This window comes from Acinetobacter sp. 24-47-66 (assembly GCF_056779755.1).
Map to the genome: position 1 here is coordinate 1 of NZ_JBWYIL010000004.1, position 57671 is coordinate 57671.

Annotated in this window: 54 protein-coding genes, 1 pseudogene and 1 riboswitch (1 of these 56 running past the window's edge); of the genes and pseudogenes, 41 read left to right on the top strand and 14 right to left on the bottom strand. The window is 39.3% G+C overall.

The features are described 5' to 3' along the window. The 11 genes from AC1M84_RS05150 to uca form a co-directional block, all read left to right on the top strand. Positions 1-383, top strand: a 383-nt coding sequence (locus tag AC1M84_RS05150) for an integrase core domain-containing protein (RefSeq protein ID WP_481594555.1), incomplete at its 5' end; no start/stop codon positions are given. A 1966-nt stretch (positions 384-2349) separates the two neighbouring features. Next, positions 2350-2790 (top strand): hypothetical protein, encoded by a 441-nt coding sequence (locus tag AC1M84_RS05155; protein WP_481594556.1) that lies wholly within the window; start codon positions 2350-2352, stop codon positions 2788-2790. Positions 2791-2920: 130 nt separating this feature from the next. Beyond that, positions 2921-3904 carry a putative oxygenase MesX gene (locus tag AC1M84_RS05160; protein ID WP_481594557.1) on the top strand — a complete coding sequence of 328 codons (984 nt, stop codon included), beginning with the start codon at positions 2921-2923 and terminating at the stop codon, positions 3902-3904. A gap of 50 nt (positions 3905-3954) precedes the next feature. Then, positions 3955-4998, top strand: coding sequence for a methionine synthase (locus AC1M84_RS05165; protein WP_481591114.1), 1044 nt, complete (start codon positions 3955-3957; stop codon positions 4996-4998). A gap of 96 nt (positions 4999-5094) precedes the next feature. Beyond that, on the top strand, positions 5095-5589 hold the full coding sequence (locus AC1M84_RS05170) for a flavin reductase (RefSeq protein WP_481592758.1): 495 nt from the start codon (positions 5095-5097) through the stop codon (positions 5587-5589). 43 nt (positions 5590-5632) lie between these two features. Next, complete coding sequence (locus AC1M84_RS05175; protein ID WP_481594558.1) at positions 5633-6433, top strand: sulfite exporter TauE/SafE family protein; 801 nt, start codon at positions 5633-5635, stop codon at positions 6431-6433. 103 nt (positions 6434-6536) lie between these two features. Beyond that, on the top strand, positions 6537-7454 hold the full coding sequence (locus AC1M84_RS05180) for a LysR family transcriptional regulator (protein WP_180027730.1): 918 nt from the start codon (positions 6537-6539) through the stop codon (positions 7452-7454). Between the two features lie 300 nt (positions 7455-7754). Beyond that, positions 7755-8417 (top strand): hypothetical protein, encoded by a 663-nt coding sequence (locus AC1M84_RS05185; RefSeq protein WP_481592744.1) that lies wholly within the window; start codon positions 7755-7757, stop codon positions 8415-8417. Positions 8418-8649: 232 nt separating this feature from the next. Continuing rightward, positions 8650-8761: riboswitch (guanidine-I (ykkC/yxkD leader) on the top strand. Positions 8762-8789: 28 nt separating this feature from the next. Beyond that, a complete protein-coding gene (locus AC1M84_RS05190) occupies positions 8790-9527 on the top strand; it encodes an urea amidolyase associated protein UAAP1 (RefSeq protein ID WP_481592743.1) in 738 nt (245 codons plus the stop codon). 15 nt (positions 9528-9542) lie between these two features. Next, positions 9543-10208, top strand: coding sequence for an urea amidolyase associated protein UAAP2 (locus AC1M84_RS05195; protein ID WP_481592742.1), 666 nt, complete (start codon positions 9543-9545; stop codon positions 10206-10208). Between the two features lie 2 nt (positions 10209-10210). Continuing rightward, positions 10211-13831, top strand: a complete 3621-nt coding sequence (uca, locus tag AC1M84_RS05200; RefSeq protein WP_481594559.1) for an urea carboxylase — start codon at positions 10211-10213, stop codon at positions 13829-13831. Positions 13832-13871: 40 nt separating this feature from the next. On the opposite strand, the gene AC1M84_RS05205 is transcribed toward uca, so the two are convergent. Further along, the gene (locus AC1M84_RS05205) at positions 13872-15749 is read right to left on the bottom strand and encodes an AAA family ATPase (protein ID WP_481594560.1); all 1878 of its coding nucleotides are present in this window, start codon (positions 15747-15749) and stop codon (positions 13872-13874) included. 225 nt (positions 15750-15974) lie between these two features. Continuing rightward, entirely contained in the window at positions 15975-16352 is a 378-nt protein-coding gene (locus AC1M84_RS05210; RefSeq protein ID WP_481594561.1) for a winged helix-turn-helix transcriptional regulator, read from the bottom strand. A 128-nt stretch (positions 16353-16480) separates the two neighbouring features. Here AC1M84_RS05210 and AC1M84_RS05215 point away from each other — a divergent pair, with 128 nt between their 5' ends. From AC1M84_RS05215 to AC1M84_RS05260, 10 genes are all read left to right on the top strand, one after another. Continuing rightward, positions 16481-17338 (top strand): SDR family oxidoreductase, encoded by an 858-nt coding sequence (locus AC1M84_RS05215; protein WP_481594562.1) that lies wholly within the window; start codon positions 16481-16483, stop codon positions 17336-17338. 41 nt (positions 17339-17379) lie between these two features. Continuing rightward, positions 17380-18012, top strand: coding sequence for an NAD(P)H-dependent oxidoreductase (locus AC1M84_RS05220; protein WP_035263843.1), 633 nt, complete (start codon positions 17380-17382; stop codon positions 18010-18012). A gap of 255 nt (positions 18013-18267) precedes the next feature. After that, positions 18268-18393, top strand: a complete 126-nt coding sequence (locus AC1M84_RS05225) for a hypothetical protein (protein ID WP_257219874.1) — start codon at positions 18268-18270, stop codon at positions 18391-18393. Further along, on the top strand, positions 18386-18829 hold the full coding sequence (locus AC1M84_RS05230) for a CopG family ribbon-helix-helix protein (RefSeq protein ID WP_481594563.1): 444 nt from the start codon (positions 18386-18388) through the stop codon (positions 18827-18829). Before AC1M84_RS05225 ends, AC1M84_RS05230 begins: the two co-directional genes overlap by 8 nt. Before the next feature lie 11 nt (positions 18830-18840). Continuing rightward, positions 18841-20649 (top strand): allophanate hydrolase, encoded by a 1809-nt coding sequence (gene atzF, locus AC1M84_RS05235; protein ID WP_481594564.1) that lies wholly within the window; start codon positions 18841-18843, stop codon positions 20647-20649. Next, on the top strand, positions 20646-21662 hold the full coding sequence (locus tag AC1M84_RS05240; RefSeq protein ID WP_179998167.1) for an ABC transporter substrate-binding protein: 1017 nt from the start codon (positions 20646-20648) through the stop codon (positions 21660-21662). Before atzF ends, AC1M84_RS05240 begins: the two co-directional genes overlap by 4 nt. 270 nt (positions 21663-21932) lie before the next feature. Further along, positions 21933-22181, top strand: a complete 249-nt coding sequence (locus AC1M84_RS05245) for a TIGR03643 family protein (protein ID WP_481587095.1) — start codon at positions 21933-21935, stop codon at positions 22179-22181. 20 nt (positions 22182-22201) lie between these two features. Further along, the gene (locus tag AC1M84_RS05250) at positions 22202-23371 is read left to right on the top strand and encodes an efflux RND transporter periplasmic adaptor subunit (RefSeq protein WP_481594565.1); all 1170 of its coding nucleotides are present in this window, start codon (positions 22202-22204) and stop codon (positions 23369-23371) included. A gap of 2 nt (positions 23372-23373) precedes the next feature. Further along, on the top strand, positions 23374-24585 hold the full coding sequence (locus AC1M84_RS05255) for an ABC transporter permease (protein WP_481594566.1): 1212 nt from the start codon (positions 23374-23376) through the stop codon (positions 24583-24585). Then, positions 24578-25282 (top strand): ABC transporter ATP-binding protein, encoded by a 705-nt coding sequence (locus tag AC1M84_RS05260; RefSeq protein ID WP_481594567.1) that lies wholly within the window; start codon positions 24578-24580, stop codon positions 25280-25282. Before AC1M84_RS05255 ends, AC1M84_RS05260 begins: the two co-directional genes overlap by 8 nt. 91 nt (positions 25283-25373) lie before the next feature. Here the strand turns inward: AC1M84_RS05260 and AC1M84_RS05265 are convergent, their stop codons facing one another. Together AC1M84_RS05265 and AC1M84_RS05270 are read right to left on the bottom strand one after the other, a co-directional pair. After that, positions 25374-26267 carry an ABC transporter ATP-binding protein gene (locus AC1M84_RS05265; RefSeq protein ID WP_481594568.1) on the bottom strand — a complete coding sequence of 298 codons (894 nt, stop codon included), beginning with the start codon at positions 26265-26267 and terminating at the stop codon, positions 25374-25376. After that, complete coding sequence (locus AC1M84_RS05270; protein ID WP_481594569.1) at positions 26267-27211, bottom strand: ABC transporter permease; 945 nt, start codon at positions 27209-27211, stop codon at positions 26267-26269. The genes AC1M84_RS05265 and AC1M84_RS05270 overlap by 1 nt, the downstream gene beginning before the upstream one ends. Before the next feature lie 240 nt (positions 27212-27451). Here AC1M84_RS05270 and AC1M84_RS05275 point away from each other — a divergent pair, with 240 nt between their 5' ends. The 5 genes from AC1M84_RS05275 (at position 27452) to AC1M84_RS05295 (ending at position 34588) form a co-directional block, all read left to right on the top strand. Further along, the gene (locus AC1M84_RS05275; protein WP_481587099.1) at positions 27452-27889 is read left to right on the top strand and encodes a cation efflux protein, CzcI-like; all 438 of its coding nucleotides are present in this window, start codon (positions 27452-27454) and stop codon (positions 27887-27889) included. Between the two features lie 46 nt (positions 27890-27935). Beyond that, entirely contained in the window at positions 27936-29255 is a 1320-nt protein-coding gene (locus tag AC1M84_RS05280) for a TolC family protein (RefSeq protein ID WP_481594570.1), read from the top strand. A 1-nt stretch (position 29256) separates the two neighbouring features. Continuing rightward, positions 29257-30474, top strand: a complete 1218-nt coding sequence (locus tag AC1M84_RS05285; RefSeq protein ID WP_481594571.1) for an efflux RND transporter periplasmic adaptor subunit — start codon at positions 29257-29259, stop codon at positions 30472-30474. Then, the gene (locus tag AC1M84_RS05290) at positions 30464-33619 is read left to right on the top strand and encodes an efflux RND transporter permease subunit (protein ID WP_481594572.1); all 3156 of its coding nucleotides are present in this window, start codon (positions 30464-30466) and stop codon (positions 33617-33619) included. The genes AC1M84_RS05285 and AC1M84_RS05290 overlap by 11 nt, the downstream gene beginning before the upstream one ends. A 63-nt stretch (positions 33620-33682) precedes the next feature. Continuing rightward, the gene (locus tag AC1M84_RS05295) at positions 33683-34588 is read left to right on the top strand and encodes a cation diffusion facilitator family transporter (protein WP_481594573.1); all 906 of its coding nucleotides are present in this window, start codon (positions 33683-33685) and stop codon (positions 34586-34588) included. 48 nt (positions 34589-34636) lie between these two features. Here AC1M84_RS05295 and AC1M84_RS05300 read toward each other — a convergent pair whose 3' ends face one another. Continuing rightward, positions 34637-36052 (bottom strand): LLM class flavin-dependent oxidoreductase, encoded by a 1416-nt coding sequence (locus AC1M84_RS05300; protein WP_092766409.1) that lies wholly within the window; start codon positions 36050-36052, stop codon positions 34637-34639. 208 nt (positions 36053-36260) lie between these two features. Here AC1M84_RS05300 and AC1M84_RS05305 point away from each other — a divergent pair, with 208 nt between their 5' ends. Next, on the top strand, positions 36261-37511 hold the full coding sequence (locus AC1M84_RS05305) for an SfnB family sulfur acquisition oxidoreductase (RefSeq protein ID WP_481594574.1): 1251 nt from the start codon (positions 36261-36263) through the stop codon (positions 37509-37511). A 13-nt stretch (positions 37512-37524) separates the two neighbouring features. Further along, positions 37525-38787, top strand: a complete 1263-nt coding sequence (locus AC1M84_RS05310) for an acyl-CoA dehydrogenase family protein (RefSeq protein WP_481594575.1) — start codon at positions 37525-37527, stop codon at positions 38785-38787. A gap of 161 nt (positions 38788-38948) precedes the next feature. On the opposite strand, the pseudogene AC1M84_RS05315 reads toward AC1M84_RS05310, so the two are convergent. After that, a pseudogene (locus AC1M84_RS05315) lies at positions 38949-40269 on the bottom strand (acyl-CoA dehydrogenase family protein). 196 nt (positions 40270-40465) lie between these two features. On the opposite strand from AC1M84_RS05315, the gene AC1M84_RS05320 reads away from it, so the two are divergent. Continuing rightward, positions 40466-40675, top strand: a complete 210-nt coding sequence (locus AC1M84_RS05320; protein ID WP_481594576.1) for a hypothetical protein — start codon at positions 40466-40468, stop codon at positions 40673-40675. Between the two features lie 46 nt (positions 40676-40721). Here AC1M84_RS05320 and bioB read toward each other — a convergent pair whose 3' ends face one another. Both bioB and queG read right to left on the bottom strand, forming a co-directional pair. Continuing rightward, positions 40722-41711: a biotin synthase BioB gene (gene bioB, locus AC1M84_RS05325; RefSeq protein ID WP_180027754.1), complete on the bottom strand. Its 990-nt coding sequence runs from the start codon at positions 41709-41711 to the stop codon at positions 40722-40724. Positions 41712-42001: 290 nt separating this feature from the next. Then, complete coding sequence (gene queG, locus AC1M84_RS05330) at positions 42002-43105, bottom strand: tRNA epoxyqueuosine(34) reductase QueG (RefSeq protein WP_481594577.1); 1104 nt, start codon at positions 43103-43105, stop codon at positions 42002-42004. A gap of 20 nt (positions 43106-43125) precedes the next feature. On the opposite strand from queG, the gene AC1M84_RS05335 reads away from it, so the two are divergent. Both AC1M84_RS05335 and AC1M84_RS05340 read left to right on the top strand, forming a co-directional pair. Beyond that, the gene (locus tag AC1M84_RS05335; protein WP_180027756.1) at positions 43126-44637 is read left to right on the top strand and encodes an NAD(P)H-hydrate dehydratase; all 1512 of its coding nucleotides are present in this window, start codon (positions 43126-43128) and stop codon (positions 44635-44637) included. 15 nt (positions 44638-44652) lie between these two features. Next, on the top strand, positions 44653-44931 hold the full coding sequence (locus tag AC1M84_RS05340) for an acylphosphatase (RefSeq protein ID WP_481594578.1): 279 nt from the start codon (positions 44653-44655) through the stop codon (positions 44929-44931). Positions 44932-44954: 23 nt separating this feature from the next. On the opposite strand, the gene ruvC is transcribed toward AC1M84_RS05340, so the two are convergent. Beyond that, complete coding sequence (gene ruvC, locus AC1M84_RS05345; RefSeq protein WP_035263804.1) at positions 44955-45500, bottom strand: crossover junction endodeoxyribonuclease RuvC; 546 nt, start codon at positions 45498-45500, stop codon at positions 44955-44957. Between the two features lie 122 nt (positions 45501-45622). Here ruvC and AC1M84_RS05350 point away from each other — a divergent pair, with 122 nt between their 5' ends. Both AC1M84_RS05350 and AC1M84_RS05355 read left to right on the top strand, forming a co-directional pair. Further along, complete coding sequence (locus tag AC1M84_RS05350; RefSeq protein ID WP_481594579.1) at positions 45623-46207, top strand: FxsA family protein; 585 nt, start codon at positions 45623-45625, stop codon at positions 46205-46207. A gap of 106 nt (positions 46208-46313) precedes the next feature. Continuing rightward, positions 46314-46955 (top strand): LysE family transporter, encoded by a 642-nt coding sequence (locus AC1M84_RS05355; protein WP_481592718.1) that lies wholly within the window; start codon positions 46314-46316, stop codon positions 46953-46955. Here AC1M84_RS05355 and AC1M84_RS05360 read toward each other — a convergent pair. Further along, positions 46899-47108 carry a hypothetical protein gene (locus AC1M84_RS05360; RefSeq protein WP_481592717.1) on the bottom strand — a complete coding sequence of 70 codons (210 nt, stop codon included), beginning with the start codon at positions 47106-47108 and terminating at the stop codon, positions 46899-46901. The two genes, AC1M84_RS05355 and AC1M84_RS05360, sit on opposite strands and share 57 nt — an antisense overlap. Before the next feature lie 307 nt (positions 47109-47415). Here AC1M84_RS05360 and AC1M84_RS05365 point away from each other — a divergent pair, with 307 nt between their 5' ends. Beyond that, positions 47416-47658 carry a hypothetical protein gene (locus tag AC1M84_RS05365; RefSeq protein WP_035263796.1) on the top strand — a complete coding sequence of 81 codons (243 nt, stop codon included), beginning with the start codon at positions 47416-47418 and terminating at the stop codon, positions 47656-47658. 45 nt (positions 47659-47703) lie between these two features. Here the strand turns inward: AC1M84_RS05365 and metK are convergent, their stop codons facing one another. After that, positions 47704-48870, bottom strand: coding sequence for a methionine adenosyltransferase (gene metK, locus AC1M84_RS05370; RefSeq protein ID WP_035263794.1), 1167 nt, complete (start codon positions 48868-48870; stop codon positions 47704-47706). Between the two features lie 442 nt (positions 48871-49312). Between metK and tkt the strand changes: the two genes are divergently transcribed. Both tkt and AC1M84_RS05380 read left to right on the top strand, forming a co-directional pair. Further along, on the top strand, positions 49313-51301 hold the full coding sequence (tkt, locus tag AC1M84_RS05375) for a transketolase (protein ID WP_481594580.1): 1989 nt from the start codon (positions 49313-49315) through the stop codon (positions 51299-51301). A gap of 114 nt (positions 51302-51415) precedes the next feature. After that, positions 51416-51631 (top strand): hypothetical protein, encoded by a 216-nt coding sequence (locus AC1M84_RS05380; RefSeq protein WP_035263790.1) that lies wholly within the window; start codon positions 51416-51418, stop codon positions 51629-51631. A gap of 59 nt (positions 51632-51690) precedes the next feature. Here AC1M84_RS05380 and AC1M84_RS05385 read toward each other — a convergent pair whose 3' ends face one another. Beyond that, positions 51691-52218, bottom strand: coding sequence for a nuclear transport factor 2 family protein (locus AC1M84_RS05385; RefSeq protein WP_481594581.1), 528 nt, complete (start codon positions 52216-52218; stop codon positions 51691-51693). 330 nt (positions 52219-52548) lie between these two features. Here AC1M84_RS05385 and AC1M84_RS05390 point away from each other — a divergent pair, with 330 nt between their 5' ends. Both AC1M84_RS05390 and AC1M84_RS05395 read left to right on the top strand, forming a co-directional pair. Then, positions 52549-53133, top strand: coding sequence for a YceI family protein (locus AC1M84_RS05390; protein WP_481594582.1), 585 nt, complete (start codon positions 52549-52551; stop codon positions 53131-53133). A gap of 395 nt (positions 53134-53528) precedes the next feature. Next, positions 53529-54110 (top strand): hypothetical protein, encoded by a 582-nt coding sequence (locus AC1M84_RS05395; protein WP_179998143.1) that lies wholly within the window; start codon positions 53529-53531, stop codon positions 54108-54110. Between the two features lie 160 nt (positions 54111-54270). Here the strand turns inward: AC1M84_RS05395 and AC1M84_RS05400 are convergent, their stop codons facing one another. After that, positions 54271-54972 (bottom strand): glutamine amidotransferase, encoded by a 702-nt coding sequence (locus AC1M84_RS05400; protein WP_481594583.1) that lies wholly within the window; start codon positions 54970-54972, stop codon positions 54271-54273. A gap of 116 nt (positions 54973-55088) precedes the next feature. Then, positions 55089-55661: a TetR/AcrR family transcriptional regulator gene (locus AC1M84_RS05405; protein ID WP_481592712.1), complete on the bottom strand. Its 573-nt coding sequence runs from the start codon at positions 55659-55661 to the stop codon at positions 55089-55091. Positions 55662-55747: 86 nt separating this feature from the next. Between AC1M84_RS05405 and AC1M84_RS05410 the strand changes: the two genes are divergently transcribed. The 3 genes from AC1M84_RS05410 to AC1M84_RS05420 all read left to right on the top strand — a co-directional run. Next, positions 55748-56518 carry an SDR family oxidoreductase gene (locus AC1M84_RS05410; protein WP_035263780.1) on the top strand — a complete coding sequence of 257 codons (771 nt, stop codon included), beginning with the start codon at positions 55748-55750 and terminating at the stop codon, positions 56516-56518. 22 nt (positions 56519-56540) lie between these two features. Continuing rightward, positions 56541-57143: a 2-hydroxychromene-2-carboxylate isomerase gene (locus tag AC1M84_RS05415; RefSeq protein WP_035263778.1), complete on the top strand. Its 603-nt coding sequence runs from the start codon at positions 56541-56543 to the stop codon at positions 57141-57143. 101 nt (positions 57144-57244) lie between these two features. Further along, positions 57245-57671, top strand: the beginning of a protein-coding gene (locus AC1M84_RS05420; RefSeq protein ID WP_481592711.1) for an NAD(P)-dependent alcohol dehydrogenase. The gene runs 626 nt beyond the window's last position; 427 of the gene's 1053 nt are visible here — the first part of the coding sequence; its start codon is at positions 57245-57247; its stop codon lies off the right edge, out of view.

Below are 57671 nucleotides of genomic sequence, written 5' to 3' on the forward strand. Positions count from 1 at the left end.
TGGTGCTCGATGCACTTGAGCAAGCATTGCACGATCGAGGCATGCCAAAGAATGTGATTCATCATTCCGATAGAGGTGTTCAATATCTTTCTATTCGCTATACCAATCGTTTAGAAGCTGCAAATTTACGAGCATCAGTCGGTACAACGGGTGATTCATACGATAATGCTCTGGCTGAAACGGTGAATGGCTTATACAAAACAGAGGTGATTGAATATTTAAAAGCAGATTGGCAAGGTTTAGCAGATGTACAACTTGCGACACTAAACTGGGTAGATTGGTTCAATAAAAAGCGTGTACACAGTGCACTGGGTTATGTATCGCCTTTTGAGTTTGAAGCAATGTACTATGATAAGATTAACCCGTTAGGTCAGGTGGCCTAACTTAAATAAAAAAAGTCTCCGACAAACCCGGTACGGTTCACCCCTTGAAAGAAAAACTAAAGCTATCACACCCTAAACTTTTACCATTTATCAATTTGAAAGAAGAAGTGTGGTTGAAGCGTATAGAAATTCAATCAGAAAAAGATGATCAAGATAGTAAATTGAGAAATGAACGTTTTGAGTGGTAAAAGGAAGGGCTTTGTCCTAAAGTTAGACAAGGCTCGTCCCTAAGGGATCGAGCCTAATGCATTTGTTAACGCTCTTTGTTGAGCAGATGATTACGCCTGTACTGGCGGTTCAATTTTTTCATGCCGACTTAGGCCATATTCCATTTCATATTTCTACTGCTAGGCAATAGTTTTATGCTTGTCTAATCTGGAAGAACAAGCCACGATTTTTTCATGCTGGTGTAGCATTATCCTGATTTAAGTCTCAGGCAAACCCGTATAAGTATATTTTCATCAGTGACCAAACTTCAGAATACTTACACTGTACCAATCTCGGCCTAGACAAGGAGACCAATCCCCGAGTGAGAAACACGACCAGTGTTCCATTAACCTTTCTTTTCTACATATTGTCCAACATGCTCACACATGTGCCGACTCAAGTTTTCGCAATGAGCATCCCGACTGAAAAAATCGAAATGTTTTAGGATTCGCTTTAAGCTAGCTATCTCATTTAATACAAATCTTACTATGAAGATTGGTATCACAATTTCCGCAAGTAAATACTTGCTTTATATGCGCTACTCACCATCGCTCCCACACTGAAAAAATACAGCAGACTTTTAACCAATTTAAGCCTTTTTATTCAGTGCTTCCCAAGTTATTTCAAAGTGTCTTAATGTGCAGACCGTTTATCCTCTCGCCTGTATACATACTTCCTGTTTCCCCCGACCGTAGTTCCTTAAAAATATCGGGATATGATGTATACACAACTTTGTAAAGGGTAAAACTCTTACACTCCAATCAGCATCTATCGATTAATGCCGTTACACGTTTAAGCTATCCAGCGATCCATTCAGCTTGCGCAAAATGGTGCCAGCTTTTCCAGCGTTAGCCTCAAAGCCCTAGTACCTTACGGCACTCTCAGCAGCCATCGTGATTGGAAATGAGCATACTTTTCCAAGTAAAAAACTTGTTCGATCAAGCATACACATTCAGCTATTAACGGAGACTATCGCACATCCTATGCTGCTCCTGACTGTATCACTTTGAACAGGGTTTCAATGTTCCACTATTTTCATAATTTCACACCTAACTTGGCTATTACTAACCAAATGACCATTTCACGATAAATCGCTTATAGGCTCCCGTTTCCTTGTCGCCCAACCACTTTTTATTTGCTTGGAACTCTTAAAAAGTGAATGAACGGATAGAAAAAGGATATTGCAATCCTCTAGCCCCCGTTGCAACGTACCGAGCGAGGTTTCCCCAGCAGTCCGCTACATCGGCAATATGAAGATGGTTAGTCTTATATTCAGGGCAATATGTATCAAAGTTTTTGAATGGTGGTCAGCCATTCAAACAACTTCAAAAAAGAAAGTTGGAATGGATGGTCAATCCACAATTCGATTGATATGCAGCCATATTATCAAAGTTAATTTAATATATCAATAATGTTGATATACTATTTAAACAAGTATAAGATTTGCTGATCAAGGTTCGTAATGCGCATTAGGAACTACTTTATTGTCACCTTACAACGTGAGGTGACAGTGCTAGCGCAATTTGATTAATGCTGATTGCTGACGCGCTCAGCAAAATGGGAAATGTAGAGAAAATTATTGTTGATGAACAATTCAAAAATGGATGAAGAAATTTGGACTTAAGTGGATTGTTGATTGACATGAAAAGTGCATAGTTGGATGACATAAAATGATTGATTACAGCCCCACACAAAATACACCGCACAAAAAATTCAAGATAAGGTCACAAGAGGATCATATTTTTACTGCAAATTTATAGTGCAAACTGAGTTAGGTAAAATTGATATTGAAAAGATTATTCATAAATTAACCGAACGATATTCATTAAATTTAACCAGTCGGCAAAGAACATATCGACTAAAACAAGGATTACCTGTTGCTGATCTCATTGTTCAAGACATTCTTTATAAAGATGCATGGTTATTTGTCTTGTTGATCAAAACCCCCAATAGCCATCGTCACAGCAAAGAAACCATAGGCAAAGTGACTTCAACAACCGTATCAGCATATACATCAAAAGATAAAATTGCTGAACTTGAACCTGTCATCTGGGACAGAATTACAGTCGGGCAAGAATTAACTTTTATCCGTCAATACTATAAAGACAATGAACAATTTAATTTCATATTGAATAAACCTTATCTATGCTTAGATTTTGGGAAATGTGAGGCTGAATTAGTACGGTTAAGCCTGAAATAGCGAATATGCTTTAACATGAGGGATTCTCATCTTAAGCTGAATTTATATCGTTTTACTCACTTTATTATTCACGTTTAAATACAGCCATTCAGAAATTTAGTTTCTTATAAAATTTTAGGTGGCAATCTCCATGAGTACAGCATTTGAGTGTTCAATTAAACGTATCCGTTTTGATGAAAACTATACGCCAGCAGAAAGTACACGTTTGACTACAAACTTTGCTAATTTGGCTCGTGGTGAAAGTCGTCAGGAAAATCTGCGCCGTACACTTGCGATGATCAACAACCGTTTTAATAGCTTGGCGACTGTCGATAATCCTAAAGGTGATCGCTATTCACTTGAGATCGACATCATTTCTGCAGAAATTGATATCGAAGGCAATGGACAAACTTTCCCATTTATTGAAACACTGAAAAGTGTGGTGATTGACCACCAAACAGGTGAACGTATTGAAGGTATGATTGGCAATAGCTTCTCATCTTATGTGCGTGATTATGACTTCAGTGTGGTATTGCCTCAGTTGGGTTTTGGCGTGGGTGAAAAACCTGAAGATTTTGGTAATCTACATGGCAAATTGTATAAACATCTGGTGAATTCAGCAGTATTTAAAGCAGAATTCAACAAAGAACCGGTAATTTGCTTAAGTGTTTCAACCTCTAAAACCTATTACCGTACCACCAACGTACATCCTATTTTGGGTGTGGAATACAAAAATGATGAATATTCACGTACCGATGAATATTTTGCCAAAATGGGCTTACGTGTACGTTATTTCAAACCTGAAGGTGGTAACGCACCACTCGCATTCTATTTCGCTGGAGATTTACTTCGTGATTACACTGATTTTGAATTGATCAGTGCGATTGCAACTATGGAAAGCTTTCAAAAAATCTACCGTCCTGAAATTTACAATACTAACTCACCAGCAGGCGTGGAATATAAACCAAGCTTAAGCTATGGCGACTACTCACTAACTCGTATTGTTTATGACCGTGTAGAACGTGCTGAGTTAGCAGTCAAACAAGGTAAATGGACAGAAGAAAATTTCATTAAGCCTTATCAAGACATTTTAAATGAATGGGCTGAAAATTTCGAAGTCGAAACAGCTGCTTAAAACATCCAATTGATATACAGATTCACGAATTTAGAGAAAGAAGATTAGACATGGCACTTACACCACCGAAATTATTACTCCCAACTTCAACTGCGGGTAGTTTACCGAAACCATCTTGGTTAGCTGAGCCTGAAAAACTATGGTCTGCATGGAAACTCGAAGGGGAAGAGCTTCTTGAGGCAAAACGTGATGCATTGAAATTATCATTACATGAGCAAGTCACTGCTGGTATTGATATCGTGAGTGATGGTGAACAAACCCGTCAGCACTTCGTCACTACATTTATTGAGCATCTTGAAGGTGTAGATTTCGAAAAGCGTGAAACCATGCGTATTCGTAATCGTTATGATGCAAGTGTACCTTCTGTTGTGGGCGAAGTTTCTCGTAAACAAGCGGTATTTGTTGAAGATGCGAAATTCTTGCGTAGCCAAACCAATCAGCCAATTAAATGGGCGTTGCCTGGTCCAATGACCATGATTGATACTTTATTTGATGGTCACTACAAGAGCCGTGAAAAATTGGCTTGGGAATTTGCCAAAATTTTAAACCAAGAAGCTTTAGAGCTCGAAGCAGTAGGCGTGGATATTATCCAATTCGATGAACCGGCGTTTAACGTATTCTTCGATGAAGTAAATGATTGGGGGGTACCAACCCTAGAGCGTGCACTTGAAGGTTTAAAATGTGAAACTGCGGTTCATATTTGCTACGGTTACGGTATTAAAGCCAATACCGATTGGAAACAAACTTTGGGTAATGAATGGCGTCAATACGAAGAGTCATTTCCGAAGCTACAACAATCTAAGCTCGATATTATTTCGCTTGAATGCCAAAACTCACGTGTGCCAATGGATTTGATTGAATTGATTCGTGGTAAGAAAGTCATGGTAGGTGCAATTGATGTGGCAACTAATCAAGTTGAAACCGCAGAAGAAGTCGCGAATACCCTGCGTAAAGCTTTGCAATTTGTGGACGCGGATAAGCTTTATCCATCAACGAACTGTGGTATGACGCCGCTCTCTCGTCAAGTGGCACGTGGCAAGCTTGAGGCTTTAAGTGCTGGAGCTGCCATTGTCCGTAAAGAGCTAGAAGCTTAATCAAACGTAGTCTTGCATTAATCAGGGCAAATCGTCGCAAGATCATTTGTTCTGTCTAATGTACGACACGTCATATGTATATTTGAGATGAAAGAGATGATTGAAGCAACAGACTTTAGAAATGCAATGTCTTTACTTACAACTGCGGTAAATGTGATTACAACCACAGGCGAAGCAGGGATGCATGGCTTTACTGCATCTGCGGTATGTAGTGTCACAGATACTCCGCCAACACTATTAGTCTGTATGAATCAGTCCTCTCGTTCACATGCACATTTTGTTGAAAATAAAGTCTTAGCTGTAAACGTACTGAGTACTCAGCATGAACAGCTTTCGAATGCTTTTGCTTCAAGCAAGCTCAGCTCAGAAGATCGTTTCAGACTAGGTGATTGGATTGATTTAAAAACTGGGTCGCCGATTTTAGAAGATGCTTTAGTCAGTTTTGATTGCGAGATTGAGAATATTCAACAAGTCGGTACACATAGTATTTTTTTATGCCGTGTGACTGCAGTAAAGCAAAGTAATCAAGAAGAAAGTTTGGTGTACTTTAACCGTGCTTATCATCAAGTGGGTCAGTTGGAACACGCTTAACTCAACCCCTTAATCCCTTCATCTTTTTAAAAGTTAGTCTATTGTGGAACTTATAACCTTTTTAATCATCGGTGCATTTGCTGGTTTTGCGGCTGGGCTGTTTGGTGTAGGCGGTGGTACGATTATTGTGCCACTACTTTTTATTGTCTTTACCCAAATGGGTTATGATCATGATGTAATTATGCATCTGGCACTAGGAACATCTTTAGCAACAATCGTTGTCACTTCGATTAGCTCATTAATGGCACACCATAAAAATGGTGCTGTGCTATGGCCTGTATTTAAAAATTTAGCTCCACCCATGGCCATCGGCTGTTTTGCAGGTGCTGGAATTGCTGGTTTGTTACCGGGATTACATCTTCAAATCATGGTCGGCTTATTTTTGATTTGGGTGGCGTATACTATGTTTACAGGCGCGAACAAAGCAGTTAATTCAACAATGGCTCTTCCTTCATCAAGTCAGCAAGTTGCAGCAGGTAGTGTCATTGGGATTGCATCGGCACTCTTTGGGATAGGTGGTGGTAGTCTGACCGTTCCATATCTGAATCGTTATGGGGTCGTGATGCAAAAGTCTGTCGGTACATCTGCTGCTTGTGGATTACCAATAGCTCTAGCTGGTGCTATAGGGTTTATGGTTTTTGGTATGACTGCTGAGATCAATGTGCCGAATACCATCGGGTATGTTCATATTTATGCTTTGATTGGCATTAGTGTGATGAGTTTTATAACAGCAAAATTTGGTGCCAAAACTGCACATGCCTTATCGCCAGCAATGTTAAAGAAATGTTTCGCTGTCTTGTTGGTTATCATAGGAAGTATCTTCCTTGTAAAAGGATTGATTTAATTTCACCCAAATGTCTTATCAGCCTAGATAGCTCATTTAATGTGGGCTAAAGCGAAGATTTTAATATATCCCTAGAGGGATCATGATTTGAGTTTTTTCCCATATGATCGAACTAAAACATTTGAAAATGCTATTGGCTTTGAGAGAGCATGGCTCTTTAGTCGCTGCAGCGAGTGATCTCTGCATTACACCTTCAGCCGTATCTCATCAGTTACGTGAGCTTGATCAGTGGATGGGGGTTGAAGTCGTCAACCGCAAGACGAGACCAATTACTTTTTCTAATGTTGGTTTAAGACTGTTGCAGTTAGCGGATGAAATTTTACCGCAAGTTCAGATTGCTCAAAGTGATATCACGCGTATTATCCATGGGCAAACTGGTAGAATTACATTTTCTTCAGAATGCCATAGTTGTTTTGATTGGCTCATGCCGATATTAAATCAGTATCGAAACCAATATCCTGATGTTGATTTAGATTTTGCATCAGGGTTTGAAGCAAATCCTCATGAATTGCTACAAAATGGCGAATTTGATTTGTTGATTACTGCAGACCCAATTGCATTAAAAGGAGTTGAATATTTCCCAGTATTTGAATATGAATCACGACTTGTTTTATCTACAACACATCCTTTGGTACGTGCAAAAAACATTACTGTTCAAGATTTAGCTGAAGAAACGCTGATTACATTTCCAGTAGACAAACATCGTTTAGATATCATGTCGAAGTTGTTCATTCCTGCAAATATTCTTCCAAAAAATATTCGAACCACAGATCTGACCCAGATGCTGATTCAGTTAGTCGCAAGTGGGCGTGGAATCGCAGCTTTACCAGATTGGGTGGTAAACGAATATGAAACCAAAGGGTGGGTCACTTCACGTCGCCTAGATTGCGTTGCACCAGAGGGGTTAAGGCGTACTTTATATGCAGGTTTTCGAACTGAAGATAAGGAAAAAGATTATTTCGATTCATTTATAAAAAAATTAGCTAAATTTTCAGAATCAAGAAAACTTTATTACATGTAAGAAAGTTTAATCATTCTGAATAAAGTGAAGATTGAACCTCGAATGAATCTTCATATAAATAATGAGCGAAGTTAAGATGAAAATTAGATAGTCGCTATTATTTGTATGAAGACGATTTTTTTGCTTTTGATTATACTTTTTTAACTAAGATTGATGTCTGACATCGAGACATTGGACTCATCATCTGTTTGTAGAAAGTAAACGATTTGATCTCAGTCCATTGTCCACCATTTTGGTCATTTATCTAAGTGTTTTTTTTAATTATAAAACTCAATTCATTATAAATTTAAGATTATATCCATGATACAACTCATACCTTCATTTTCAGTCTCAGACTATCTCAGCTTATTTTCGATTATTTGTACGACGCTTATAGGTATCGTCGCTGTCTTTTACGGTCGAAAAACGTATTTTGTGAGTCTGAGAAGTTTTAATGAAAATAAAAATTTATATGAGGCTGCATCTTTTTACATTCGAGAATTTATCTCTGTAAGTCCGAATAAAACAATAGATCCTTTTTTGAAGAAAATTGCCAGTGATCAACTCAATGGCGGTGTTGAGATTCCTTCATTCTTAACCGATATACTTATACGCAAATATGCAGATTACTATTTTTACTTAGTGAAGTCCCTTCGCACTACATGGAAATTTTTTAAAGTTGAAAATGGAGAAATTCAATGTATTTATTCAGAACGGGAATTAGTCTTTAAAGGGTTAGCGTATGGTGCCTTATATACCGTCACCGGTTCTTTAGCTTTTTTTATATTTTCAAATTTTACTTGGTTTTTAGCTCGTTATACCTCAGATAGTGCATTAAACACAGGGATGACTTTAATCATTTTACTTGTATTTCTTTTGTTCGTAGCACTTGGAAGCTTAGTTATGATTTTTAGGTTAATCACTGTGCGTGATATCAACCAGAGTCTAAACCTACTTAAGCAATCAGAAAATAACCGCTCATAACAAACAAAATAGAATCATGTGTTAGCTTTTTTCTTTGCACAAGAAAATTGCACGCAGGTTAATTTCGGTGCTTCCCGAGTATTCTTTACTCCGACTGATTCAACAGATTTACTTGAATTAAGTTCTGTTCAATACAATCAGCTCTAAGAGAAATGTTATATATCAAGCGACAGTAATACTAAAACACAAAAGAGTATTACTTTGGCACAGCCTTTGCATCTATCTATTCAATCATAAAGTGATCTAGGGTTCCGATACATGAAGTTTCATGTAGGTCTGCGACCGAGAGTTCACGGCTTAAGTTGCAAGCTCAAGCTACACGGAGGGATAAAAGCCCGGGAGGTAAACCGTAAAAGATTGGGATGGATGCATATGAGCACAATAAATTATCACGAAGATCAAGTCCTTTGGACAGAACGTTTACCGGGTGGACACCACTGGTCAGCACGCATTCAGCGTGGCGCAGTATTACAACTCAAAGCCTTAGGTAAAAATGCCAATGTGGCACTGTACTGCGTCAATAGCGAAGACAAGCTCGAACGGTATAACATGCCAGACAGCTTAAAAGGGCAACATACGGCATTTTTAAGCACTGGGCATATCCTTGCATCGGACCTTGGTCGCGCGATGATTTCCATTGTCAAAGATGACCACGGTTGGAATGATGCATTTTGTGCACCATGCAATGCACAGCAAATTGAACAACAATTTGGTTCAAAAACGTTTCAAGATGCACGCAACGACATGTACCGTAACGGTAAAGATTCTTTACTGCTTGAAATGACCAAGTTTGGTTTATCTGCAACAGACCTGAGCAGTACGTTAAATCTGTTTTCTAAAGTTCAACCGGATGACCATGGTAATCTCAGCTATGTAGCATCTGACAATACGAATCAAGTGATTGAACTCCGCATTGAAATGGATTGCTTGGTGTTTTTATCATCCGCACCGCATGCTTTAGATTACAGCGCTGAATATTCTCCTGCCGATGTTCAATTGTCTTTATACAAAGCACTTCCTTTAAGCGGCAACGATATATGTCGTGATTCATGCCCGCAAAATCAGAGAGCATTTCAAAACAATAATCGTTACTACGCACTCAGCGCTTAATTGGGGAGAATAATCATGACAGCTTTAGCTAATTTACAAAACAGCTTAGAAAAAACGGTCCTTAGCGAAGTATGTCCTGCCGGTGAAGCATGGATGTGCGAAGTCAAAAAAGGACAATATTTCCGTATTGTGGATTTAGAAGGCAACCAAGCGGTGGATACGCTCTTTATCTCGACATCAAACCCTGAAGAGCGTTATAGCGCAACTGATACCTTAGCGATTAATCAACAAATCTATTTAGAAAAAGGCACACCCTTATACACCAACTTTGGCAACAAAATTGCCACCATTCATGATGATAACTGCGGTCGTCATGATACTTTAGGCGGGGCATGTTCATGTGAAAGTAACACGGTGCGTTATGCACATGACAAATATCCAATGCACAGCTGCCGTAATAATTTCATGATTGCATTGTCTCAGCATCCGATTGCGAAAAAACACGGCTTAAACGTGCGTCACATCGGTCCAAATATTAACTTCTTTATGAATGTGCCCGTGACCTCTGAGGGGCATCTAAAGTTTGATGATGGTATTTCTGCACCGGGTAAATATGTGGAAATTAAAGCGGAAATGGATTTAATCGTGCTGATCTCCAACTGCCCACAACTGAATAATCCTTGTAATGCCTATAACCCAACCAAAATTCAATTGATCATCCGTGAAGGCGAGGACGCATAACCATGACTAAAAAATATGGATTGAATAAAGTTTTGATCGCCAACCGTGGTGCAATTGCGTGTCGTGTCATTCGTACCCTTAAAAAACTCGGTATCCAATCAGTTGCAGTCTATTCAGAGGCCGATCGTGATTCACTGCATGTGACTTTAGCGGATGAAGCGGTGTATATCGGTGAAGCACCAGCCAGCCAAAGCTACTTAAACGTTGAAAAAATCTTAGAGGTTGCTAAACAAACCGGCGCACAAGCCATTCATCCGGGATATGGCTTCTTGTCTGAAAATGCTGAATTCTGCGACCTATGTGAATCACAAGGCGTTGCTTTTATTGGACCAAATTCTGCGCAGATGCGTGCCTTTGGTCTTAAACACACGGCACGTGAACTTGCGATTCAAGCCAATGTACCGCTACTTCCGGGTAGTCAGTTATTGGCGGATGAAGCTGAAGCCTTAACGGAAGCGAATCGTATTGGTTATCCTGTGATGCTGAAAAGTACCGCAGGTGGCGGTGGGATCGGCATGCGCTTGGTATGGAATGAAGCTGAACTGAAAGATGCTTATGCAACCGTGTCTTATTTAGCCCAAGCCAACTTTAAAGATGCCGGTTTGTACTTAGAGAAATTTGTGCAAAATGCCCGTCATATCGAAGTGCAAATTTTTGGTGATGGCCAAGGGCAGGTGATCGCACTCGGTGAGCGTGATTGTTCGGTACAGCGTCGTAACCAAAAAGTGATTGAGGAAACCCCGGCACCGCATATCAATGATGAACAACGTGCCTATATCCAAAATGTTGCCATTCAACTGATGCAATCGGTGAACTACCGTTCTGCCGGTACGGTTGAATTTGTGATGGATACAGACACCCAAGAATTCTATTTCTTGGAAGTGAACACCCGTCTACAAGTGGAACATGGTGTGACTGAGCAAGTCTTTGGTGTGGACTTGGTGGAATGGATGGTGACATTAGCCAGCGGTGATTGGACCGCGCCAACTAAAAAATTGGAATCTAATGGTCATTCGATTCAAGTACGTTTATATGCTGAAGACCCAATCAAAAACTTCCAACCAAGTGCCGGTTTACTGACACATGTTGAGTTTGATGCTAATGCCCGTAATGAAACATGGGTAGAAACAGGCTCGAATGTATCGTCATTCTATGACCCGATGATTGCTAAAATCATTGTCACAGCAGGCGATCGTTCTTCTGCGATTCAAGCCATGACGGATACTTTGGCGAAATCTTCAGTTGCAGGGATTGAAACCAATCTTGAATATTTACAAAACATTATCGACTGTGATGTGTTTAAAGTAGGGACACAAACCACACGTTTCTTAAATACTTTTGAATGGAAAACCCAAAAGATTGAAGTGTTACAAGCTGGCATTCAAACTGCTGTGCAAGATGTTACAGGACGTTTGGGCTACTGGGATGTTGGTGTGCCACCATCAGGTGCGATTGATCCATTATCACTCAATGTTGCGAACCAATTGCTTGGCAATGCGTATAACACTGCAGGCTTAGAATGTACGCTACAAGGTCCAACGTTAAAATTCCATTGTGACAGTCAAATTGTGCTTGCCGGTGGCGATATGCCGTCGACTCTAGATGGTCAGTCTGTGCCAATGTGGCAAACTATCAATGTGCGTAAAGGTCAGATTTTAAAATGTGGCAAAATTACAACAGGTTGCCGCACCTATATCGGCATCAAAGGAGGTTTGAATGTGCCTGAATATCTCGGCTCACAAGCGACCTTTACCCTCGGTCAGTTTGGCGGTCATGCAGGGCGTAACTTACTGATTGGCGATATGCTTCCAATTACGGCATTTACAAGTGATGAAGTGAAAAGCCTTGCGCCTGAACAAGTGCCGTCATTTAGTCATGAATGGGAAATTGCGGTGATGTATGGCCCGCATGGTGCACCTGATTTCTTTACTAAAAATGATATTGATACCTTCTTTGCCAATACTTTTGAGATTCACTTTAACTCAAGCCGGACCGGTATCCGTTTAATTGGTCCAAAGCCTGAATGGGCACGTGAGGATGGTGGTGAAGCGGGTCTGCATCCATCGAATATTCATGACAATGCCTATGCGATTGGTGCGATTGATTTCACCGGTGATATGCCGATTATTTTGGGTCCAGATGGCCCAAGTTTGGGCGGCTTTGTATGTCCTGCGGTGGTGATCAACTCTGAGCTATGGAAACTCGGTCAGCTTAAAGCGGGTGATAAAGTGAAATTTGTCCCTGTAAGCTATCACCAAGCCAAACTTTTAAATGAAAAATATCATGCGCAATTAGAAGCTTCAGATACAGAAGCGGTGGCATTTGATGAGTCTTTCTATCCTGAACTCGCAACTCTAAAAAATGCGGTTCTCGATACCTTAAAAGGTGAAAATGGTGCGCCTGATGTGGTGTATCGTCCTGCCGGCAACAACTACATGTTGGTGGAATATGGCGAATTGGTGCTGGATCTAAACTTACGTTTCCGTATTCATGCCCTCATGCAATGGGTTCAAAAACAGAATATTCAGGGCATTATTGACCTAACACCGGGTATTCGTTCGCTACAAATCCATTTTGACTCGATCAAACTCGATCAGCTTGATTTACTGCGTTTATTGCAAGTGGCTGAAGCTGAATTGCCTGATGTGACCGAGATGCAAGTCCCATCACGGACTGTATATTTACCACTGGCTTGGGAAGATTCACAAACGCAACTTGCCACCGAGCGCTATATGCAAACCGTTCGTCCAGATGCACCGTGGTGTCCGGACAATATCGAATTTATTCGTCGTATTAATGGCTTAAAAGATAAACAAGCTGTGAAAGATGTGGTGTATGACGCAAGTTATTTGGTCATGGGCTTGGGCGATGTTTATCTCGGTGCTCCTGTCGCAACACCACTTGATCCGCGTCAGCGTTTGGTGACGACCAAATATAACCCTGCACGTACATGGACCCCTGAAAATGCCGTGGGCATTGGTGGTGCTTATATGTGCGTGTATGGCATGGAAGGTCCGGGGGGCTATCAGTTTGTTGGTCGTACCACGCAAATGTGGTCACGCTACCGTAAAAATGCTGACTTTGAGCAAGGCAAACCGTGGTTACTGCGTTTCTTTGACCAAATTAAATTCTATGAAGTGTCTGAAGAAGAACTGATGCAGATGCGTGAGGACTTTAAAGCTGGTCGCTTAAAACTGCGTCTTGAAGAAGGCGTATTAAACTTAAAAGAGTACAACGACTTCTTAACTGAAAACCAAGAGTCCATTTCGGCATTTAAGTCTGTGCTACAAGCCAACTTTGATGCAGAACGTCGTCGTTGGCATGAGGCAGGACTTGCAGAATACGTGTCTGAAAGCCTTGATACTGTGGATGATAGTGAAGGCGTGGAAGTGCCTGAAGGGGGCTGTGCGGTGGAATCACATATGCCGGGTTCAATTTGGAAAATTGAATGTCAGTCAGGGGATATTGTGGAAGAAGGCGCTACGCTTGCCGTGATTGAAGCGATGAAGATTGAGATTCCAATTATTGCGCCTGAACGTATGAAGGTTGAAGCGATTAGCATTGAAAAAGGGCAAACTGTGAAAACAGGGCAGGTGTTGTTTACGTTAGCGCCAGTGGCTTGATGAAATTGATATAAAAAAGACCGCTTAGGCGGTCTTTTTTCTAATTTGAATTACACCTTTCAATATGCTTAAAAATACGCTCACACAAATCTTTAGCTTTTGGTGTAAGTTGCCAATCAGGATTTTCATCAAAATCTTTGATGATTTCACGACAAAAATCTAATTTGTATTTGATCGTACCTACACCTATTCCATCAGCAAACAAAGATTTTTTGGTTTTAGACGATGGTTTTTTTAATTTAATATCCAAAAGTTTACCAATACCAAATTCTTTATGAACGAAATAGTTTTCATCAGTAATACTATTAATTAAAGAAATATCATAGCTATCTTTTGTTTTAGATCTCATTCGATTAAATCTTTGAATAGCTACTCTAACTATAGAATCTTTAGGTAGCGTATTTTCCGTTTCTTTACATTCTAAAATTAGGTAGTTTTCTTTCTTTAACTCACTTCTTAAGACTTGAATTCGATCAGCTTTATTTTCAATATCACCATCTGCAATCAGTAGCATTTCACTTGCAACGGCTTTAGCACTTAAACCTTTATCTTCTAGTTGGTCTGCATAATTATCGCTAAAACACCAATGCACTAAGTTACTGCCTGCATACTCTACAAACGTATAGTGATAATTGGGCATGAAGCGACGATACTTTTTATAAAGCTCCTCATTAGATTCCTCTAATTCAGCTAAATATTTTTCCATGTATTTAGTGATATAGAGCCGATCTGTAATCCCTTCGACCCAAATTGTACAGTTTGCCAAATAAACCGAAGAAGGGCGTACACCGAGAGAAGCAAGTAAGTCACGATCTCGGTCACAGCGGTAAATTTTAAACTCAAACTCATTGGAGTTTTCTTTAGGTTGTTTTACAAACTTTTGAATCATGACCTGGTCTGATTCATCTGCCATATCTAAAAGGTGATTAGAGTGAGTGGTAAAGAAATAATAATGGTTAGTTTCATTCAAATAGAAATTCATTAATTGACGAACCATACCTGCATGCATATGAAGTTCTGGTTCTTCTATAAAGAAAGCATGTGTTTTATCTTTGTTGATAAATGCTTCATAAGTCAAAATGATGGCTTGTTGCAGACCATCACCTAATTGAGATATAGCAAATTGTTTATCTTTACCAATTTTAATATTCACAACGTCTTGATCATGTTTAGGAATCAATGAAACAGCTTCGTTATCAAAGAAATATTGGCTTAAATTTTTTTCATAACTTTTTATGAGTTCACGTTGTTCAGGCTCACCCAATAAATGAACTTTTAGTTCATGATAAAGATTTTCACCCGTGATAATATTTTTAGCATTGAATTTAGCTGTATCAGAAAAATAATCTTTTTGGGCACGTTCGATGTATGGTTGTCTGTTTTCTTGATTTGTAACAGGGCGCATGCCTCTTAATATAGGAATGTAAAATTTATAATAAAAATTATTTTCTTGATGAAATTTCTGGGTTTGCTGGTCATAAATTTCCAATAAATCTGGAAATTTATTTTCTACATTTGTGACGTAAAATTTTCTAATTTCGGTTAGATTATTATCCCAACTTTTTTTAAAATTGACTCTTGAATTTATTTTTAGATTATTCAATGTTGTTTGAATTAAATTTAGAAAAGACTCTTTTAGATTTCCACCATAACTATTTTGGAATGCAAAATTCCTTGGATAGATGTCAGATGCAATATCTTTTAAAGCCAATAGCATTGAAGAGGGATCGACATAATTAATTTCTGTAAATTTTATGTCAGTGCTAAAAAGTGATCTTAAAAATCTACTTTTACCTGCATTATTTTTGCCAATAAAGAAATTAAGTCGTTTTATTTCTATAACTTCATCATATTCCGTATCATTGTCAGAACTATAATTTTTTAAATTTTCAGCCCAATAATATAATTTTTCTGTCATAAAAAGCCCCCAAACATGGAAGCTAATTTAGCAGTAATTTATTATTTTTCAAAGTGATAACAAAACACTAAGATTCCCAAAAACAAAATCACTAACTCAGATGATGTTTATAAAGTGAAATTGAGATCGGCAGGCGATTTCTTGGTTTACCAAGTTATCGATGCAAAAATTGTGGTATTGATTTTAGATATAGACAGCCTTGATACGATCTATAAAAAATTATAATTATTTCAAACTCTCTTTATGCTCTTGTCCCCAAACCGCCATTTGAACCATCAACTTTTCTAGGCCACGACCTGATGGCGTCAGATCATACATTGAGGTTGTTTTACCCGTAGTTTCATCAACAGACTCAATTTTTTCAACAACATTGTTCAATTCAAGTTCTTTGAGCTCTTTAGAAATCATTCTGGGTGTAATGCCTTGCAGCAGACGTTCAATCTCATTAAAACGGCGTGGCTGTTTAATCATGGTTGCAACAATCGCTAATTTCCATTTGCCATTAATGACGTTCATGGCATTTTTAAGCGCCACAATAAACATCAAATTACATTGGTCATCTTCGCTTAATGTTTCAGCATTCTCTTTCATAAAATCAGCCATCTATCCTCCCATCTCGTCATAAAATTTAATCAAATGAAATCCTAAATTCACTATACAACAGTATAGTGATCTCGTTTTTTAACTCGCCTATAAATTACATCATTGCAAAAATAATCCAAGGTTATTGAATGATTTTAGTTACTGGTGCTACTGGCCATTTAGGGCGAAGTGTAGTGCAACAATTAAAGCAACAGTTACAAAACAACGAATTTGCTGTATTGGCGAGAAACTTAGAAAAAGCCAAACCTTATGTCAATGAACATATTGAAGTCCGTGAAGGAGATTTCAATCAACCTGAAAGTTTGATCAAAGCCTTTCATGGTATCGACAAGTTACTTCTCATTTCAACGATGGAAATGAATCGCTTTGAACAACATAAGAATGTCATCGATGCTGCGCGTGAAGCAGGTGTTCAACATGTGTATTACACAGGTTTGTCCATTCAAAATATTGAAAATTCAGCGGTGAAAGATTTGATGATCAGTCATTTTCAAACTGAAGATTACCTCAAAGCAAGCGGACTGAAATATACACTCCTACGCAACACCATGTATGCAGAAGCGATTCCACAAATTATCGGTGAAAGGGTCATCGATACAGGCATCCAGCTCTCTGGAGGAGCGGGAAAAGTGCCTTATGTGCTAAGAGCAGAGTTAGGAGAAGCAATAGCAAATGCCTTAATTCAAAATGATCATGAGAATAAGGTCTATGAGTTAGTCGGCAGCCAAACTTATAGCTATCAAGATATTGCTGATGAGCTAAGTCAACTTAAAACAATACCAATGGAATATCACGATCTCACTGAAGAAGCCTATCAACAGCTGTTAAAAAGAATCGGTTTGCCCGAATTTCTGATCTATCTCACACATGGCACAGTTGTAGATATTAAACATCGACAGTATGAAGTTCAAAGCCAAGATTTAGAAAAACTTTTAGGTCGTCCAAGCCAATCACTCAAATCAATGTTGGCGAGTTTATACGCTTAAAGAATTAAAAATATTCACATTTAAATATTATAGGTAAATACATGAAATTATTAGAAGCTTTACAGTGGCGTTATGCAACCAAACAAATGACTGGTGAAAAACTACCGCAAGAATTAGTCGATCAAATTCTTGAAGCTGCGCGCTTAGCACCGACCTCAGCGGGCTTACAACCGTTCCATATTATCTCGATCAGCAACCAAGAACTTAAAGAGAAAATTTCACCAGTTGCATTGAATCAACCGCAAATTACCCAGTCCTCGCATCTTTTGGTATTTACGGCTTGGGATACGATTCCAGACGAGCGTATCGATGAACGCTATAACGCAATGAATCGTGAGCGTCATTTACCTTTAGATACGACCATGGATGTGGTGCAAAACTTAAAGAACCTGTTCTCGACGTTTACTGAAGAGCAGCAATACCACCATACTGCAAAACAGGCTCATATTGGTTTTGGTATGGCAATTGCGGCAGCAGCTGAGTTAGGTGTAGATGCAACGCCAATGGAAGGTTTTGATAAAGACGGTCTGGATGAATTATTAGGTTTAAAAGAAAAAGGCTTAAAGTCTGTGGTGCTATTGGCACTAGGTCGCCGTAATCCAGAAAAAGATTGGTTAATTGGATTGAAGAAATTCCGTATTCCGCGTGAGGAGTTCGTCACTGATATCCAGTAAAGTATTTCATTAGAACAAGAAGACAAAATAATAACCATTCGAGTTGACCGTCTATCTCCAGAAAGGCGGTCTTTTTGCATTTCTGAACATTGAACAAATCAAGTGCACAATTTTGATTCATGCACATTTTTGAATCTTTCCGACGACTTTTTTTTCTAGCTCTCTTTTATATATCTCAAGAAAAGTTTTGGCACGCTTTCTGCATTTACCAAGTATTACCAATTCTTTTTTTTGTAATACCTAGAGGTGCTGCAGATGACGACAAATCAATCCAAACAATCGAAGCATCCCATCCTTCAATTCTTCATTGAACTGATGAGTGTCCGTGCGGGTTTACACCTACAACAATCTCAAAAACCTAAGGAGCTCAAACGTGCCTAAACAGAAGCTGGCGCGGATCAGCATCACTTTACCTGAACATACATTGCAGGCTATGGATCAAAAAATTGTAGATCAACATTATGAAAGCCGATCTCAAGCCATTGTTGACATGATTAACCACCATTTGATCAATGACCTTGTTAGCCGAAATGAAGTCATGGTCGGTACTTTAACCTTATTGTATGACGTCAGTTTAAAGCCATTAAGAACACAACTTATTGATTTACAGCAACAGTTTTTGACTCAGGTGATTAGTTCACTACATATCCAATTAGATGATGACAAAGTCATGCAGGTGATGTTGATGCAAGGGGTCAGCAGTGACCTAAAAGCCATCAGTGAGCAATTTAAAGCATTAAAAGGGGTAATTAAGGGGCATTTAGAGCTGATGGATGCAGTCATGCCACCTATTCCTCAAAATTCGGAACACGTATAAGGAGCACCGCCGTGCAGACATTATGGACTATACAAGATTGGCAACAGGCTTATGCAAATCAAACTATTCAACTGAATGATTTGAAGCGTTATGTTGCTGAATTCTCCAATGATGATCACGCTTGGATTTCAATAGCCAGTGCCGAGCAAATACAGGCGCAGATTGATGCATTGGCCCATCAGGATATTGCTGATCTTCCGTTATATGGCGTGCCATTTGCTGTCAAAGACAATATTGATGTTGCTGGATTCTATACCACTGCGGCGTGCCCAGATGCGGCTTATTTAGCAACGCAAGATGCAACCGTCGTCGCTAAGCTTAAATCTGCTGGTGCAATCGTGGTGGGCAAGACCAATCTAGATCAATTTGCCACGGGATTGGTTGGCGTGCGTTCACCCTATGGGGCTGTAAAAAACAGTTTCAATCCGGATTATATTAGCGGTGGATCAAGCTCTGGCTCAGCGGTTGCAGTAGCAAATGGATATGTACCGTTCGCCCTCGGTACTGATACAGCTGGTTCCGGCAGAGTTCCCGCGGGTTTAAATAATATTGTCGGACTCAAACCAACCAAAGGCTGGTTTTCAGCCACAGGTTTAATCCCTGCATGTCGAAGTATTGATGTGATCTCAATTTTTGCAACTCAAGTAGAGGATGCTTGGACAGTAGCGCAATTGATGCAAGGTTATGATGCGACCGATGCTTATTCAAGACAGCATCCGAGAACAGTTCCGACACAATTTTCGAAGGGCAAGATTGCAATCCCAGATCACTTAGAATTTTATGGTGATACTCAAAGTGAGCAAGCATTTCAAACAGCCATTGCTCGAATGAAATCGCTCGGATTTCAAGTTGAAGAGATTGATTTCACAGTATTTAATCAATTGGCTGCTGAATTGTATAACCGCTCATGGGTTGCGGAGCGTACGCATGCCGTCGAACACAAAGTTCGACGTGAGCAATGTCATCCGGTAATTAAGCAAATTATTGATCAAGCTGATCAATTCAATGCTGTAGACGTGATGCAAGATGAGTATCAGCGTGCAGAATGGGCTAGGCAGATCAATCTTCAATTAGAAAATTATGATGCGTTGATGGTGCCAACAGCTCCTACGATTTATCGCATTGCAGATGTTGAAGCAGATCCGATCCAAAAGAATTCGCATATGGGGGCTTATACCAATTTTGTTAATTTTGCTGATTTATCTGCATTGGCACTTCCGAATGTCATCCGTGATGATGGTTTGCCAAGTGGTATCACTTTAGTTGCTGGCGCTTGGATGGATCAAGCTTTGGCACACTTCGGTCAGCAATGGCATGCGACTTCAGGATTAAATTTAGCAACGTCAAAGCAAGGCTATCAAATTCATAAATCAATAGGATCTGAGCACACCGTTAAATTGGCAGTGGTGGGAGCACATCTTACAGGCATGCCGCTGAATTTTCAGTTAACGAGCAGACAAGCCACCTTGGTTAAAAAAACGCGTACTGCGCCGTATTACAAACTATTTGCTTTAAAAAATACTCAGCCACCTAAGCCGGGGCTACAACGAGATACATCAGGTCATTCTATTGAAGTGGAAGTGTGGGATGTACCAAGAGCATTGTTCGGTGACATTGTTGCTGAAGTCCCAGCACCACTTGGTATTGGCAATGTCCAACTCATTGATGGAACATGGGTGAAAGGCTTTATATGTGAAAACCATGCTTTAGCAGATGCACTTGATATCAGTCACTTTGGTGGATGGCGTGATTATATTCAAGCCTCAAATTTTACCAATACTAAATTTAAGTGCACGAGCATTGGTGAGGTGGTGCAATGAAAACGATGGTATGGGGAGTCATTGGAACTGCATTGTTATTCGTGGGTTGTGATAAAACCGCAAAAATTCCAGAACCAAGTCAACATGCTCAAGCCGAAAAATCAATGCAACCGATTCGGATTGGTTACAGTGATTGGCCGGGATGGGTGGCATGGCAAGTTGCTATTGAGAAAGGGTGGTTTAAAGAAGCTGGATTAAACGTAGAGTTTAAATGGTTTGATTATTCAGCCTCTATGAATGCTTTTGCAGCAAACCAATTGGATGCGGTTTCTGTTTCACATGGGGATAATTTGGTCATCGCCTCAGGTGGAACGCGTGGCATTATGATTTTAGCAACTGATTATTCATCAGGGAATGATGTCATTCTTGCAAAAGAGGGCATTCATAGTGTGGCAGATCTTAAGGGTAAAACGATTGCAGTCGAAAAAGGGCTGGTCGATCATAATTTATTGAATACCGCACTTTCAGATCAAAATATATCAGCCAATGAAATCAAACTGATTAATGCAGCAACCAACGAATTACCCCAAGTGTTTAGCAGCCCAGATGTGGATGCCATCGCTGTATGGCAACCTGTAGCAAATCAAGCTTTAAAAAGCGTAGCTGGGTCCAAAATCATCTATAGTTCTCAAGATAAACCAGGATTGATCTATGATACGTTGACGGTAAATATGACGCATTTATCTAGGCATCAAGCAGAATGGAAAAAAGTGCTACAAGTATGGGATCGAACCGTCAAATATATTCAAGATCCTGAGACCAGAAACGATGCTTTGATGATTATGTCTAAGCGTGTTGGTGTTGAACCTGAGCAATATGAACAATTTATTCAAGGCACACATTTGTTGGATCTTGAGGCAAATCAAAAGGTATTTAAACGCTCCTCAACTTTAGATTCTATTTATGGATCAACTTATCATGTTAATAAGTTTAATCTTGAAAATGGAGTTTATACGGTAAAACTAGATATTGATGGGCTGATTTATCCAAAATTGGTTGAATCATTTAAATAAAAAAAAGCCCAGTGCAGAGGGGCTTGCACTGGGCATAAAGTTGGACTGAATGATTGGTCGGTAGAGCAACAGAGTTGCCTACCTTGTATGGATTAAGAATAGATAAAAATGAAAAAACTAGGAAACGGATTAAAATTATAAAATCAATCGTTTTATGCGATGAATGCATTAGCGTGTATGAAGTGTCTATAAATCAACAAAAATCACATATTTTTCACGAATGAACAATTAACATCGAAGTTTAATGCGTATAAAAAAGGATCATGTGCGTTGTATACAACAGCTGATATTTCTAGAATCATTGAAATGGCATGGGAAGATCGGACACCCTTTGAAGCCATTCTGCTGGAATACGGATTAAACGAAAGTGCAGTTATTCGATTGATGCGACAACAATTAAAAAAAAGTAGTTTTGAAATGTGGCGTAAACGTGTTGCGGGGCGGAATACCAAGCATCTTCACAAGCGCTCACCAGATATTTTAAGAGCTTACTGTACTCGACAATATAAACTGAAGTAGGCCTATTGGGAGATAAAGCTTTGCGTATTTTAAAACAACGAAAATGGTGGATTCTCATTCTGCTCATTTCGATTGGTGGGATATATTTCATTTTCCGTTGGTGGCAAGGTCCTGTAGTCGAAACTTACCTAATCGAAGAAAAACCACTGATTCAAACAGTGGTTGCTTCAGGTCGTGCTGAAAATGTAGCACGTAGTGAAATTGGGAGTGAAATTTCGGGTGTGGTGATTGAGCGACGCGTGCAAGAAGGTCAACGAATAGCAGCAGGAGATGTACTGTTAATTATTCAATCTGATGATTTAAAAGCACAAGTCCGTGAAGCAGAAGTTGCGCTAGAGGAATTGCGGAAAATTCGCTATCCACAAGCGCAGGTTGAATTGAAAACGGCAGAATTCCAATTACAACAAGCCAGTCGCGAAGCAAGACGTCGTCAGCAAACGGAACCGGGAGTGCTTTCTGTTGAAGAAAAAGAACAAGCTTTAGAAGCTGAACGCTTAGCCAGAAATCAATTATCTGCGGCAAAACTGAAGGCGCAAAGCCTTGCTCCAGGTCAAGTGGAAGAAAAAACCTTAAGCGAAAGATTAAATGCGCTACGCGCTCAATTGGCAAAAAGTGAAATTCGGGCGCAAGTATCGGGTACGATCTTGACGCGTGAAGTCGAAAAAGGGGATGCGATTCAACCTGGGAAAGTGCTTTTTACAGTCGCAGTTGATAGTCCAACGCAAATTAAAGTGGCGGTCGATGAGCAAAATTTACCTTATCTGAAATTGGGTCAAAAAGCGGAAGTGATTGCAGATGCTTATCCAGAGCAAGCATTTCCAGCTGAAGTTAACTTTATTGCACCTAATATTGATCCTCAACGTGGTACGGTTGAAGTCAAATTGGCGGTGAATTCTGTACCCAATTTTTTGAAGCAAGATATGACAGTCTCAGTGAATGTCGAAACAGCACGTCGAAATAAAACCAAAGTAATAGCCAATGATGCGCTTATTGACCCTTCAACCACGCAGGCTGAAGTTATGGTGATAAGACAAGGTAAGGTCCAACGTCAATCTGTAAAATTAGGATTGCGTGGAACCACCATGACTGAAATTTTATCAGGGTTGGATCACAATGATCAGGTCGTTATAAAGCCTGATCAAGTAAAAGCGGATCAGCGTGTCAGAACTAAGCAGGTACAAGCACTGTGAAGATGAAGCGTTTATGGACCAATTGGCTCATCGCTGTTGGGTTTCTACGCGAGGGTCGCAGTCAAACACTGATGATTATTGGTGGTGTTGCTATTGGTGTTGCCGTTATTGTCTTTATTAGTGCATTAATTCAGGGGCTTCAGTCCAATTTGATTGAGCGTACGTTGGGCACTCAGGCACATATTAGTTTACATGCACCAGATGAGGTCAATCGCGTCGTTAAAGTGCCTGAGGGCGTAGCACACATTATCCATGAAGATCAAAGGGCTCAAAGACTCAAGTCGATCAATAACTGGCAAGAAGTTCTTGAAAATCTAGACAATATCAAGACGCTCAATGCCGTTTCTCCCATGGTTTCAGGACCTGCACTGGTAAAACGGGGGGAAGCGATTCAGTCAGTTGCGATTATGGGGATTGATTTACCACGTTATCAACGTATTGTACCTTTGCAAGAATATCTAAAAACTGGTCAGCTTCGTTTAAAAGCAGATGATGTACTCATCGGAAGTAAGTTGGCCAAAGACCTTGGTGTGCGCGTAGGCAGTAAAATTCGCGTTGATAACGGTCAAGATATTAACGCCGTCATGAATGTAACGGGTATTTTTGAACTCGGAGTCAAAGAACTAGACTCACGATATATGTATATCGATCTAAAGCGGGCACAGTCTTTATTGGGTTTGCCGGGTGGGGTTACCATTATTGATCTTCGTATTTCTGATATTTTCTCCGCAGATCAGGTCGCAACGCAAATTCATCGTCTCACTGGATTAAAAGCTGAAAGTTGGATTGAAAGTAATGCGCAATTGATGAATGCGATTTCAGCGCAAAGTCTTTCAACCAATATGATTATTATATTTGTTGGAATATCTGTTGCATTTGCGATCGCCAGCGTACTCTCCATTACAGTGGTACAGCGTACACGTGAGATCGGAATCTTGCGTGCGACAGGTGCGAGCCGAGAACAAATTTTGATGATCTTTCTCATTCAAGGTGCGATTTTCGGCTTACTTGGTTCTATTGTTGGAATCCTGACCAGTTATGCATTGGTTTGGTCATTTAATGAATTTGGCCCAGGGTTATTCTACATTCCAATTTCACCTTATTTGATTGGATCCGCTTTATTACTTGCAACATTGAGCGGTTTAATTGCAGCGGCGATTCCTGCCCGTCGTGCAGCGCGTTTAGATCCTGTGGAGGCAATCCGTCATGTCTAATCATGATGAAGTACTACGTTTAGAGGCTTTGAAAAAGTCTTATAACATTGGACAACCCAATGAAATTGAAGTGCTGCATGGGATTGATTTTGCGATACATCGTCAAGATTTTGCTGCGTTAATTGGACCTTCAGGTTCAGGTAAAAGTACGTTATTAAATATTTTAGGTTTACTGGATCAACCCACCAGTGGTGAAATTTATTTACTTGGTCAACCAACCAGTCAAATGGAAGATCAACAAAGAACGGAATTGCGTGGAAAGAGCATTGGATTTGTGTTTCAGTTTCATCATTTGATTCAAGCGTTCACCGTTATTGAGAATGTTTTGATGCCTCTAATGTTGGCGCATGGCAAACCCAATCAGCAAGCTTTAGATCGGGCACATGATTTGTTAAAAGCGGTAGGATTGAGTCAATTTGCACAACGAAAAGCCAGTCAACTTTCTGGTGGGCAACAACAACGTGTCGCAATCGCCAGAGCTTTAATCACTCAGCCTGCTTTACTCCTCGCTGATGAACCTACAGGTAATTTGGACAGTCAAACAGCGAGCGAAGTCTTTGAGCTGTTTCGTGAAGTAAATGAGCAACAAAATTGTGCGGTATTGTTAGTGACCCATGATCCACGATTATCCGCTACATGTGATCGAACCATTCAATTGGTAGATGGGAGAATTGAGAGTGATGAAATGAAGTCGTGATTAATCCAAGGCTGCATTTAAAATGGTGTGGTCAAAAGGATTGATGTTGCATGCTTTATCCTGACCGTTTGTGTGATCAGGATATAGCGCCTTATTTAGAATGACTGACCTTGGTCATTCTAGGAATTTTAGGTAAGTCTGCGAGAGCTGGATCAAGTTCATCTTCTTCAGAATGTACCAAAGCATCTACACGTTGTCTTAAAGATTTAAATTTTTCAGTGAGCATCAATTCATGCTGACGTGGTCTTGGTAGATCAACCTCAATGATTTCCTTAATTTCGCCAGGATTGGCCTTCAATGCCACAATCCGATCGGCCAGTAAAATTGCCTCGTCCATATCGTGTGTCACAAAAATAATCGTGATATCGATATTGGCCCAAAGATCGATCAGATGCTTTTGCATTTTTTGACGCGTATGAGGATCTAAAGCCCCAAAGGGTTCATCCATTAAGAGAATTTTTGGCTGATTCACGAGCGCGCGAGCGATGGCAACGCGTTGTTTCATCCCTCCAGAAAGTTCATGAGGGTATTGCTGCTCAAATTTTTCAAGTCCGATAATGTTGATCCATTCACGGGCTTGCGCCTCAGCTGTAGCATTGCTGGCACCTCGCATGAGTGGACCAAACATGACATTTTCTTTTACCGTTTTCCATGGAAACAGTGTGTAGCCTTGGAAAACCATGCCACGCTCTGGACTCGGTCCTGTGATGATTTCACCGTCTACCAGTAATTCACCACTGGTATATGGATCAAGACCTGCCACAATACGGCTAAAGGTAGATTTACCGCATCCTGAAGGACCAATAACACAGATAAATTCACGTTTATGAATTTTTAAATCTAAAGTATTTAAAATGGTGCGCTCAGTTTTTCCGTGGCTAAACTTTTGGGTGAGATTTTTTGCTTCTAAAATGACGGGACGAGCGTAAATTTTGTCAAAGTAAGCGCGGGCATCAAAATCTGAGGGTTGAAGTGCTGAAGACATTAGCGAACTCCCGTTTTCCATTTAAATAATTGCTGTCCAAGTTTCATTAAAATCACGTCGCAAATCAGACCAATCAAACCGATAATCAAAATTGCGGCAAAAACATTGTCAAAGTTTTGATAGCGAGCTTGTTGAGTGATGAACCACGTGATACCGGATGTACTTCCTATGAGTTCTGCAACGATTAAATAGGTCCAAGCCCAACCTAAAAGTACACGAAGGTTTCGATAAATTTCTGGGAGTGCAGCAGGGATGACCACATAAAATAAACTTTTGATTTTATTAGTTCCTAAGGTGAATCCAGCTTCAATAAGACTGCGGTCGACCAGACGGGTGGTATTGGCAATAATCAGAATTTGTTGGAACAAGGTACCAATCACAATAATGGCAATTTTAGGTGCGTCATTAATGCCCAAAATCGCAACAGCAAGAGCGCCAAAGGCTGGTGCAGGCAGATAGCGAAAGAACTCTACAAAAGGTTCAGTTAACTGAGAAATTTTATGAGAAAAACCGCAAAGAATACCCAAAGGAATCCCGATCAAAGAAGAAATAAAAAATGCGGTAAACACCAGTTTAATGCTGTGCCATAAACTTTCATGAAACCATGGTGCATTTGCTTGAGCGGGTGGCGTTGTAAATGCGGTCACTAAGGCTGTAGCGACTTCATCTGGTGCGGGTAGGTAAATGGGATTGACCAAAATTCCCCGAGGTGGTGGCAGTCCTTGATCGACTGCCAATTGCGCTTCAGCATAATAAACTTCTCTACTGACACGGCTATCGAGTTGTAAAAATGTTGTGCTACCAGAATCTGTGATTTGAACTTGGGGATGCCAAATAAAAGGCAAATAACTCACTGCACACCAGATTAAAATTGGAATTAAAAACGATCCAAAACCAAGCAAAAATTTATGCTTTTGACTCAATTCTCGTGCAACATAGCTCATCGTTGCCACCTCAGTAATACAAAAAATAAAATTCGTATGATTAGGTTGCAAAATCGATGCCATTTTCGAAGCGTGCTTTAAAAGCGCTAAATTTTTAAGTTTTCATTCATTTTTCTTATGTACATTCTTTCAAGATCAAGGTTTCGATCATCAAAATATGATGGAGAATTACAACTCTTCACTTGATGGTGATCACTATCACGTTTTAAATGCAGATAGAAAAGATGAGAGCCTGCTTAAATGAGATCGGCTAAATTTGTGACATTCTTAGCATGTATGTTCATGTTCCAAAGCCTTTGGAATGTGGCGGCGGCTTTTTGTGTTCATGAAAGCGACTCAACATCGACACAAAGTTTTCACTTTGGTCATCATCAACCTGTACTTTGCCAAGCCGATCTTTCAAATAAAAGTCCGAAGTCCCAAATTGAAAAAGGCTTCGTGCTTGGTGATGATCAAAGCGTGACGCTAGAAGAAAAAGCGCAAATCGATGTTTTGGATCATCAAGATCATCTGCCGTCAATGTCTCAGTTTATTCTTGCTGTAAACGAGAATTTGCCTTCATCACAACACATCGAAAAGATTTACCAAAATCACTTTCTTTGGATTAATGCCTATCAATCGCCTCATTTAGGTAAAATCCCTCCGCCTCCTGAATTAACCCCGCTATTGGTGGGGTAGCCTAAAAATTTCCCACCACTTGTTTTTAAATTAGTGGGAAATTCACATGTCTTTTAAATTAAAACATTCTATTCGATTATGGCTGGTTTTAGGTTCGCTTAGTTTGGGTGCAAATGCTCAAGCAATGACAGTCAATTCGCTTGAACAAGCACTCGTTCAAGTGTCTCAATATCAACAATCAGAACAGATTTGGCAGCAACGACAACAAATGTCAGAACTTGCAGTCAAGCAAAGTGGACTTTGGCAAAACCCGACTATCAATCTCTCTCGAGATGGTTTTGGTTCGAGTCAAGATCAAGAATTGAGTCTTGGTATTAGTCAGCCGATCGACATTTTTGGTCAAAGACGGATTCAAAAAAATATAGCGCGTTTGGCTGGGCAACAAAATGAATTGCAAGAAAAGTTGTGGGAAGCACAAAGCCAATTAATCGTGAAGTATGCTTGGTCACAGTTTTTAATTTCGCAATCTGAAGCACAAATTCAAAAGTCTCAACTGCAAGTCAGTCGTGAAACTTTAGACAGCGCTAAAAAACGATATCAGGCAGGAAGCATAGCCTTGGTTGAGTATGAACGAGCGCAGATTGAAGCGGCAGAAAATGAACGCAATTATCAGCAAGCCATTTTAAATAAAGAAATTGCAAAACGTAATCTTTCTAATCTCTGGGGAGAAACTGAAGCAGAGGTGAAGGTTGATTCAAATCGGATTTATTGGCCTGACCAAGTTGAACAGAATGTTCAAAATTATATTTCTGCAGGTTATTTAGAAAAGCTTTATGCACTCAATGTTGTGCAGGCTAATCAACGAATTGAGCAGCTTAAAGTAAAAGCAAAACCAAATCCAAACTTGAATGTAGGGATGACGCGAACAAAAGCGCCCAATGAGACAAACGATACTAGTTTATCTGTGGGTGTCGATATTCCGTTCAATATTTTTAATCGTCAGCAATACGAAATTCCGCTTGCTCAACGCCAGCAATCTCTACTTGAGCGTCAACAACAAAGAGAACTCAAACAACAAATTTTAGAGATTGCAAACTTATTTCATCAGGTGCGTGGCTTAAAACAGCAGTATGACGCTGTACTGAGACAAAAAGACTTGTCTGAAAAAGTACAGACGCGCTCTTTGCTCGGTTTTAAAAATGGAAAACTTTCAATCACTGAGGTGCAACAAGCAACGACACAATTACAAAATATTCGGCTCAGTCAAATTCAGCTCTTAAGAGAGGCATGGCAAACCGCACTTGCTGCTGAGGCATTAAGTATTGGTACCAGTTATGAACAAATTAGTCGTTCGGATGCCTATACCCAATTACTCAAAGAGGCTGTGTCACAGTCAGAAAATTTCATCAATATAGGGGCAGAATAAAATGAGATCTATACAACAAGGAAAAATAAACCAAGCATTCCTCATCGCCTTGATTATTGGGGTGACGGTAGTTATCGGGATTTGGATTTTTTTCAAAGATAATAAGAAAACAGCAATTGTTGAGAGTGAAGAGCAAGCTGAAACGTCGAATGGCGCAGAAGCTGATCATGCAGAAGAAGGTGAGATTGAACTCACATCTAAACAGCTAGTCGAACATAGTATAAAAATAGAATCAGCTCAATTAGGTGCAATTCCGCGATACACAAACTTGCCTGCAAAATTGATGGTAAATACAGATCAACAAGCGCATATTTCCCCTAATTTTGCTGGTCATGTTGAACAAGTGAATGTAGCACTGGGACAAGAAGTAACTAAAGGTCAAGTACTTGCAGTATTAAGTGTCCCAGAGCTCATTGACCAACAAGCGAATTTGAGAATGGCGCAATCCAATTTAGATTTGGCACGCCAAGATTTGCAACGTGAACAACGGATGTGGTCGCAGGGGATCTCCGCAAAACAGGATTTGCAACGTGCTGAAAATGCATATCGTCAAGCACAAATCACAGTGCAAAGTGCCAATGCACGTTTACAAGCTTTGGGAGCTTCAGCAGGTTCTAATGGTCGTTTTACCATTCGTTCGCCTATCTCGGGCGTGATCAGCCAAAAAGACATTGTGGTGGGTGAAAATGTGCAACTTGCAGATCAGATTTTCATCATCGAACAATTAAAAGATTTATGGCTCGAATTTGTGCTACCTGCAGATGCGAGTAATCAAATTGGTGCACAACAAAATATTCAATTCAAATCTTTACAGTCAGGTCAGACTTATACAGCTCTTGTGCAATCGTTAACGCCGCAAGCAGATGCGCAGACTGGCCGCTTGATTGTTCGCGCTAAAGTTCAAGGAAAGGCAAGTGAGTTAAGACCAAATTTGATGGTAAATGTTGAACTTCATAGTCCCGATGCATCGAATGTATTACGCATTGCAAAAAATGCAGTGCAAAAAATCGAAGGTAAATCAGCAGTATTTATTGTTACAGAACAAAAAAATGGAAAACTCCACTTTAAAGCGCAACCCATTGAAGTAGGTGAAATGTCTTCAGATGGTCAATGGGCAGAAATTAAGTCTGGTCTTCAAACGGGGCAAAAATATGTCAATCAAGGCAGCTTCTTACTGAAATCGGAGTTAGAAAAAGGAGAAGCTGACCATGGGCACTAATCATGACATGCCGAAGGCTGAAGGGCTATTTGAGCGAATTATTCAGTTTTCAATTCAACATGCGATTTGGATCATGCTGTTTGCCTGTGCTTGGATTGCTGTTGGAATTTATAGTTATCAAAAATTGCCAATTGATGCAGTTCCAGACATTACCAATACACAGGTTCAAATTAATACCCAAGCCAATGGATTTACTGCGCTCGAAGTTGAGCAACGCATTACGTATCCAATTGAAAATGCCATGGCAGGGATACCAGATCTTGAATTAACTCGTTCGATTTCTAGGTATGGTTTATCTCAGGTCACCATTGTTTTTAAAGATGGCACAGATATTTACTGGGCACGTCAACAAATCAATCAGCGTGTGCAAGAGGTTCAATCCGAATTACCTGATGATATCGCACCTACCATGTCTCCAGTATCTACGGGACTGGGTGAAATTTATCAATGGGTATTAAAAGCAGACCCAAAGGCTAAAAAGCCTGATGGTGCTTCATACACAGCAATGGATTTACGCGAAATTCAAGATTGGATTGTGCGTCCACAATTGCAACGCGTAAAAGGTGTTGCAGAGGTGAATAGTATTGGAGGATTCAATAAAACTTATGTTGTTTCGCCACACTTGAATCGTATGCAGCAATTACAAGTCAGTTTGACGCAACTTCAACAGGTTCTCACTGAGAACAATGAAAATCGTGGAGCAGGATTTATTGAAGATGGAGGTCAACAACTGACAGTACGAGTTCCTGGAACACTGAATACGATACAGGATATTGAAAATACAACGGTGGTTACCTTGAATGGAAATCCTGTCCGTGTTTCAGATATTGCTTCAGTGTCGATTGGACATGATCTTAGAACAGGTGGTGCGACCAATAATGGAGAAGAAACCGTACTCGGCATCGCCATGATGATGATGGGTGAAAACAGCCGTAGTGTTGCACAAGCGGTTGATCAAAAAATTCAAGAAATTCAAACCACACTGCCCGAAGGCGTAAAAATTGAAACTGTTTACGATCGTACCACCTTAGTCGAGAAAGCCATTAAGACAGTTCAAAAGAACTTAGTCGAAGGTGCAATTTTGGTGATTGTGATTTTATTCATTTTCTTGGGAAATATTCGAGCAGCTTTAATTACAGCATGCGTGATTCCACTTTCGATGTTATTTACATTATCAGGTATGGCACAGCAGAAAATTAGTGCCAACCTTATGAGTTTAGGTGCGCTAGATTTCGGAATTATTGTAGATGGCGCGGTGGTAATTGTCGAAAACTGTATTCGCCGATTAGCTCATGCCCAAGAACAGTTAAGACGACCTTTAACACGTTCAGAGCGATTCAAAGAAGTATTCCTTGCTGCTCGTCAAGCGCGCCGTCCTTTAATTTTTGGTCAAACGATTATTTTAGTGGTGTACTTGCCCATATTTGCATTAAGTGGTGTTGAAGCAAAAATGTTTCACCCTATGGCACTCACCGTAGTATTAGCTCTTATTGCTGCGATCATTTTATCCATTACTTTTGTTCCTGCTGCAGTGGCTTTATTTGTAACAGGTGAAGTCAAAGAAACTGAAAGTAGATGGATGTTATGGTTAAAGAAAAAATATCTAAAAGCATTAGATATGACTTATTTATATCGAACGGTCATGTTAACGCTCGCAGTTAGTATTTTGGTTTTAACAGGGTTTTTGGCGACACGTCTAGGAAGTGAATTCGCACCGCAATTAAGCGAAGGTGATTTTGCTATTCAACAAATGCGTTCACCCAGTACCAGCTTAGAAGAATCATTAAGAATGCAGGAAATAACTGAGAAACTTTTGCTTCAAAATTTTCCAGAAATTAAAAATGTTTTCGCACGAACGGGTACTGCTGAAGTGGCCACAGATGTGATGCCACCCAATATTTCAGATGGATTCATCATGTTGAAACCTCGCCAAGAGTGGCCGAATCCCAAAGAAAGCTTAGATGATTTAAGGTCACGTATTGAAACTTTTTTGGAGACTTTGCCTGGCAACAATAGTGAATTTTCTCAACCCATTGAACTGCGTTTTAATGAGCTCATTTCCGGGGTGCGCAGTGACATAGGTATAAAAATTTTTGGCGATGATATGCAGGTGTTAAACGATGAAGCTGCCAAAATTGCCAAGATTGTGCAAAAAATCAGTGGCAGTACCGCAGTCAAAGTAGAACAGACTTCAGGTTTACCCTTATTAAATATAGACGTAAATCGTTCTTTAGCAGCGCAATATGGTCTTTCGGTTCGTGAAATACAAAATTTAGTTGCCTCAAGTATCGGCGGTCAACAAGTCGGTGAAATTCTACAAGGCGACCGCCGTTTTGATTTTGTTATTCGACTTACTGATCAAGATCGAACAGTCATGGGGATTGCACAATTACCCATACAACTCCCCAATGGTGGGACAGTAAGACTGGCAGATGTGGCTACAGTTTCAAATATTGATGGTATGAATCAGGTGAGTCGTGAAAATGGCAAGCGTAGGATTATTGTGACGGCAAATGTTGAAGGGCGAGATCTGGGTTCATTTGTCCAAGAGTTGCAATCTAGCCTCACGACATATGCATTACCGAGTGGCTATTGGATTGAGTATGGTGGACAGTTTGAGAATTTGGCATCTGCCAAAGCTAGAATGACTATCGTGATTCCATTGGCTTTGATTACGATTTTTATCCTGCTGATGGCTGTATTCAAAAATATCAGAGAAAGTTTATTGGTCTTCACGGGCGTACCCTTTGCTCTCACGGGTGGAGTCTTATTTTTATGGTTACGTGATATTCCTATCTCAATGTCTGCCGGTATTGGTTTTATCGCTTTATCAGGTGTCGCTGTTCTGAATGGACTGGTTATGTTGACCTTTATTAAGGAGCTAAGAAGTGAATACAGTTTAAAAGATGCCATTTGGCAAGGTGCAGTGTTGCGATTACGTCCTGTGCTGATGACTGCTTTTGTGGCGTCTTTAGGATTTGTTCCAATGGCCCTCGCTACGGGTACGGGTGCTGAAGTACAGCGACCGCTTGCGACAGTGGTTATCGGTGGAATAATTTCGTCCACAATACTGACGCTACTACTTTTACCTGTATTGTATAGGTGGATGAATCAAGCAAAAGCAGAACAAAAAATTAAACAATAGCATTATGTATATGAATCAGATCCTCACTTTATTTTAAGTGAGGTTTCTGATGAGGAGTATAAAATGGGTAGTTCGCATAATCATGATCACAGTCATGTGGAAGTCAGTAAAGGCAACGCAAAGAAACTGACTTTTGCACTCGCTTTAACCACGACCTTTCTAATTGTTGAGGTCGTTGCAGCATTCATTACCCAAAGTTTAGCTTTATTGTCTGATGCTGCACATATGTTTACTGATGCTGCCGCTTTAGCCATCGCGTTGGTTGCAATTAAGATTGGTCAAAAACCTGCAGATAACAAGAGAACTTTTGGATATCAACGGTTTGAAATTTTGGCAGCTCTATTTAATGCGGTGATGTTATTTATCGTTGCAATTTATATTTTGATAGAAGCGATTCATCGATTAAGTAATCCTCCTGAAATTCAGAGTGTTGGAATGATGATAGTCGCCGTCATTGGCTTAATCATTAATTTAATTTCGATGAAGATTCTTTTTTCGAGTAGTAAAGATAGCCTCAATGTCAAAGGTGCATATCTAGAAGTATTAAGTGATGCACTTGGTTCTGTAGGTGTGATCATCGGTGCTGTGATTATTTATTTTACAGGCTGGGTACTTATTGACACGATTATCGCAGTCCTGATCGGATTTTGGGTCTTACCACGTGCTTGGATTCTCGCCAAGCAAAGTGTAAATATCCTACTTGAAGGTGTGCCTGATGAGATTGATATTGAAAAGCTCCGTACAGATTTATTATCGCTTGAAGGAGTTAAGGACATTCACCAATTAAAAGTTTGGGCGATCACATCCAAAAAAGTCATGCTCACAGTTCATTTGGTTGCACCGAATGTCGATCCTAAACGTTTACATCAACAAGCTTTTGAAATGTTAAGTCATGATCACCATATTAATGAAATGACCTTGCAGATAGAAGATGATGCATATCACCATGAACTAGAACATCAGCATTAAAAAAAGCCCCGAAAAGCGCTTTTTTACATATAGAGAATTTAAATTGATCTACACAGATTCAAGTGTTGCGGTTTGGGTTGAAGTGTGCAGCCCATTCGTTGAAGACTTACGGTATTGAGCACCACGATGATCATCTGGAAGTAATGGTCCATGACCAAACAACTTTTCTCTCAGTGTCCCCTTGGTATATTCTGTAGGGTAAACACCGCGACGTTGTAACTCAGGAACGACGTATTCGACCACGTCTTCAAAAGATTGATGTGCCAAAATATAAGCCAAATTGAATCCATCAATGCCAGTTTCATCCACCCATTCTTGAAGACGATCGGCTACTGTGCTTGGTGAGCCGACAATCACGGGGCCGTTTCCACCTACACTGGTCCATTTTGCAATTTCTTCAATGGTCCAAACTTTATCTGGATCTGCTTCTACGTAAGATTGCAACATAGACTGAATGGCATTGGTATGAATATATTCAACCTGGTCTGTAGCTTTGAATTGTGAAAAATCTACACCAGACCACCCTGAAGCGAGTGTTAATCCACCATCATAACTACCGTAAGATTGATACTCTGCAAATTTAGCCTGTGCTTTTTCATCAGTTTCATCGACCACAATCGCAAGCATCGTATAGATTAAAACAGCGTTTGGATCTTTACCTTCTTCAATAAGATTATGGCGAATTCCTTGTGCTAACTTTTTTACAGCAACTTTCGTTGGTGCAGATATAAATACGCATTCTGCATTTTGACTGGCAAATTTTTGTCCACGCTTTGATGCACCTGCTTGGTATAAAACAGGTGTGCGTTGCGGAGAAGGTTCACAGATATGAATACCTGGCACGCTAAAATATTTACCTTCATGTTGGATTGGATGAACTTTGGTGTGATCCGCAAAAATACCAGCGGCTTTGTCACGTCGTACCGCATCATTTTCCCAAGAACCTTCCCAAAGTTTATATAAAACTTCCAGATACTCATCTGCAATATCATAACGATTGTCGTGACTCACTTGGGTTTTTAAACCTAAGTTTTTAGATCCGCTTTCTAAATATGAAGTCACAATATTCCAACCCGCACGACCTTTGGTGAGATGATCCAATGTGCTCATACGTCGTGCGAAGGGATAAGGATGTTCGAATGAAATAGAGGTGGTTACACCAAAGCCTAAATGTTGGGTGACTGCTGCCATTGCTGGAACAATCTGAATTGGATCATTCACAGGAACTTGAACAGCACCATTTAAAGCATGTTGAGCCGATTGATGATACACATCATAAATACCCAAAACATCTGCAAGAAAAATACCGTCAAAAATACCTTTTTCTAATATTTTTGCTAAATCAGTCCAATATTCCAAATCTTTATATTCTGTAGAGCGATCGAGCGGATGACGCCATAAGCCTGGGGACTGATGTGCAATGCAATTCATTTCAAAAGCATTAAATCGTATATGTTTAGTCATAATGAAAATATAAAATAATTAAATGTTTATATTCTCATTATATGAAATATCATACTTATTATTTAATGAGAAAAACTGCAATATACATAATAAAAAAATAAATGAGTTGATTATGTTTGAAATCAGATTAGTAAATAAAATAATCGTATAAAAAATTAAAATAATTAGTGCTAATTTAATTTTATTCAATTTTTTTGAAGAGAATAAAATGACCGCACAAATAGATATAAAATTGCATGAAGCTGAAATTTCAAAAGAATTCTACCAAATTCATCAGCCAGCGCATGTGATTAAGACAGATCAAGAAGCGATTCAAATCGCACAACAGCTCGCTGAAGATTTTGCAAAGGAAGCCTCCATTCGTGATCATGAACGCCGTTTACCTTTGAGTGAAATAAACAAGTATTCTCAATCAGGACTTTGGGCAATTAACATTCCAAAGCAATATGGAGGTTCAGGAGTGAGTTACAAGACTCTCGCTGAAGTTGTAAAAACCATTTCTAGCGCTGATCCATCACTAGGTCAAATCGCACAAAATCATTGGGTGTTTCTCGAGCATATCCGTTTAGATGCCACCGAAGAACAAAAACAATTCTTTTTTAAAGCCGTACTGGGTGGAGAGCGTTTGGGGAATGCTTTCTCAGAAAAAGGGTCTAAGACGGTTGCCGATCTCACCACAAAAATAGAATTTGATGCTTTTGGTAATGGGATTGTGAATGGTCAAAAATTCTTTGCGACAGGAGCTTTACTGGCACACCGCATTCCGGTTGTTGCGATTGATGCTGAAGGAAAACCATTTGCTGCAATCGTGCCACAAGGGACAGAAGGTGTAAAAATTACCAATGATTGGAGCGGGTTTGGTCAGCGTACAACGGTCAGTGGATCAGTCGAATTAAACAACGTTAAAGTGGATGCAAAATTTATCGTTCCCATTTATCAAGCTTTTGTAAGACCGACAGCAGCTGGAGCAATTTCTCAATTTATTCAAGCTGCTGTAGATGCTGGGATTGCACGTGGTGCGATTCAAGAAACGATTCATTACGTTCGTAACTTTGCACGTCCATGGATTGATTCAGGTTTAGATAAAGCAAGTTCAGATCCATATACCATTTCGAATATTGGTGAATTGAAAATTAAGCTGCGTGCTGCTGAAGCTGTTTTGGATTTGGCTGGATTAGCGATTGATTTAGCACTTGCTGAACCGACCGAAGATCATATTAATGAAGCAACATTGCTCGTGGCTGAAGCAAAAGTCTTAACGACTGACATTGCGATTTTAGCAGCGAATAAATTATTTGAGCTTTCTGGCACGCGTTCGACCTTATCAGAATTAAATTTAGATCGTTATTGGCGCAATGCCAGAACACACACTTTGCATGATCCCGTGCGTTGGAAATACAACATTGTAGGAAATTATTTTCTAAATGATGTCCCACCACCACGTCATCCATGGAGCTAAGGAGAAATTTATTATGACTATATTAAATCAGAATGAAGAACTTTCACTTGGTGCCAACTATGAAGAGGTTGCAGCAAAGTTTCGACCGATTTTTAAGCAGATTGCAGAAGGGGCTGTTAAGCGAGAAACCGATCGTGATTTGCCTCATGAACAAATTAAATGGTTAAACGATGCAGGTTTTGGTGCATTACGTGTGCCAAAAAAATATGGCGGTGCAGGTTTTACCCAACAGCAACTTTTCCAAATCTTAATCGAGTTGGCGACAGCGGATTCAAATATTGTGCAAGCTTTACGTGGACATTTTGCATTTGTCGAAGACCGTTTAGTGGCGCATAAAGATCAATCACAAGCGTTTTGGTTTAAGCGATTTGTAAATGGTGAAATCGCAGGAAACGCTTGGACAGAAGTCGGTAATGTTGAGATAGGCGACGTCATTACCCGAGTGAAACAAAATCAACAAGGCGAATATGAAGTTTCAGGAGAAAAGTTCTATTCTACAGGTACTATTTTTGCCGATTGGATTGATCTTTTTGCCTATGATGAGACCACTGATCAGCATGTGATTGCAGCGGTCTCAACTAAAGCTAATGGAATTAAAGTACATGATGATTGGGATGGATTTGGTCAAAAAACCACTGGAAGCGGGACGCTAAAAATCAACCAAGTGTCGATTGAACGAGATCATATTTATCCTTTTGATCAGCGTTTTAAATATCAAACAGCTTTTTATCAAGTTGTACATCTAGCAACACTGACCGGCATCGCATTTTCTGCGGTGGAAACCTTTAGTGAGGAAGTGCGTAAGCGTACTCGAATCTTTAGCCACGGGAATGCTGATCTTGTCCGTGATGATGCTCAGATTCTACAAGTGATTGGTAAGGCATCTTCCCAAGCATTTGCAAGTCAAGCCATTACTTTAAAAACAGCTGCAGCACTGGATGATGCATATTTAAGTCACTTTAATGCTTCATCTGAAAAAGATCATGAGATTAACCAAATTGCAGAACTAGAATCTGCTCAAGGGCAGGTAGTCATTTCAGATCTTGTACTTGATTTAACAACTAAACTATTCAATAGTTTGGGCGCTTCAGCCAGCGCTTCATCGAAGCAGTTAGATCGTTTCTGGCGTAATGCACGTGTCGTATCCTCACATAATCCGATTATTTATAAGGAGAAAGTGGTGGGGGCTTTTGTCGTGAATCAAACTGAATTGCCATTTGTATGGCAAATTGGTAATAGTCCTTTGGCGAAACACTTGAAAGCTCAAGTGGCTTAATTGATGTAATTTCGATGATGCTGCTAAGAAGGTCCTGTTAAGGACCTTTTTACTAGCTTCGTAAATGAGAGCTCTAATAGCCTAAGCGATTTAGATAGATCACTTTAAAAAACACTAAAAAAAGACACTAAAGAATAGTGTCTTAACGATTTAAAGCGAGCTTAAGAAGCCTTATCTGTTTGCAGAAGCCCTGATTCATCAACTTTACCGATACGCCATTGATAAGGGGGTAATGCACCATTTACGCTAAAGTCTCCGACAATTCGATCTTTATAAATTCTTGGGTTGTGAGATGCGAGCGTACGAATATTTCGCCAGAAACGATCTAAAGCTAAGTTTTTATCAGTGGCTGATGCTCCTAGAGCATCAAAAATGATGGTCGAAGAATTTAATGCAAGTGTAGTGATAATGGTTTGAGATTGAGCAACCTCTAATTCTGCTATGGCATTTTGATCTGCTTCGAGTTGTTCATTATCATTCAACCCAGCTTCAAAAGCACGTTGTATCGCCTGTGCATTTTTTTCAATAATTGCTGCAGTGGTGTAGGCGACACCACGAATTTGACCCACCACTTGTAGGATTTGAGCATCATTACGGACGTAGGAAGCATTGGCATGTGTATAATTTCTTTCACGTTTATAAACTTCAGCTGATACTTCATAGCTTGCTGCTCTTGTAAGCCCTGAAATAATTGCCAATTGAATCAGTTGATAGAATGCTGCTGAATATTTAAAGCGCTGTTGGTCTCCGATGACATCTTGTTGATTCACAACAACATGATTGAACTTAGTAGTACCACTTGTTGTAAGAATTTGACCAAAACCATTCCAGTCATCCACAATCTCAACACCTTCGGCATGTCGAGGGATTAGAATGCTGGCTGATTCTCCATACAAATCAGTAATACCCACATCAATCCAGTCTGCATACAAGCTTCCTGTGGTATAAAATTTTTGTCCATTCAATATCGTGCGTCCCTCAGCATCTTTGGAAAGTCTCGTTTTAAATTCATGAATGGACTCATTTCCACCTTCAGACCATGCGCTTCCAATAATTTGACCTTGAGCTACTCTAGGAAGCCATATAGATTTAAACTGTGGGTCGCGGCTGAGCAGTAAATCTTCCACAAAGCCAAAATGTACGCGAAGTGCCTGAGGTAAATTTGCATCAGCTTCGGCAAGTTCGATTAATAGATTAAATAATTCTGGAATAGTTGCATCAAATCCCCCTTGCGAACTGGGTAAGCGAAGTTTCGTAAAACCGATGTCTTTTAACCAGTGAATCTGTTCAAAAGCTAAAATTCGTTTTTTTTTCGCGTTCTGATCGCGAAGCTTTGATTTTTTCAAATGTAGGTCTGAATAACGAGGCGAGGCTTTCATAACGTGAAGAAGGTCCTTGTCCCCATACAGCATTAATTTGTGTGGTCAGTGCGCTGGGGCGGTGTTGCAATGCAGTTTGAGGTTTTAAATCAATAATACTCATAATAATCAGTCTTTATTCAAAATTAAAATAAAATAATAGCGCTTATAAAATGTGTGGAAATCGATTTATTGTGATATGTAAATATAATATATTGGATTAAAGGAAATTTAGATATTATCTTAAATAAAGAAAATGATATTCAATAAAATGAATTGAGATATAATAATATTGTGATTGAAAAAAGGATTTAAATTAAATGATTAAAGATTTTAAATCGAATACTTATATTTGTGATGATCATGTCATAGATACGATTTATTGGTTGATGTACCACCAAGATAGTTATGATCGGTTTGAGTTTGATGCATTTAGTCAAAAAATAACGGTACACCATGCCAATGGAACAGATGAAATTAAGCCGGGACAGTATCTTAATGCCAGTTATGGCATATTGATCACATCATAAAAAACCGAAGCAAAGCTTCGGTTTTTAATTAAGCGAAGCTTTGAAATTAACTTGCCATTGCATCTATAGTCAGCTCTGATACAGTCGGCTTCGCTTTTTCTGCTTTTAGACCTAACTTATCGAATAACTGCTTATCTTTGCCTTCACCAGCATTAGGTGTCGTTAAAAGCTTTTCACCTGAGAACAAAGAGTTAGCACCTGCCATAAACGCTAAAGCTTGATCAGAATCAGAAAGAGATTCACGACCCGCTGAAAGTCTTATATAACTTTTTGGCATGATAATGCGCGCTACGGCAATAGTGCGAATCCATTCAGTCACATCGAGTTTTTCAACATCTGCTAAGGGTGTGCCTTCGATCGGTACAAGCATGTTGATTGGTACCGATTCTGGATGAATAGCTAAGGTCGCAAGTTCATGTAATAGACCAATACGATCTTGAGTATCTTCACCTAAGCCAACAATTCCACCGCTACACACTTTCATGCCTGCTTGGCGTACAAAGTCTAAAGTATTTAAACGATCATCATAAGTGCGTGTGGTAATCACATTTGGATAGTACTCACGAGAGGTATCTAAATTGTGATTGTAATAATCTAAACCTGCTTCTTTTAAACGTTCCGCTTGAGATTGATTGAGCATCCCTAAGGTCATACAAGTTTCAAGTCCTAGGGCCTTTACCTCACGTACCATTTCAAGTACATAAGGCATATCGCGTTCATGAGGATTTCGCCATGCAGCACCCATACAAAAACGAGATGATCCAGAAGCGAGAGCTTCTTTGGCTTCATGAATTACTTTTTCAACAGCAATTCTTTTTTCGGCTTCAAGTTTAGAATCATAACGTGCAGATTGAGAACAGTATTTACAATCTTCAGGACATTTACCCGTTTTGATCGATAGTAATGTGCTGACCTGAATGGTATTTGCATCAAAGTATTGACGATGCACGCGTTGTGCTTCGAAAACTAAGTCCATGAAGGGTTGTTCATAGAGTTTTTGTATTTCTTCACGCGTCCAATCATTGCGTACTTGCATAATTTATCCATCATTTAAAAAGCTACTTATTTGATCATACTGTAATTTTAATAATGCAAAATCGTAAAATATGACAATAATGACTCAAAAAAATTATCAAATTCGCCAACTCAATAGAAATTAATCATTGTTGAATTAGTTACAAACTTAACTATTTTTAAGCATTTTTCGCCGCAAAATTATTTTTTGGGAACTTGATGCTGAGAACTTGTTGCTAAAGTGTGCTTAAAATTTCAGATCATGCTCAAAACGGTGTTTTTGCGCTGTCAAGTCATCTTGGAAAAGTACAGTTAATTATTTCTTTTTGATTGTTGTTCTTGTACTGCCCAGTCAATATGGATTTGCACAATCTTACTAGACTGATTTCTTTTTAGTATCAATTGCTCAATATTGTTTGGATGATACGGTGCATTCCCGATTCCAATCGCAATATTCCGCATAAAGCTTTCATAGCCTGTTCTACGCAGTGGACTGCCTTCTGTGTTTGCTAAGAATGTTGCTTCGTCCCATTGCCATAATTCTATTAAAGAAAGACGATCCAGCCCATGACGGGGATGGAAATCAGCAACCGTTGTGGTTTGTGCGAAACTATTCCAAGGACAAATCAGCTGGCAATCATCACATCCAAATACGCGATTACCTATGCCACGGCGTAGTTCTTCAGGAATCACGCCTTGGTATTCAATGGTCAGATAAGCAATACATTTTCGGGCATCTAATTGATATGGCGCTACAATCGCCTGCGTTGGACAAATATCAATACATGCTGTACATGAGCCGCAATGTGCACTGGCAGGCTCGTCAAAGGGTAATTCAAGAGAACTAAACAGTTCACCGAGTACAAAAAAGGAACCCGATTTTTTGTGGATGAGCAGGGTATGTTTACCTGTCCAACCCATACCAGCAGATTCAGCGAGTGATTTTTCAAAAATAGGGGCTGAATCGGCGAAAGGTCTTGATTCAAACGGACCGACTTTTTCACGAATAAGGTTTGAAAGTGTTTTTAATTTACCGCGCATGGTTTTATGGTAATCCCGTCCGCGTGCATATCGCGCAATAACGGCAGAATTAGGGAAATCAGGTACTGTTCGAGGTTGAGGTCGTTCAACCAAATAATTCATTCTGACGCAGATAATACTTTTTGTATGGGGAACCAACAGTGTTGGATTAGCACGTTTTTCCAAATTTTCTTCGAGGAACTTCATGTCACCATGAAATCCTTGATCTAAATATGCTTTTAATCGAGGTAATTCATCTTGAGCATCAGGTCGGGCAATGACACAATCAGCGAAGCCCAGTTCCAATGCTTGAGATTTAATCCAAGCTTTAAGCGCATGAGGATCAAATTGCTGTGTTGGAATACGAGCTGGTATAGATGAGAGAGATTGAGTCATAAATAAAAAAAGGAACGATAATGCATCAACAAGTTTATCACAGCAGTGAGATACAAGCTTGGGAACAGCGCTGGTTTGACGATCAAAATAGTGCTTTTGGTCTTATGCAGCAAGTTGCTTGGATGATGGCACAAGAAATCATCACAATTCTTCAAGGTATTGAAAAAAAGAAAATCCGTATCGCAGTCTGCTGCGGCAAAGGAAATAATGCAGGGGATGGTTATCTTGTTACGTACTATTTAGCACAGCACTCTTTATCACGACATTGTTCATTCAACCAAAATCTAGAAATCGATATTTTTTCTTTTTCACAAGTCGATCATCACTCGGCTGACTCCTTGCAGAGTGCTTATAAAATGAGTCAATCCATACCACTTAAGCAGTTCACCGATCTGAACCTGTGTCAGGGTTATGATGTCTATATTGATGCATTGTTTGGAATTGGAATTAATCGTACTTTAAGTGAAGACTGGCAGAGAATTATCCATCATATTAATGAGCAAGACGGCGTCAAAATTGCGATTGATATGCCGAGCGGTTTAGATGCAAATACAGGTCAACCATTACCAATGGCTATTCATGCTCAGCATACGCTTACCGCACTCGCATATAAGGTAGGGCAATTTGTAGGGCGTGCACAGGATTTTATAGGACATCTAAAACTCATTCCCATTTTACCATGTGACTCAGATTTAAAACCTGTGGCCCGATTAAGCCCAGTCAAAACAATTTTGCCGCGACGACACTCTACAGGACATAAAGGAACGTATGGGCATGTGCTCGTGATTGGCGGTCATGCACAAATGGGAGGTGCGGTGATTATGGCGGCTGAAGCTGCATTTGCCGCTGGGGCGGGTAAAGTCACGATCGTGTGTGATGCTAAACATCATTCAGCAATTTTGTCACGATCTCCCAATGTAATGGTGCAGGATATTAATCGTTTCGATCCATCACAACGAAAAAATTTGCTACAGCAAGTCGATTCGATTTGTTTTGGAATGGGGTTGGGACGTGATGATTGGGCAGCTGAGCAATATGATCAATGGATGAGTATTCTGTCCTCTACGAACAAACCGACTGTACTCGATGCTGATGCATTGTGGTTCTTATCTGAAAAGCCCATTCGACTCAATGAGAGAACTTACGCAACGCCACATCCTGGTGAGGCTGCAAAACTTTTACACTCTAGCGTGGCGGAAGTTGAGCATGACCGCATCAAAGCAATTAAACGATTACAAACACTGTATGCTGGTGAATGGGTATTAAAAGGTGCAGGAAGTTTAACGATTGACGCGCAGCAAACCATTTGGATTTGCACCCAAGGTAATCCAGGAATGGGTACAGGTGGAATGGGGGATATCCTTGCAGGAATGATTGCTAGTCTTAAAGGACAATTGTCTAATTCCATTCAACTTCATGAAATTGTTAACTTACATGCCATGGCAGGTGATGTATTGGCTCAACAGGGTGAACGTGGTTTGTTAGCTCAGAATATGGCTCAAGCGATTTATCAAATAGTAAATCTAAAATAAAATTCAGGGATAGATATGCGATATTTAAAATTAACGATACAAGGTCTTGTTCAAGGGGTCGGATTTCGTCGCTGGTTTATGGAACAAGCCTTAAAGTTGCATTTAACTGGTTACGTTAAAAATATGGATAATGGGGATGTGGAAGCTATCATTGTTGGCACATATAAAGATGTAAATGACATGATCAAACTGGCCATGGCAGGGCCTCATAATAGTAAAGTTAAGCAAATCTTCTATGAAGACTTAATTGACATCAAAGAGTGTGATTTCGATAACTTTCAAATTCGCCAATAAGTGCATTGAGTGTCGAGAGACTTTTAACGTCGACGACTACTGCTGCGGCTTCGTCCACGTGCCATTCCACCTAAAGCATTTAAGACAGCCAATTTACTCATACTGCCAGAGGCATGTGCATGGCAAATTGCTGCGGCAAGTGCATCTGCAGCATCGGCTTGTGGTTTAATACTTAAATTAAGTATGCGCATAACCATCATTTGAACCTGTTCTTTATCAGCAGCGCCATAGCCAACAACAGATTGTTTAATTTGACGCGCAGTATATTCAGCCACTTGTAGATCTAAATTGACCAATGCCGCTATAGCTGCACCGCGTGCTTGACCAAGTTTTAAGGCAGAGTCAGGATTGACCGCCATAAATACCTGTTCCACAGCAGCTTCGGTAGGACCATGAAATTTAACGATTCTTTCAATGCCTGAAAAAATTCGTTTTAGACGCTCAGGCATGTCAGGTGTTTCAGTGCGAATTGTTCCAGCATCAACAAAAGTGAGTTTTTGCCCCTCTTTTTGAATAATACCGTAACCTGTTAGACGTGAACCAGGATCAATTCCGATAATTAATGACATTCCATGACTTTAAAAATAAAATAATGCCCATATTGTTACATAAGCGTATGAAAAAAGCTTGATACAGATTGAGCAGATGATTACGACCCTATATTTAAATTTTTGAGATTAGATTACATTTCATGAAATTAGCTCTTATTGTTTTAATCGGTATAGTCCTTGAAATCTTCGTATGGGTCGGTGTGGGTGATCTAGTCGGAAGTATGTGGTATGTATTCTTCTGGTTTATTGCTGCATTCTTTATTGGTTTAAATATGGTTCGTTCTCATGCATCAGGTTTAATGCCACAGATGCAGCAAATGCAACAAGGTCATATGAGTGCTGATCCGAATTTGACCAATAACTTACCTAAAATTATTGCGGGTATTTTCCTTTTGATTCCGGGGTTAATTTCCGATCTATTCGCCTTACTTATTCTAATTCCACCTGTTCAAACAGCATTTAAAGCGGTGATGATGAAAACCATGATGAAGCGTCAGCAAGCCATGATGGAAAAAATGATGGGTGGTATGATGGGAGATATGGGCGGCATGGGTGGTCAAGCAAATGGTCAGAATCCATTTGCAGATTTAATGCGCCAAATGCAAGAAATGCAAAGCCAGCAGCACGGTCGTGGTTCAAATGACTCTACTATCATTGATGGTGAAGCAAGAGAAATTACACCTGAAACAAAGAAAATTGAAATGAAAGACGTTAATCAAAAGTAAATTGCGCATGTTCAAAACCAGATGTAATGTCTGGTTTTTTTATTTTTGTATCTCGATTTTCCTAAAAAACAGTATAATTCAAACAATTTTAATGCATTTTTGATTTATGTCTCTATTACTTACCATCTGTGTCCTGCATCTTGTTGCTCAATTGAGTCCTGGACCTGATATTTTGTTGATTGCCAAATGCGCAGCGTCAACCACAATCGCAAACACGTTGAAAGTTATTTTAGGTATTTCTATTGGAATTTTATTTTGGGTGATTTTAACCTTATCAGGTTTTGCACTTTTGATTGCCCAATTCCCATGGATTCAACAAGTCTTAATGTTAGTCGGTGGTTTATTTTTGGCAAAAATGGGCTGGGCGATGCTAAAGGGTGGTTGGCAAACCTATAAGTCTTTCAAACTTGATGCAATTGATGAAAATCAGTCACCTTTAAAAGCTGAAAAATACTTTCTGATGGGGTTGTTTACAAACCTATCCAATCCTAAAACACTGATTTATTTTAGTAGTGTATTTTCACTTGCCTTAACTGCTTCAGCACCAGAGATGTTGAAAATACAACTTGCATTCATTATTCCGATTCAAACGTTTTTAACCTTTACGTTTTTGATGGTCGTTTTAGCGCGCCCCAAAATTAAACAGCTCTACCAGCGTTCAGGGCATTACATAGATATGGCATCGGGTGGTCTATTTTTGATCTTTGCAGTCTGGTTGTGGATCGATGCGCTTATTATGCTTAACTGAATCTTGATCTAACTCTTCTGTTTGAGTCAGAATGAGCGTGTCTTGCTGATAACGTCTTGGTCGCAAAGTTGCTTCAGTATTTTCAGAACCTTGATAAGAGCGACTTCTGTTTGCTCTTTCTCTCAAGCCGCCTTTCTTAATTAATTGAACCATAGTCATATCATCATTTTTTCACTACGTTTATTTTACTTCAATTTATGATTTCCATGCGGATATGATGGGCGAGTGCGTGAATAAAATATGTATAATCTCTAGAAGAAAAAGAATGATAGAGCAGGTTGTCAAAAAAAATTCACATAGATATCTGATAATACAAGATATTGAATGAAGTCATAGATGATTGCTGTTTTATAGCTATATCATGAGGTTGATTATTGGTGAAGGCTTATATAGTATAAATATTAGCCTCTAAGGTGATGTAGATAAAAATAAAAAAGACAGTCAAATCGGGAGGATGAGTATGCTGTATCAGTATCATTGTGCGTGTTGCGACAAGGTGGTTGCTTCGACAGACAAAGTGTGTTCTGAATGTGGGTCACAAAATATCAGAACACCTTATGGTTTTTGGATATTTTGTATTATTGCGTGTTTAGCCGCAGCCATTGTGTTTAAAGTGGCCCATTTATATTTACAAGATAACCAAAATGTTCCTGTGAAGCAGTCGTTTTTGGACACGCTTCATCAAAGTGATAAAGCAAATTGAATCTATAAAAAAGCCCACATCAATGTGGGCTTTTTTATTTGGAAATTACAAACCAGCTGATGCTTTAAGCGCTTCAACTTTGTCTGTCTTTTCCCAAGTGAATGCAGTATCAGAACCTTCACGACCAAAGTGACCATATGCAGCAGTTTGCTTATACATCGGTTGAATGAGATTCAACATACGTGTAATACCATATGGACGTAAATCGAAATGCTCACGTACCAATGCAATAATCAATTCTTCAGAAACCTTAGCAGTATTGAATGTATTGATTGAGATAGATGTTGGTTCAGCAACACCAATCGCATAAGACACTTGAATTTCACATTTATCGGCTAAACCAGCGGCAACAATATTTTTTGCAACATATCGACCAGCATAAGCAGCAGAGCGGTCTACTTTAGATGGATCTTTACCAGAGAAAGCACCACCACCGTGACGAGCCATACCACCATATGTATCTACAATGATTTTACGACCTGTTAAACCACAGTCACCGACTGGACCACCAATCACAAACATACCAGTAGGATTGATGTGGAATTTGGTATCCGCATGGAACATATCTGCTGGAATTACTTTTTTCACGATTTCTTCAATGACAGCTTCTTTTAAATCAGTCTGTGAAATCTCAGGATCGTGTTGAGTCGATAATACGACCGCATCTAAACGAACAGGTACACCATTTTCATATGCAAAAGTCACTTGGCTTTTCGCATCTGGACGTAACCATGGCAGACTTCCGTTACGACGAAGTTCTGCTTGTTTTTCCATAAGACGGTGCGCATACGAAATAGGAGCAGGCATTAAAACATCTGTTTCGCGACTCGCGTAGCCAAACATTAAACCCTGATCGCCAGCACCTTGATCTTCAGGTTTTTGACGATCTACACCTTGAGCAATTTCAGGAGATTGTTTGCCAATCATGTTGATGACAGCACAAGTCGAACCATCGAAACCTAAATCAGAATGATGGTATCCAATGCCATTTACGGTTTGGCGTACAATTGCTTCAAAGTCTACATTTGCAGTTGTTGTGATTTCACCTGCAAGAACAACAGCACCTGTTTTTACAAGCGTTTCACAAGCAACCCGTGCATATGGGTCTTCTTTTAAGATTGCATCCAAAATAGCATCACTGATTTGGTCAGCCATTTTATCTGGATGGCCTTCGCTTACAGATTCTGAAGTAAATACAGCGTACTCGCGCATAAGTCCTATCACAGTTATTTCTAAAGACGCAATATGGTACATCGACTTAGCGTTAAGGACTAGCTTAACCTGACTAAAAAGCATGAATTTATGTCATTTTTGTGTTTTTTTAATTGATATCATCATCTGTTAAATTGATAAGTGAAAACTTTTGTATAAGACTTATTCTTTTAAGACTGAGCTGAAATAAAAAACAGCTTAAGTGGGTACGAAAGAATGTGAATACATGATTCAACATCAGTACTTTAAAAAAAGGCCAAGCGACTAAAAAATATTGGATTGAATTGAATATTGATAAAACCGACTCGCATTGTATGAATTTTTTCGCTTTAGGGCTGAAATATACGTTTCTGGGCTTTACGCTGTTTGATTTTTTTAAGACAATACACCCAGTTTTTGAATTTTATTCATTTCCCATCTTTAATTTATCGGACACTGATCTATGACAACCCCGCTGAATGAACGTCGCATTGCTAACGCAATTCGTGTACTTGCAATGGATGCTGTGCAAAAAGCAAACTCTGGACATCCAGGTGCACCAATGGGGATGGCTGATATTGCTGATGTTGTATGGCGTGAATTCTTAAATCACAATCCGACAAACCCTCAGTGGGCTAACCGTGACCGTTTTGTATTGTCAAATGGTCATGGCTCAATGCTTCAATATGCACTATTACATTTGACTGGCTATGATCTTTCAATTGAAGATTTAAAAGCATTCCGTCAATTGCATTCTAAAACACCGGGGCACCCAGAATTAGGTTATGCACCTGGTATCGAAACAACCACTGGTCCATTGGGTCAGGGTATCGCGAATGCTGTTGGTTTTGCTTTGGCTGAAAAAACCTTAGCAGCGCAATTCAACAAAGAAGACATTAAAGTTGTTGATCATTTCACTTACTGTTTCTTAGGTGACGGCTGTTTAATGGAAGGTGTGTCTCATGAAGCATGTTCATTGGCAGGTACTTTGGGTCTAGGTAAATTAATTGCTTACTATGACGACAATGGTATTTCAATTGATGGTGAAGTAGAAGGTTGGTTCTCTGACGATACAGAACAACGCTTCTTAGCTTATGGCTGGCAAGTATTGAAAGTTGATGGTCACGATGCAGATGCATTACGTGCGGCAACTTTAGAAGCTAAAGCTGAAACGAAGAAACCAACAATCATTATCTGTAAAACGATTATTGGTTTAGGTTCACCAAACAAACAAGGTAAAGAAGATTGCCATGGTGCACCACTGGGTAACGACGAAATCGCATTAACACGTGAAGCGTTGGGTTGGACTGAAGGTCCATTCGAAATTCCTGTTGACGTTTATGCTGCATGGGACGCGAAAGAAAAAGGTCAACAAGCAGAAGCAGCTTGGAACGAAGTATTTGCACAATATGAAGCAAAATATCCTACTGAAGCGGCTGATCTTAAACGTCGTTTAAGCGGTGAATTACCTGCTGACTTCGTTGCAAAAGCGGATGCGTATATTGCTGAAGTAAACGCAAAAGCTGAAACCATCGCAACACGTAAAGCAAGCCAAAATGCAATCCAAGCATTTGCCCCAATGCTGTCTGAAATCTTAGGTGGTTCTGCTGACTTAGCAGGTTCTAACTTAACACTTTGGAATGGCGCACAAGGCGTTCAAGACAATGCTGCAGGTAACTACGTACACTATGGTGTACGAGAGTTCGGTATGACTGCAATCGCAAACGGTGTTGCACTTCACGGTGGTTTCATTCCTTACGTAGCAACATTCCTCATGTTTATGGAATATGCACGTAACGCAGTACGTATGTCTGCATTGATGAAACAACGTGTGATTCATGTTTACACACACGATTCTATTGGTTTGGGTGAAGATGGTCCAACACATCAACCAATTGAACAAATCGCATCTTTACGTGGTACACCAAACCTCAACACATGGCGCCCATGTGACACAGTTGAAGCAGCAATTTCTTGGAAATCTGCGTTAACACGTTCTGAAGGTCCAACTGCGTTGATCTTCTCTCGTCAAAACTTAGCATTCCAAACACGCACAGAAGCACAAATTGCTGATGTTGCGAAAGGTGGTTATGTATTGGCTGAAGAAAAAGGCGAATTGAAAGCGATTATCATTGCAACAGGTTCGGAAGTTGCATTGGCAATGGAAGCTTATGCACAGCTTGAAGGTGTGCGTGTTGTGTCTATGCCATGTGCTGAAGAATTTGTTAAGCAAGATGCTGCTTACCGTGAGGCAGTTCTTCCATCTAATATCCGTGCGCGTGTAGCGGTTGAAGCGGCGCATGTTGACTACTGGTGGAAATTTGTAGGTCTTGATGGTCGTGTGATTGGTATGACTACGTATGGCGAATCTGCACCAGCGAAAGATTTGTTCCAATACTTTGGTATTACGACTGAAGCAGTTGTCGCAGCAGTGAAAGAAATTACTCCTTAATTCTTAGAATTAAGTGTTTTAAAAGGCGTCCCAACTGTGGGGCGTCTTTTTATTTTTATGTATCTATATAGATACATTCATTCCCTAGATTTCAGATTGGAAGTGAGTAGCGCAATGAGTTTGTATGAGCAAATTAGTGATGAAATTACTTTAATGGATGCGGGTGAGCAAAAGTGGATTGGTGAAGACTTACCACTTGAAGCGATGGTAGCAGTAGAATTATTGCTACAAGATATGGCTGAAGAGAAAATCATTAAAGTACGTCGAAAAAATCGTGAAAAAACTTCAGGATTAAAACAGATTGATCGTATTCTGATTGAAAAGCTTTAACAGTCATAAAAAAGCCTCTTATGAGGCTTTTTTATTATCCTATTTTTATTATTTTACAGTTAATTAGCCGTAGTTTCTGACACGGTAAAATTTAATTTTGGATCAGCATTTTGTTGAATTGTCCATTCACCACTTACTCTGAAAGATGCTGCTGAAGCATAAGTATCTTCCATAAACTGGAAATACGTGATTAAGCCATCTTTAACTACTGCTTTAATTGAAAAAGGTGAAGTAAAAGTGCGCTTAGCGTAAACAGATGTATAAGTAAATTGACCGAATACAGCCACTGTTTCATCTTCAGCTAAAATATCTGTGATTTGAAAATCATCGATCGTCCAATAAGTTCCGACATTAGAAAAAGTATATATATAGACATCACGACCTGTAGAAGTACCAGCCCAAGGTTCAATTTGTTTAAGTTCAGGATTGTTGAAATTTAGCGAAGTATAAATGGCATCTTCAGCCACTAACTTTTCTGAAGCAATCGCTACTCTTGATTTATCAGTATTATATAAAAAAGCCAATACGACATCTTTAGGTGCTTTAGTTTTAAGCGCTTTATCAATCGCTTGTTGTTGTTCACTCATCATTATTCTCCAGTTCAAAGTGGTAATTTTAGTATTATAAATGAGACAAAATATTAGTATATTGTATAAATGTTTAATTTAATCTCATATTTAAGATATGTGTTGATGTTAACTGCTTATTAGGAGAAAGCTTAAAGATGAAAAACATGATCTATACACAAGTGATAGTCATAATCTGATCAAATTGATTTGATAAAAGTGACACCTTCTTAAGGTGCGTTCTAATCTTGCAACAAACTGTTCTATCTGTACTGATGCAAGAATTTCAGAATGCTATACATTATTCACTATCCATTTCATAAATGTTTTAAAAAATTTGAGGAAAAATTGATGAACTTTAAAACAATAGCATTAAGTGCCGTAGTGCTTTCTGTAGCAACAGTTTCATTTGCTAAACCAATTGAGTATAAAATTGATCCAACTCATACAGCGACAGTATTTACTTGGGATCATTTTGGCTTTTCTACACCATCAGGTAATTTTAGCGATATCCAAGGAACGATAAAAGTAGACAATGAAAAGCCTGCTAATTCAGCGGTGAATGTCACAATTCCACTTTCAAGTATCAATACAAATGTCAAAGCATTAGATGAACATTTATTGAAACCAGATTTCTTTGATGCTGAAAAATATCCGAATATCACTTTTAAAAGTACTAAAGTTCAACCAAATGGTAAGAACAAGTATAAGATCACAGGTGATCTAACGATTAAAAATGTTACTAAGCCTGTCGTACTAGATGCTGTTTTGAATAAACAAGCTGAACATCCTATGACGAAAGCGCAGTCTATTGGTTTCAATGCAACGACTTCATTTGACCGTTCTGCATTCGGTGTAGGCGCATATGTGCCTAATGTAGGCGATAAAATCACGGTGAATATTACAACTGAAGCTTCAGTAGATAATAAAAAATAATAAAATCAATTTGTTAAGTGATAAATAAGCCGCCTAAATGGGCGGTTTATTATTTTCTTATGAGGCCAAAAGCTTCTCTTTTTAATGCTCTACCCGTAATTATCGAAAGTAAGATGAACCAAATCTACAACAAGAATTTTATCTAAATAGCTTAAGTCATTGAGCGTGGCTCAAGCTTTAGAATCAATGTCACATACGATTTTACACAGGGAGATAATAACCATACTAAGAAGTTTGTAGATCAATTCATTAAACGTGATATACGCTTGCAGAGATAGGAGTAGAAATATTTAAAAAAGTCATGGATATTGTATGGTTTAAAAAAATTGCATTTATTTAAAATAAATTTAGATTTATGATTTGGACTGATTATAATTATTTAGTTTATTTTAAATATGTATTTGCAAATATTTGAAAAAGCCATTGAGCTTATTACACCATCATACAATCGAAAAAAATATCTTGAGCGCCACTTACGTCTTAAATCTTTTTTTGAAGAACGAGAAAGGATTAAAAATCTTAATGAAAGCGAGGAAGTTAAAACGCTTCTGCTAAATTCAGCAATTTCTGCACTTACTGGAGCAAAAAACGTTGATATAAAAGAGCTGGAATATTTCTTAGATAAATTTAATGCAATGGAGTTTGAGTTACTTTATTGGACTTTTGTATGGAATAGAGCAGGTTATCAGGTATTAAAAAACTCTAGAGGTGAAATCATTAGACTAAAGGTATCAAAAAAAGGAAAAATAAAAGTTTTAGTAATGAATTTACTAGTTTTATTTTCTATGAGTTTTGCTCCCATAATGTTTTACTTTAAAAAAGATGAATATTGGAGATTGTTTAATTCTTTAGGTGCATCACAGATAGTTCCCGAAATAATTTATGGAGTTATATGTGTGATATGTGGACTCACCATAGTCAAACTTCTTAACGATTGGGTACATTGGAAAAATTTGAACAAAATTTTAGACACTTGATATCTAAAAAATATTAACTGCTCAAAGCGGTTTCTCACTCTATCAAATTCGGATGAGTGGGATGCAACGGAGTGGATGCTCATAACTAATGGTGGATTGATTGGCATAGCACAACCCAATATCCGGATCTACAGTTGGGTGGAAGGTAATCAAATCAAAATCATTTAATCTGTTCAATAAAACGGCTTAAGATTGAACCTGCCACAGATTCTAGCTTTTCAGCATAACTATGGTTATCTGCACGTAATTGAGTAATATCGATACCCGCTTTACGCAATTCGCAAGTATGACCAATCAACCATTTCTCTAAACTATCTGAGGTCACTTCAGGATGGAACTGGAGTGCTAAAATATTAGCTCCAACTTGAAAAGCCTGATTTATATAAATTTGAGTGCTTGCCAGAAGTTTCGATTGCGAGGGAAGATCAAAGGTATCACCATGCCAATGCAAAACTGGTACACCATTTAAAGAATTTAGAACGTTGTCTTGTTCATTTATAATATCTACTGTACTCCAGCCAATTTCTTTAGTGTGGCCAGCATATACTGCACCGCCCAAGGCTTTTGAAATGAGTTGAGCACCTAGACAGATGCCAAGCGTAGGGCGTTGAAGTTTTAATCTTTCTTTAAGTAAGTCTATTTCTGTTTGTAGGAAAGGGTAATCTTCTGTCTCATAAACACCAATCGGTCCACCCAAAATAATGATCAGACCTTCGTACTTTAAGGCTACTGAAAGATCATCCACACCTGCATCAAAATATCTGACCCGATAACCCAGTTGATATAGTGTCTCCTCAAAAGAACCTAGATCTTCAAAGGCTAAATGCTGTATTGCATATACTGTTTCAGGAAGCTTTCTCATGATGTGACGTTCTTAAAAGAATGATGAGGAGATTATAGTATAGAACTTTTGGAACTAGGGTTTCGTCCATAAAACAATATAAAACGATTTATTTCGCAATCTCTTTTTTTAATAATTTATTTCGCAATCTCTTTTTTTAATAATTTCTTGAGCATCGCTAGACTAGAATTGAGAATATCTTTTTTTAAGCGTTCATCTTGAACTCCACGCGCTAATAGTACGGAGCCCACCATTTGACAGAGTATGGCCCAAGCGAAATCAGGTTCTGGAGCATACTGCGCAAATAGTTTGTAACCACGCTGAAGTTCTTTTTCAAAACATTGTTTAATGTCAGCATCAGCGCGTGAAACTTCAGCAGCAAGTGAGGGTAAAACACAGCCTTTTTCTGGGTGTTGAACGTGTAATAGAGAAAGATATCGGTTCATTTCAAAATCTAACCAAGATTCTGGATCTTGATGAGGATTCATTTCCCACTGTTGAATACTTGCTCCGATTTCAGATTCGATTAAGGCTTTAAATAAGTCGTTTTTTGAAGAAAAGTGAGAATAGAAAGCACCGCTGGTCATATTTGCAGCGTGCATAAAACCATCAACCCCAGTATTGTTAAAACCTTGTTTTTTTGCGAGTTCACCACTGGTTTTTAAAATTTCGCGACGTTTTTCTTCTTTGTATCCTGCTTTATATCTCATATTGAATATTCAATAACCATTGACTGTGCCTCAAAACTATAACATAGTGATCGTTATAATAACGATCGTTATTTAATGGAGAGATGATGAACGATCAGCAGTCAGAAATTAATCATTCAGAAGAAAAATCAACATATAACAAGGTCGCACTGATCATTGGTGCAGGAGATGCCACAGGCAGTGAGATCGCAAAACGCTTTGCACGAGGTGGATATACTGCTTGTATGACTCGACGCAATGCAGACAAGCTTGCACTTGTCATCCGAGAGATTGAAGCACACGGTGGTAAAGCTTATGGATTTGCTTCAGATGCAAGAAAAGAAGATCAAGTGATTCAACTGATTGACACAATTGAACGTGACATTGGTCAGATTGAAGTATTGGTTTTTAATATTGGAGCAAATGTGCCGTGTAGCATTCTAGAAGAAACAGCACGTAAATATTTTAAAATCTGGGAAATGGCTTGTTTTAGTGCTTTTTTAAATGGTCGTGAAGTCGCTAAACGGATGGTCGCAAGGCAGCGCGGCACTATCATTTTCACTGGTGCAACAGCAAGCATCCGTGGTTCATCATATTTCAGCGCTTTTGCTGGCGCTAAACATGCGTTAAGAGCCTTAGCCCAAAGTATGGCAAAAGAGTTAGGGCCTCATCATATTCATGTTGCGCACATCATTATTGATGGGGCGATTGATACTGATTTTATTAAAGATACTTTCCCTCATTTGTATGAAAAAAAACAGCATGACGGTATTTTGAATCCTCAACATATAGCTGATAACTATTGGCATATTGCTCATCAACCACGAGATGCTTGGACACATGAATTGGATTTGCGACCATGGTCTGAACAGTGGTAATCATATTTAATAAGGATAAGACATGACTACACAACAACAAAAAGTTGAATTTTATTTCGATCTTGGCAGTCCATTTAGTTATTTGGCTTTTTATAAGCTACAAGAAATCACCAAAAAATATAATGCAGTGATTGATTACACACCAATTTTATTGGGTGGAATTTTTAAGTCGACTGGTAACAAGAGTCCAATTGAGGTGCCTGTTAAAGGGATCTATTCAATGCAAGACTTAAGTCGTTGGTCAGATTATTATCAGATCCCGATGCAGATGAATCCATATTTTCCAATGAATACATTGACTTTAATGCGTATATTAACGGCAGTGAAAATCTATCATGATGAATATTTTGAAGTGATTTTGACCAAGCTTTTTGATGCGATGTTTAGAAAGCCCTTGAATTTAGCCGATCCAGAAGTTCTGATAAATTTATTTCAAGGTGATGCAATCGACGGTCAGCAACTTTTGGATTTAAGCCAAGATCCGGTGGTAAAACAAAAATTGATTGATGAAACAAACAATGCCGTACAACGAGGGGTATTCGGAGCACCTACATTTTTTTTGCGGGAAAATATGTACTGGGGGCAAGATCGCTTGCATTTTGTAGAGCGCGAATTACAAAAATAAGTGAAAAAGAAATTAAATTGAGACTCAGCTAAATTTATTAAAAATATTGATGTGATATAACGAATAAGAGAGTACGAAATTAACAGCTTGAGGGAGTCACGATGACCCATAATGTTTTAGCTTACGCAGCGCTTGATTCTAAAAGTCCATTGGTTCCATATACGTTTCAGCAACGTCAAGCTCGCCCCGATGATGTCATTATTGATATTGAATACTGCGGTGTATGTCATTCTGACTTACATCAAGCGCGTAATGATTGGGGTTTTAGTCGTTACCCAATTGTACCTGGTCATGAAGTAATTGGTCGCGTAAAAAGCATCGGAGCATCGGTAACGAAGTTTAAGGTTGGAGATCTGGTCGGAATCGGGTGTATGGTAGATTCATGTCGTACTTGTTCTGCTTGTCACCAAGGTTTGGAGCAATATTGTGAAGCTGGCAATACACAAACGTATGGTAGTTTAGATCGTCATGATCAAACACCTACTTATGGTGGCTACGCACAAACGATCATTGCGAGCCAAGATTTTG

Bases quoted from the DNA above. Each gene is read 5' to 3' on its own strand.
- AC1M84_RS05385 (WP_481594581.1), bottom strand. From the start codon at position 52,218: ATGAGTGAACAACAACAAGCGATTGATAAAGCGCTTAAAACTAAAGCA.
- queG (WP_481594577.1), bottom strand. From the start codon at position 43,105: ATGACTCAATCTCTCTCATCTATACCAGCTCGTATTCCAACACAGCAA.
- AC1M84_RS05355 (WP_481592718.1), top strand. From the start codon at position 46,314: ATGTCTCTATTACTTACCATCTGTGTCCTGCATCTTGTTGCTCAATTG.
- metK (WP_035263794.1), bottom strand. From the start codon at position 48,870: ATGCGCGAGTACGCTGTATTTACTTCAGAATCTGTAAGCGAAGGCCAT.
- AC1M84_RS05350 (WP_481594579.1), top strand. From the start codon at position 45,623: ATGAAATTAGCTCTTATTGTTTTAATCGGTATAGTCCTTGAAATCTTC.
- AC1M84_RS05165 (WP_481591114.1), top strand. From the start codon at position 3,955: ATGGCACTTACACCACCGAAATTATTACTCCCAACTTCAACTGCGGGT.
- AC1M84_RS05240 (WP_179998167.1), top strand. From the start codon at position 20,646: ATGAAAACGATGGTATGGGGAGTCATTGGAACTGCATTGTTATTCGTG.
- AC1M84_RS05405 (WP_481592712.1), bottom strand. From the start codon at position 55,661: ATGAGATATAAAGCAGGATACAAAGAAGAAAAACGTCGCGAAATTTTA.
- AC1M84_RS05170 (WP_481592758.1), top strand. From the start codon at position 5,095: ATGATTGAAGCAACAGACTTTAGAAATGCAATGTCTTTACTTACAACT.
- AC1M84_RS05255 (WP_481594566.1), top strand. From the start codon at position 23,374: ATGAAGCGTTTATGGACCAATTGGCTCATCGCTGTTGGGTTTCTACGC.
- tkt (WP_481594580.1), top strand. From the start codon at position 49,313: ATGACAACCCCGCTGAATGAACGTCGCATTGCTAACGCAATTCGTGTA.
- AC1M84_RS05390 (WP_481594582.1), top strand. From the start codon at position 52,549: ATGAACTTTAAAACAATAGCATTAAGTGCCGTAGTGCTTTCTGTAGCA.
- AC1M84_RS05335 (WP_180027756.1), top strand. From the start codon at position 43,126: ATGCATCAACAAGTTTATCACAGCAGTGAGATACAAGCTTGGGAACAG.
- AC1M84_RS05190 (WP_481592743.1), top strand. From the start codon at position 8,790: ATGAGCACAATAAATTATCACGAAGATCAAGTCCTTTGGACAGAACGT.
- AC1M84_RS05380 (WP_035263790.1), top strand. From the start codon at position 51,416: ATGAGTTTGTATGAGCAAATTAGTGATGAAATTACTTTAATGGATGCG.
- AC1M84_RS05160 (WP_481594557.1), top strand. From the start codon at position 2,921: ATGAGTACAGCATTTGAGTGTTCAATTAAACGTATCCGTTTTGATGAA.
- uca (WP_481594559.1), top strand. From the start codon at position 10,211: ATGACTAAAAAATATGGATTGAATAAAGTTTTGATCGCCAACCGTGGT.
- AC1M84_RS05400 (WP_481594583.1), bottom strand. From the start codon at position 54,972: ATGAGAAAGCTTCCTGAAACAGTATATGCAATACAGCATTTAGCCTTT.
- AC1M84_RS05195 (WP_481592742.1), top strand. From the start codon at position 9,543: ATGACAGCTTTAGCTAATTTACAAAACAGCTTAGAAAAAACGGTCCTT.
- AC1M84_RS05270 (WP_481594569.1), bottom strand. From the start codon at position 27,211: ATGAGCTATGTTGCACGAGAATTGAGTCAAAAGCATAAATTTTTGCTT.
- AC1M84_RS05210 (WP_481594561.1), bottom strand. From the start codon at position 16,352: ATGGCTGATTTTATGAAAGAGAATGCTGAAACATTAAGCGAAGATGAC.
- ruvC (WP_035263804.1), bottom strand. From the start codon at position 45,500: ATGTCATTAATTATCGGAATTGATCCTGGTTCACGTCTAACAGGTTAC.
- AC1M84_RS05290 (WP_481594572.1), top strand. From the start codon at position 30,464: ATGGGCACTAATCATGACATGCCGAAGGCTGAAGGGCTATTTGAGCGA.
- AC1M84_RS05260 (WP_481594567.1), top strand. From the start codon at position 24,578: ATGTCTAATCATGATGAAGTACTACGTTTAGAGGCTTTGAAAAAGTCT.
- bioB (WP_180027754.1), bottom strand. From the start codon at position 41,711: ATGCAAGTACGCAATGATTGGACGCGTGAAGAAATACAAAAACTCTAT.
- AC1M84_RS05275 (WP_481587099.1), top strand. From the start codon at position 27,452: ATGAGATCGGCTAAATTTGTGACATTCTTAGCATGTATGTTCATGTTC.
- AC1M84_RS05300 (WP_092766409.1), bottom strand. From the start codon at position 36,052: ATGACTAAACATATACGATTTAATGCTTTTGAAATGAATTGCATTGCA.
- AC1M84_RS05360 (WP_481592717.1), bottom strand. From the start codon at position 47,108: ATGGTTCAATTAATTAAGAAAGGCGGCTTGAGAGAAAGAGCAAACAGA.
- AC1M84_RS05205 (WP_481594560.1), bottom strand. From the start codon at position 15,749: ATGACAGAAAAATTATATTATTGGGCTGAAAATTTAAAAAATTATAGT.
- AC1M84_RS05215 (WP_481594562.1), top strand. From the start codon at position 16,481: ATGATTTTAGTTACTGGTGCTACTGGCCATTTAGGGCGAAGTGTAGTG.
- AC1M84_RS05285 (WP_481594571.1), top strand. From the start codon at position 29,257: ATGAGATCTATACAACAAGGAAAAATAAACCAAGCATTCCTCATCGCC.
- AC1M84_RS05305 (WP_481594574.1), top strand. From the start codon at position 36,261: ATGACCGCACAAATAGATATAAAATTGCATGAAGCTGAAATTTCAAAA.
- AC1M84_RS05340 (WP_481594578.1), top strand. From the start codon at position 44,653: ATGCGATATTTAAAATTAACGATACAAGGTCTTGTTCAAGGGGTCGGA.
- AC1M84_RS05180 (WP_180027730.1), top strand. From the start codon at position 6,537: ATGATCGAACTAAAACATTTGAAAATGCTATTGGCTTTGAGAGAGCAT.
- AC1M84_RS05280 (WP_481594570.1), top strand. From the start codon at position 27,936: ATGTCTTTTAAATTAAAACATTCTATTCGATTATGGCTGGTTTTAGGT.
- AC1M84_RS05415 (WP_035263778.1), top strand. From the start codon at position 56,541: ATGACTACACAACAACAAAAAGTTGAATTTTATTTCGATCTTGGCAGT.
- AC1M84_RS05220 (WP_035263843.1), top strand. From the start codon at position 17,380: ATGAAATTATTAGAAGCTTTACAGTGGCGTTATGCAACCAAACAAATG.
- AC1M84_RS05295 (WP_481594573.1), top strand. From the start codon at position 33,683: ATGGGTAGTTCGCATAATCATGATCACAGTCATGTGGAAGTCAGTAAA.
- AC1M84_RS05185 (WP_481592744.1), top strand. From the start codon at position 7,755: ATGATACAACTCATACCTTCATTTTCAGTCTCAGACTATCTCAGCTTA.
- AC1M84_RS05320 (WP_481594576.1), top strand. From the start codon at position 40,466: ATGATTAAAGATTTTAAATCGAATACTTATATTTGTGATGATCATGTC.
- AC1M84_RS05395 (WP_179998143.1), top strand. From the start codon at position 53,529: ATGTATTTGCAAATATTTGAAAAAGCCATTGAGCTTATTACACCATCA.
- AC1M84_RS05310 (WP_481594575.1), top strand. From the start codon at position 37,525: ATGACTATATTAAATCAGAATGAAGAACTTTCACTTGGTGCCAACTAT.
- AC1M84_RS05365 (WP_035263796.1), top strand. From the start codon at position 47,416: ATGCTGTATCAGTATCATTGTGCGTGTTGCGACAAGGTGGTTGCTTCG.
- AC1M84_RS05225 (WP_257219874.1), top strand. From the start codon at position 18,268: ATGACGACAAATCAATCCAAACAATCGAAGCATCCCATCCTTCAATTC.
- AC1M84_RS05410 (WP_035263780.1), top strand. From the start codon at position 55,748: ATGAACGATCAGCAGTCAGAAATTAATCATTCAGAAGAAAAATCAACA.
- AC1M84_RS05265 (WP_481594568.1), bottom strand. From the start codon at position 26,267: ATGTCTTCAGCACTTCAACCCTCAGATTTTGATGCCCGCGCTTACTTT.